The sequence below is a fragment of the Pinisolibacter sp. genome (genome assembly GCF_036782435.1).
Classification (GTDB): Bacteria; Pseudomonadota; Alphaproteobacteria; order Rhizobiales; family Ancalomicrobiaceae; genus CALBKH01.
In genome coordinates this window covers 1-57278 of sequence record NZ_DAIPZB010000026.1, presented here as the reverse complement: position 1 = coordinate 57278, position 57278 = coordinate 1, and the positions used below count along the sequence as shown (strand labels likewise).

Annotated in this window: 50 protein-coding genes and 1 tRNA gene (1 of these 51 running past the window's edge); 33 read left to right on the top strand and 18 right to left on the bottom strand. The window is 67.4% G+C overall.

What is annotated here, in order from left to right:
* The 3 genes from rnr to topA all read right to left on the bottom strand — a co-directional run.
* A protein-coding gene (rnr, locus tag V7Q42_RS12650) for a ribonuclease R (protein ID WP_333824442.1) crosses the window boundary here: on the bottom strand, window positions 1–1004 show its 5' portion. 1342 nt of this gene lie to the left of the window's left edge; only the first 1004 of its 2346 coding nucleotides appear in the window; it begins with the start codon at window positions 1002–1004; its stop codon lies beyond the left edge, outside the window.
* A 77-nt stretch (window positions 1005–1081) separates the two neighbouring features.
* Window positions 1082–1969 (bottom strand): GGDEF domain-containing protein, encoded by an 888-nt coding sequence (locus V7Q42_RS12645; protein WP_333824441.1) that lies wholly within the window; start codon window positions 1967–1969, stop codon window positions 1082–1084.
* 277 nt (window positions 1970–2246) lie between these two features.
* A complete protein-coding gene (gene topA, locus V7Q42_RS12640; RefSeq protein ID WP_333824440.1) occupies window positions 2247–4907 on the bottom strand; it encodes a type I DNA topoisomerase in 2661 nt (886 codons plus the stop codon).
* A gap of 544 nt (window positions 4908–5451) precedes the next feature.
* Between topA and V7Q42_RS12635 the strand changes: the two genes are divergently transcribed.
* Window positions 5452–5637, top strand: coding sequence for a hypothetical protein (locus V7Q42_RS12635; protein ID WP_333824439.1), 186 nt, complete (start codon window positions 5452–5454; stop codon window positions 5635–5637).
* A gap of 97 nt (window positions 5638–5734) precedes the next feature.
* Here V7Q42_RS12635 and V7Q42_RS12630 read toward each other — a convergent pair whose 3' ends face one another.
* From V7Q42_RS12630 to V7Q42_RS12620, 3 genes are read right to left on the bottom strand one after another with little or no spacing between them, the layout of a single operon-like run.
* Window positions 5735–7378, bottom strand: coding sequence for an acyl-CoA dehydrogenase family protein (locus tag V7Q42_RS12630; protein WP_333824438.1), 1644 nt, complete (start codon window positions 7376–7378; stop codon window positions 5735–5737).
* Between the two features lie 52 nt (window positions 7379–7430).
* A complete protein-coding gene (locus tag V7Q42_RS12625) occupies window positions 7431–7829 on the bottom strand; it encodes a type II toxin-antitoxin system HicB family antitoxin (protein ID WP_333824437.1) in 399 nt (132 codons plus the stop codon).
* A 10-nt stretch (window positions 7830–7839) separates the two neighbouring features.
* The gene (locus V7Q42_RS12620; protein ID WP_333824458.1) at window positions 7840–8028 is read right to left on the bottom strand and encodes a type II toxin-antitoxin system HicA family toxin; all 189 of its coding nucleotides are present in this window, start codon (window positions 8026–8028) and stop codon (window positions 7840–7842) included.
* 166 nt (window positions 8029–8194) lie between these two features.
* Here V7Q42_RS12620 and V7Q42_RS12615 point away from each other — a divergent pair, with 166 nt between their 5' ends.
* From V7Q42_RS12615 to plsY, 3 genes are all read left to right on the top strand, one after another.
* Entirely contained in the window at window positions 8195–9151 is a 957-nt protein-coding gene (locus V7Q42_RS12615; protein WP_333824436.1) for an aspartate carbamoyltransferase catalytic subunit, read from the top strand.
* 8 nt (window positions 9152–9159) lie between these two features.
* Window positions 9160–10500, top strand: coding sequence for a dihydroorotase (locus V7Q42_RS12610; RefSeq protein WP_333824435.1), 1341 nt, complete (start codon window positions 9160–9162; stop codon window positions 10498–10500).
* A 275-nt stretch (window positions 10501–10775) separates the two neighbouring features.
* Window positions 10776–11393, top strand: a complete 618-nt coding sequence (gene plsY, locus V7Q42_RS12605) for a glycerol-3-phosphate 1-O-acyltransferase PlsY (protein ID WP_333824434.1) — start codon at window positions 10776–10778, stop codon at window positions 11391–11393.
* Between the two features lie 479 nt (window positions 11394–11872).
* Here plsY and V7Q42_RS12600 read toward each other — a convergent pair whose 3' ends face one another.
* From V7Q42_RS12600 to V7Q42_RS12590, 3 genes are all read right to left on the bottom strand, one after another.
* Complete coding sequence (locus V7Q42_RS12600) at window positions 11873–12037, bottom strand: hypothetical protein (protein ID WP_333824433.1); 165 nt, start codon at window positions 12035–12037, stop codon at window positions 11873–11875.
* Between the two features lie 342 nt (window positions 12038–12379).
* Window positions 12380–12553, bottom strand: coding sequence for a hypothetical protein (locus V7Q42_RS12595; protein WP_333824432.1), 174 nt, complete (start codon window positions 12551–12553; stop codon window positions 12380–12382).
* A gap of 257 nt (window positions 12554–12810) precedes the next feature.
* On the bottom strand, window positions 12811–16515 hold the full coding sequence (locus V7Q42_RS12590) for a vitamin B12-dependent ribonucleotide reductase (protein WP_333824431.1): 3705 nt from the start codon (window positions 16513–16515) through the stop codon (window positions 12811–12813).
* Window positions 16516–17224: 709 nt separating this feature from the next.
* Between V7Q42_RS12590 and V7Q42_RS12585 the strand changes: the two genes are divergently transcribed.
* The 3 genes from V7Q42_RS12585 to V7Q42_RS12575 all read left to right on the top strand — a co-directional run bounded on the left by V7Q42_RS12585 (window position 17225) and on the right by V7Q42_RS12575 (window position 19294).
* Window positions 17225–17986 (top strand): response regulator, encoded by a 762-nt coding sequence (locus tag V7Q42_RS12585; RefSeq protein ID WP_333824430.1) that lies wholly within the window; start codon window positions 17225–17227, stop codon window positions 17984–17986.
* 30 nt (window positions 17987–18016) lie between these two features.
* On the top strand, window positions 18017–18424 hold the full coding sequence (locus tag V7Q42_RS12580; RefSeq protein ID WP_333824429.1) for an NADH:ubiquinone oxidoreductase subunit NDUFA12: 408 nt from the start codon (window positions 18017–18019) through the stop codon (window positions 18422–18424).
* A 153-nt stretch (window positions 18425–18577) separates the two neighbouring features.
* Window positions 18578–19294, top strand: coding sequence for a DUF2155 domain-containing protein (locus V7Q42_RS12575; RefSeq protein WP_442958194.1), 717 nt, complete (start codon window positions 18578–18580; stop codon window positions 19292–19294).
* A 75-nt stretch (window positions 19295–19369) separates the two neighbouring features.
* On the opposite strand, the gene aat is transcribed toward V7Q42_RS12575, so the two are convergent.
* The 8 genes from aat to V7Q42_RS12535 form a co-directional block, all read right to left on the bottom strand.
* The gene (gene aat, locus V7Q42_RS12570; RefSeq protein ID WP_333824428.1) at window positions 19370–20047 is read right to left on the bottom strand and encodes a leucyl/phenylalanyl-tRNA--protein transferase; all 678 of its coding nucleotides are present in this window, start codon (window positions 20045–20047) and stop codon (window positions 19370–19372) included.
* A 79-nt stretch (window positions 20048–20126) separates the two neighbouring features.
* Window positions 20127–21476, bottom strand: a complete 1350-nt coding sequence (accC, locus tag V7Q42_RS12565; RefSeq protein ID WP_333824427.1) for an acetyl-CoA carboxylase biotin carboxylase subunit — start codon at window positions 21474–21476, stop codon at window positions 20127–20129.
* Window positions 21477–21487: 11 nt separating this feature from the next.
* Window positions 21488–21979, bottom strand: coding sequence for an acetyl-CoA carboxylase biotin carboxyl carrier protein (gene accB / locus V7Q42_RS12560; protein WP_333824426.1), 492 nt, complete (start codon window positions 21977–21979; stop codon window positions 21488–21490).
* A 223-nt stretch (window positions 21980–22202) separates the two neighbouring features.
* Window positions 22203–22958, bottom strand: coding sequence for a DsbA family protein (locus V7Q42_RS12555; RefSeq protein ID WP_442958193.1), 756 nt, complete (start codon window positions 22956–22958; stop codon window positions 22203–22205).
* A 59-nt stretch (window positions 22959–23017) separates the two neighbouring features.
* Window positions 23018–24445: a M48 family metalloprotease gene (locus V7Q42_RS12550; protein WP_333824424.1), complete on the bottom strand. Its 1428-nt coding sequence runs from the start codon at window positions 24443–24445 to the stop codon at window positions 23018–23020.
* Between the two features lie 128 nt (window positions 24446–24573).
* Entirely contained in the window at window positions 24574–24804 is a 231-nt protein-coding gene (locus V7Q42_RS12545; protein ID WP_333824423.1) for a DUF6967 family protein, read from the bottom strand.
* Window positions 24804–25019, bottom strand: a complete 216-nt coding sequence (locus tag V7Q42_RS12540; RefSeq protein ID WP_333824422.1) for a sulfur relay protein DsrC — start codon at window positions 25017–25019, stop codon at window positions 24804–24806. Before V7Q42_RS12540 ends, V7Q42_RS12545 begins: the two co-directional genes overlap by 1 nt.
* Window positions 25020–25179: 160 nt before the next feature.
* Complete coding sequence (locus V7Q42_RS12535; RefSeq protein ID WP_333824421.1) at window positions 25180–26160, bottom strand: TauD/TfdA family dioxygenase; 981 nt, start codon at window positions 26158–26160, stop codon at window positions 25180–25182.
* A gap of 414 nt (window positions 26161–26574) precedes the next feature.
* Here V7Q42_RS12535 and dsrA point away from each other — a divergent pair, with 414 nt between their 5' ends.
* The 23 genes from dsrA to V7Q42_RS12420 all read left to right on the top strand — a co-directional run bounded on the left by dsrA (window position 26575) and on the right by V7Q42_RS12420 (window position 52428).
* On the top strand, window positions 26575–27831 hold the full coding sequence (gene dsrA, locus V7Q42_RS12530) for a dissimilatory-type sulfite reductase subunit alpha (RefSeq protein WP_333824420.1): 1257 nt from the start codon (window positions 26575–26577) through the stop codon (window positions 27829–27831).
* Window positions 27832–27943: 112 nt separating this feature from the next.
* Window positions 27944–29032, top strand: a complete 1089-nt coding sequence (gene dsrB, locus V7Q42_RS12525; protein ID WP_333824419.1) for a dissimilatory-type sulfite reductase subunit beta — start codon at window positions 27944–27946, stop codon at window positions 29030–29032.
* 83 nt (window positions 29033–29115) lie between these two features.
* Window positions 29116–29514, top strand: coding sequence for a sulfurtransferase complex subunit TusD (gene tusD / locus V7Q42_RS12520; protein ID WP_333824418.1), 399 nt, complete (start codon window positions 29116–29118; stop codon window positions 29512–29514).
* Window positions 29515–29526: 12 nt separating this feature from the next.
* Window positions 29527–29928 carry a sulfurtransferase complex subunit TusC gene (tusC, locus tag V7Q42_RS12515; protein WP_333824417.1) on the top strand — a complete coding sequence of 134 codons (402 nt, stop codon included), beginning with the start codon at window positions 29527–29529 and terminating at the stop codon, window positions 29926–29928.
* Window positions 29929–29942: 14 nt separating this feature from the next.
* A complete protein-coding gene (gene tusB / locus V7Q42_RS12510) occupies window positions 29943–30254 on the top strand; it encodes a sulfurtransferase complex subunit TusB (protein ID WP_333824416.1) in 312 nt (103 codons plus the stop codon).
* A 42-nt stretch (window positions 30255–30296) separates the two neighbouring features.
* Complete coding sequence (locus V7Q42_RS12505) at window positions 30297–30629, top strand: TusE/DsrC/DsvC family sulfur relay protein (RefSeq protein WP_333824415.1); 333 nt, start codon at window positions 30297–30299, stop codon at window positions 30627–30629.
* Between the two features lie 95 nt (window positions 30630–30724).
* Window positions 30725–31459: a respiratory nitrate reductase subunit gamma gene (locus V7Q42_RS12500; protein ID WP_333824414.1), complete on the top strand. Its 735-nt coding sequence runs from the start codon at window positions 30725–30727 to the stop codon at window positions 31457–31459.
* 5 nt (window positions 31460–31464) lie between these two features.
* Window positions 31465–32973 (top strand): sulfate reduction electron transfer complex DsrMKJOP subunit DsrK, encoded by a 1509-nt coding sequence (gene dsrK / locus V7Q42_RS12495; RefSeq protein ID WP_333824413.1) that lies wholly within the window; start codon window positions 31465–31467, stop codon window positions 32971–32973.
* Window positions 32974–33016: 43 nt separating this feature from the next.
* A complete protein-coding gene (locus V7Q42_RS12490) occupies window positions 33017–34966 on the top strand; it encodes an NAD(P)-binding protein (protein ID WP_333824412.1) in 1950 nt (649 codons plus the stop codon).
* Window positions 34967–34970: 4 nt separating this feature from the next.
* Window positions 34971–35444, top strand: a complete 474-nt coding sequence (locus V7Q42_RS12485) for a hypothetical protein (RefSeq protein WP_333824411.1) — start codon at window positions 34971–34973, stop codon at window positions 35442–35444.
* The gene (dsrO, locus tag V7Q42_RS12480; protein WP_333824410.1) at window positions 35441–36223 is read left to right on the top strand and encodes a sulfate reduction electron transfer complex DsrMKJOP subunit DsrO; all 783 of its coding nucleotides are present in this window, start codon (window positions 35441–35443) and stop codon (window positions 36221–36223) included. Before V7Q42_RS12485 ends, dsrO begins: the two co-directional genes overlap by 4 nt.
* Window positions 36224–36233: 10 nt before the next feature.
* Window positions 36234–37427, top strand: coding sequence for an NrfD/PsrC family molybdoenzyme membrane anchor subunit (gene nrfD, locus V7Q42_RS12475; protein WP_333824409.1), 1194 nt, complete (start codon window positions 36234–36236; stop codon window positions 37425–37427).
* Entirely contained in the window at window positions 37411–38985 is a 1575-nt protein-coding gene (locus V7Q42_RS12470) for a cobyrinate a,c-diamide synthase (RefSeq protein WP_333824408.1), read from the top strand. The genes nrfD and V7Q42_RS12470 overlap by 17 nt, the downstream gene beginning before the upstream one ends.
* Window positions 38982–39314, top strand: coding sequence for a TusE/DsrC/DsvC family sulfur relay protein (locus tag V7Q42_RS12465; protein ID WP_333824407.1), 333 nt, complete (start codon window positions 38982–38984; stop codon window positions 39312–39314). The genes V7Q42_RS12470 and V7Q42_RS12465 overlap by 4 nt, the downstream gene beginning before the upstream one ends.
* Before the next feature lie 217 nt (window positions 39315–39531).
* The gene (locus tag V7Q42_RS12460) at window positions 39532–40809 is read left to right on the top strand and encodes an NAD(P)/FAD-dependent oxidoreductase (protein ID WP_333824406.1); all 1278 of its coding nucleotides are present in this window, start codon (window positions 39532–39534) and stop codon (window positions 40807–40809) included.
* A gap of 149 nt (window positions 40810–40958) precedes the next feature.
* Window positions 40959–42761 carry a SulP family inorganic anion transporter gene (locus V7Q42_RS12455; protein ID WP_333824405.1) on the top strand — a complete coding sequence of 601 codons (1803 nt, stop codon included), beginning with the start codon at window positions 40959–40961 and terminating at the stop codon, window positions 42759–42761.
* A 78-nt stretch (window positions 42762–42839) separates the two neighbouring features.
* On the top strand, window positions 42840–45716 hold the full coding sequence (locus V7Q42_RS12450) for a molybdopterin oxidoreductase family protein (protein ID WP_333824404.1): 2877 nt from the start codon (window positions 42840–42842) through the stop codon (window positions 45714–45716).
* Window positions 45713–46453: a 4Fe-4S dicluster domain-containing protein gene (locus tag V7Q42_RS12445; RefSeq protein ID WP_333824403.1), complete on the top strand. Its 741-nt coding sequence runs from the start codon at window positions 45713–45715 to the stop codon at window positions 46451–46453. The genes V7Q42_RS12450 and V7Q42_RS12445 overlap by 4 nt, the downstream gene beginning before the upstream one ends.
* Window positions 46454–46466: 13 nt before the next feature.
* Complete coding sequence (locus V7Q42_RS12440) at window positions 46467–47405, top strand: dimethyl sulfoxide reductase anchor subunit family protein (protein WP_333824402.1); 939 nt, start codon at window positions 46467–46469, stop codon at window positions 47403–47405.
* Window positions 47406–47515: 110 nt separating this feature from the next.
* Entirely contained in the window at window positions 47516–47743 is a 228-nt protein-coding gene (locus V7Q42_RS12435; RefSeq protein ID WP_333824401.1) for a sulfurtransferase TusA family protein, read from the top strand.
* Between the two features lie 355 nt (window positions 47744–48098).
* Window positions 48099–48188, top strand: a tRNA-Ser gene (locus V7Q42_RS12430).
* Between the two features lie 683 nt (window positions 48189–48871).
* Window positions 48872–50377, top strand: coding sequence for an outer membrane protein (locus tag V7Q42_RS12425; RefSeq protein WP_333824400.1), 1506 nt, complete (start codon window positions 48872–48874; stop codon window positions 50375–50377).
* Between the two features lie 275 nt (window positions 50378–50652).
* A complete protein-coding gene (locus tag V7Q42_RS12420) occupies window positions 50653–52428 on the top strand; it encodes an SLC13 family permease (protein WP_333824399.1) in 1776 nt (591 codons plus the stop codon).
* A gap of 9 nt (window positions 52429–52437) precedes the next feature.
* On the opposite strand, the gene V7Q42_RS12415 is transcribed toward V7Q42_RS12420, so the two are convergent.
* On the bottom strand, window positions 52438–53115 hold the full coding sequence (locus V7Q42_RS12415) for an HAD-IA family hydrolase (RefSeq protein WP_333824398.1): 678 nt from the start codon (window positions 53113–53115) through the stop codon (window positions 52438–52440).
* 563 nt (window positions 53116–53678) lie between these two features.
* On the opposite strand from V7Q42_RS12415, the gene V7Q42_RS12410 reads away from it, so the two are divergent.
* The 3 genes from V7Q42_RS12410 to V7Q42_RS12400 all read left to right on the top strand — a co-directional run bounded on the left by V7Q42_RS12410 (window position 53679) and on the right by V7Q42_RS12400 (window position 56945).
* Complete coding sequence (locus V7Q42_RS12410; protein WP_333824397.1) at window positions 53679–54491, top strand: formate/nitrite transporter family protein; 813 nt, start codon at window positions 53679–53681, stop codon at window positions 54489–54491.
* A 67-nt stretch (window positions 54492–54558) separates the two neighbouring features.
* Complete coding sequence (locus tag V7Q42_RS12405; protein WP_333824396.1) at window positions 54559–56301, top strand: protein kinase domain-containing protein; 1743 nt, start codon at window positions 54559–54561, stop codon at window positions 56299–56301.
* Window positions 56302–56645: 344 nt separating this feature from the next.
* Window positions 56646–56945 carry a hypothetical protein gene (locus tag V7Q42_RS12400; protein ID WP_333824395.1) on the top strand — a complete coding sequence of 100 codons (300 nt, stop codon included), beginning with the start codon at window positions 56646–56648 and terminating at the stop codon, window positions 56943–56945.
* Window positions 56946–57278: the final 333 nt, after the last annotated feature.

Genomic DNA, 57278 nt, shown 5'->3' with positions numbered 1-57278 from the left:
GGCCGGACGTAGTGGGCGACGTCGGCGATCGCCACCGTGACGACGAAGCCGCCGGGGTTCTCCGGGTCGGTGTCGGGGGTCGCATGAACCGCGTCGTCGTGGTCCTTGGCGTCGGGCGGGTCGATGGTGACGAGAGGCAGGTCGCGCCAGTCCTCGCGCCGCCCCTGCGGCGCCGGCGTGCAGCTCTCGGCCTCGACCAGTACCGCGGTCGGGAAGACGTGCGGGATGTTGTGGACGTGCAGCGCGATCTCGGAGACGGCGCGCTCCGACGCCATCGAGCCGACGACGGACCGCACCTTGGCGCGAGCGAGGCCGAGACGGCCGCCGGAGCGGATCAGATCGAGGGCGACGAGGTCGTCCTCCTGCGCATCGTTCAGGTCGGCTGTCGAAACCTCGATCTCGCGGCCCTTCTTGTCGATCGGCACGATGCGGGCGCCGCCGGGCACCAGACGGACGACGCCGAGCATCGCCGGCGGCTTCTTGTCGAGGACGCGCAGGATCCGCGCCGCGTAGGTGATGCCCTCCGGCAGATCGTCGTAGTCGTCGACCAGCTTCAGCAGCAGCCGGTCGCCGATGCCGGCGGCGGGACGAGCGGGACCGGCGCGGCGGCCCTTCGGCTCGGGCAGCACCAGCACGAGGGGCGCCGGGCCGTGATCGTCCTCGTCCCATTCGTCGGGCGTGGCGAGGAGTTCGCCGTCGGCGTCGCGACGGGTGACGTCGGCGACGAAGACGTGGGTGAGCTGCCCGGCCGGCGTGAAGTGCTTGCGCCGCTTCTCCACCACGCCCTCGGCCTGCAACTCGCGCAGCACCCGCTTCAGCGCGATCTTGGCGCCGCCGGTGATGCCGAAGGCACGGGCGATGTCGCGTTTGCCGGCGGCGCCGGGGTTCTCGGCGAGAAAGGCGAGCAGTTCTTCGCGGGATGGAAGTGCGTCGCCGAGTTTCGGACGGGTCGCGGGACGGGTGGGGGCGGGGGTCTTCGGGCGGCGGGCCAAGTGCGGTCTCATCAGGCGGATCGGGGCGCCGAGGATAGACCTTCAAGTGGGCGATGTCGCGGCGGATCGGTCCCGCGGCCGATCGTTTCTCAGGCCCAGCGGACGGAGCGATGGTCGACGTCCGCCTCCGCCGCGCGATCGGCGACGGGGCGCCAACCCAGGTCCTGGCGTCGAGACAGCGCCCGCTCGGGATCGAGGAACTCGATCTCGTATTCGCCGACGACGCGGTCGCGACCGGCGGATTTGGCGACGTAGAGCGCCTTGTCGGCCCGAGCGTAGAGCTCGGAGAAGGTCGAGGCGGGCGTGCTCCAGGCGATGCCGATCGAGATCGACGGGTTCACCTCGCCGCGCTCGGTCGACACCACGATGCCGGCGATGCGGCGGCGCATCTCCTCGGCCAGGGCGGAGGCGTGGGCATGGGCGATCTCGGGATCGACGAAGGGGCATTCGATCATCACCGCATATTCCTCGCCGCCCATGCGGCCGAGGACGGCGATCTCGTCGAACATGTCGCGCAGAGTCTCGCCGACCGCGGCGATGACCTCGTCCCCGGCGAGATGGCCGTGGAGGTCGTTGATCGTCTTGAAACGGTCGAGGTCGCCGACGAGCAACGCGACGTAGCGGTGGGCGGTGAGCCGTTCCTCGACGGCGCCGACGAAGGAGCGGTTGTTGAGAAGGCCGGTCTGCTGATCCTTGGCGGCGAGATCGCGCAGGACCTGCGTCGACTTCCACAAGTCCAGGTACATGCTGCCGAATTCCCAGAGGATCGGCAGGGTCAGAAGCCCGGCGATCGCGGCGACGCCGAAAACGGTGACCGCGATCGTTTCGACGCCGGTGTGCCAGCTCTGAATGGCGGCGGCGATCGCTGCGAGAGCGACGATGTAGCTGTTCGTGCGAGCGACGAAGAACCAGAGGTCACGCCGGCAGCGAATGCTGCGGCGCGAAGCCAGTCTGAAGAGCGATCCGATCGCGTTCACGGTTGCCGTTCCTCGTCCCCTCGAGCGCCCGTTCGCCCCTCCAGGCAAAGCTGCTCGAACCGAAGAACGCTAACCGACGGAGTCCTAACATCGGTTTTCCGGATATCGTAAAATACCGAATAACGTTACGTAATCGATATCAAAACGTGCAGCGCCCGTTTCGAGCGCGCTCCGCGAGTGTCGACGGATCGCCGTTCGGCAGCCTCATCGAGGATGCGACGGCAGGATCCGCCGATCGTTCGCCGTCCGGCCGACCGGTTTCGTGCCGGCCGGCGGATCAGTCCTCGGCCTTCGCCTTGCGCGCCGCGGGCTTCTTGGCCGCCGCCGCACTCTTCTTGGCCGGGCTCTTCTTCGCCGCCGGTTTCGCCTCGGCTTTCGCCGGGGCCTTCGCCGCGGCGCTTCTGACCGGCTTTCCGGGCGACTTGGCGGCCTTCTCCGCCAGCAGCGCCACGGCGACGTCGAGGGTCACGCTGTCCGGCGCCATGCCCTTGGGCAGGGTCGCGTTGATCTTGCCGTGATTGACGTAGGGGCCGAAACGGCCGTCGCGCACGGTGATCGAGCCGGAGCCGAGGGAGGGATGCTCGCCGAGGTCCTTCAGCGCCGCCGGTGTGCCGCGGCCGCGGCGTCCACCCGCCTGCTTCTCGGCGATCAGCGTCACGGCGCGGTTGAGGCCGATCTCGAACACCTCGTCGGGGGAAGGCAGGTTGGCGTAGGTGCCGTCGTGCAGCACGAAGGGTCCGAAGCGGCCGAGGCCGGCGGTGATCGGCTTGCCGGTCTCGGGATGGAGGCCGACCTCGCGCGGCAGCGACAGGAGCGCCAGCGCCTTGGCGAGATCCATCGCCGCGGGCGACCAGGTCTTCGGCAGCGACGAGCGCTTGGGCTTGTCGCCCTCGCCGAGCTGGACATAGGGGCCGAAGCGGCCGGCGCGCAGCGTCACTTCGAGGCCGCTCACCGGATCGGTGCCGAGCACCTTCGGCCCGTCGGCCTCGCCGCCTTCACCGCCGTCGCCGTCGACGCCGGTCGCCTGCATCTGGCGGGTGTAGCGGCATTCGGGATAATTCGAGCAGCCGATGAAGGCGCCGAACTTGCCGAGCTTCAGCGACAGCCGGCCGCCACCGCAGGACGGACAGACGCGCGGATCGGAGCCGTCGGCCTTCTCGGGGAAGATGTGGGCGCCGAGGAGTTCGTCGATGGCGTCGAGCACGTCGGCGACGCGCAGCTCCTTGGTCTGCTCGATGGCGGCGGAGAACTCCGCCCAGAAGGCGCGCAGCACCTCCTTCCACGAGGCTTCGTCGGCCGAGATCTTGTCGAGGCTCTCCTCGAGGTCGGCGGTGAAGTCGTATTCGACGTAGCGCCGGAAGAAGCTCTCGAGGAAGGCGATGACGAGGCGGCCCTTGTCCTCGGGGATCAGGCGGCGCTTGTCGAGGGTGACGTATTCACGGTCGCGCAGCACCTGCAGCGTCGCGGCATAGGTGGAGGGCCGGCCGATGCCGAGCTCTTCCATCTTCTTCACCAGCGTCGCTTCGGTGAAACGCGGCGGCGGCTCGGTGAAGTGCTGGTCGACGGTCACCTTGCGGCGGGCGAGCGCATCGCGCTCCGCCATGGCGGGAAGACGCTTGTTCTCCTCGTCCTCCTCGTCGTCACGGCCTTCCGAATAGAGCTTGAGGAATCCGTCGAACTTGACGACCGACCCGGTGGCGCGCAGCGCGACCGTCTCGCCGCCGCCGAGCGCCTCGATGTCGATCGTGGTGCGGTCGAGGATCGCGGACTCCATCTGCGAAGCGACGGTGCGCTTCCAGATCAGCTCGTAGAGCTTGGCCTGTTCGGGCTCGAGGAACTTGGCCACGTCCTTCGGCCGGCGGGCGAGGTCGGTCGGGCGGATCGCCTCGTGCGCCTCCTGGGCGTTCTTCGCCTTGGCGGTGTACTTGCGCGGCACCTCCGGCAGGTAACGGTCGCCGAACTCCTGGCCGATCGCCTTGCGGATCGAGGCGATGCCCTCGGGCGCGATGTCGACGCCGTCGGTACGCATATAGGTGATCAGGCCGACCGTCTCGCCGCCGATCTCGATGCCCTCGTAGAGGCGCTGAGCCACCTGCATGGTGCGCGCCGCGCTCATGCCGAGGGCGTAGCTCGCCGATTGCTGCAGGGTCGAGGTGGTGAAGGGCGGGAAGGGGTGGCGCCTGACCGGCTTCGATTCGATCGAGGCGACCGAGATCGCCGCCTTCTCCAGCACCTCGCGGATGCGGGTCGCCTCGCCGCCGGTCGCGACGTCGAGGCGGCCGAGCTTCTTGCCCTGGAAGCCGACGACCCGGGCGTCGAACTCGTCGCCGGCCGGCGTCGCCAGACGGGCGAGGATCGACCAGTATTCCTGCGGTACGAAGGTCTCGATCTCGTGTTCGCGGTCGCAGATGAGCCGGAGTGCCACCGACTGGACGCGGCCGGCGGAGCGCGCACCGGGGAGCTTGCGCCACAGCACCGGTGACAGCGTGAAGCCGACGAGATAGTCGAGCGCGCGCCGGGCGAGATAGGCGTCGACCAGCGCGACGTCGAGGTCGCGCGGCTTCTTCATCGCGTCGAGCACCGACTGCTTGGTGATGGCGTTGAAGACGACGCGCTCGACCGGCTGGCTCTTCAGGGCGCGCTTGTCGCGCAGCACCTGGAGCACGTGCCAGGAGATCGCCTCGCCCTCGCGATCCGGGTCGGTGGCGAGGATCAGCTTGTCGGCCTTCTTCACGGCTTGCGCGATCTCGGAGAGGCGCTTGGCCGATTTGCCGTCGACCTCCCAGTCCATGGCGAAGTCGTCGTCGGGACGCACCGACCCGTCCTTGGCCGGCAGGTCGCGAACGTGGCCATAGGAGGCCAGCACCGTGAACCCGGAGCCGAGGTACTTGTTGATGGTCTTCGCCTTGGCCGGCGATTCGACGATGACGACGTTCATGAACCGTGTCGCTCCAGAGTCCCGACCGGTCGGACGACGACCGACCCCGAGTGTTCCGTCGGACCGCCCGCACCATGGTGCGAACGATCGCGTCTCGACCGAGCCGCCTCGATGGCGAGCCCTCGGTCCACTCCCTGTTCGCGCGATCCCGATGGGGACCACCGCTCGCGCCGTTGTATCGAAAGGCGAGGGGTGCGATACTCGGAAAAGGGTCGAATACAACCGACTACAACCGAAGCGAGCTTCTCGAAAAGAATATCTCGCTTCGAAGGCTCTCTTGAATGCGACCTCGCGGGAGGTCGGTCAAGGGGCAGACGTCTCCGCGGCACCCGCGACGTCGTTTTCACCCGAGAACCGGAAAAATACAACCGGTGGTAGATAGACGGAAAAACAGCAATCAATACGATCGGATACGGGAAGACGGAAGGTCGGGACGCCGGGTCTCGATCGCCTCCGCTCCCGCTTCCTCCGCCGATCGGACGGGCCGTCGCGCGTCCGAGAGGGGGGCGGAATCCGAGGTGTCCCGGCGGCGAAAGGCGATCGAATGATCGGTGCGGTTCGATCACCGACGAAACCGGACGAAGCGGCTGCCTACATCGAGCAGGTCGCGACGCAGCTGCGCGATCTGGCGCAGAATTCCGGTTACGGCTTCCTCGCCTATCTGATCGACATGGCGCGGCTCGAAGCGGCCTCGAAAGCCGTCGCGCCGTCGCGATCGCAGCCCGAGTGAAGTCCACCTCGGAGCCGCGGCGGCGGCGTTGCGCGCCGCGACGCGAGCGCCCCTTCCGGGCTCGTCCCGTTCTCGATTCTTCTCCGAGTGTGGATGTTCACGGTGGCGGGAAGACGTAGTCGACGATGCCGTGTGCATCGAAACGGCCGTCGAGCATACCGTGGCTCGCCCGCCAGGGACCGGCGAGCCGGCTGTCGGTGAAGGCGTCGGTGATCACCCGCGGAGCGAAGCGGTGCAGCGCCGCCGCCGCCGCCACCAGCGCCACCTGTTCGGTGAGGATGCGGGCCGAGCCCTGATCGGCGATGCAGGCTTCCGCCGCGGCGCGGATGGTTTCCGCCGATTCCGCGCTCGACCGGTGATCGAGGTCGACGGCGATCGCCGCGATCGCCGCCGCGAAGGTCTCCGGTGCCTCGTCGGCGAGACGGAGCACCTCGAGCGCCAGCACGTTGCCGGCGCCCGCCGTCAAGCCGGTCAGCGGCGCATCGCGATAGAAGCGGGCGAGGTCGTGATCCTCGGCGAACCCGTTTCCACCCAGGCACTCGAGCGCCTCCGCGGTGACCGCGACGGCGCTCTTGGCGATCCAGTATTTCGCCGAAGGCACCACCAGACGGGCGTAGGCCGCCTCGCGTTCGTCGGCCTCGGCACGGTCGAGGGCGATGGCGATCCGGATGGCGAGGGCGGTTGCGGCGGCGCCGTCGAGGGCGGCGTCGGCGAGCACCCGCGCCATCAGCGGCTGGTCGAACAGCGGCTCGCCGGCGATGGTGCGATGGCGGACGTGATGGACCGCCCGGGCGAGCGCCCCGCGCATCAGCCCGGTGGCGGTGGTCAGGGCGTCGTGGCGCATCAGCAGCAGCGCGCGTCCGGCGAGATCGAGCGCCTGATCGGGACGGCCGACCGCGACCGCCTCGGCGTCGACGAAGCGCAACTCGGCGATCGCCTCGCCACGCGTCCCGAGCGTCGGCTTCAGCCGTTCGATCTCGACGCCGTTGACCGATCCGTCGTGACGGAAGCGCGGCACCAGGAAGAGCCCGGTTCCCTCCTCGCCGGCCGCCGCGACCAGCACCGCGTCGTTCATCGGCGCGGCGACGAACCAGGCGCGCCCGTCGAGACGCCATTCGCCGGTCTCGGTCGCCGCGACCCGATTGCCGGTCGGCGCCGCCGGGAAGGTGCCGTCGCGTTCGACCAGCCCGAAGCCGAGCGCCACGCCGGCCTTGGCCGAGACCGGGGTGTAGCGATGGTCGTGACGGCGGGAAGAGGCGCGGATCAGCCATTCGGCGCCGACCTCGCCGTCCGCCACGAGCGCGCCGAGGACCGCCGAGGTGGTCGACATCGCCGCGAGATGGGCCGTGTCGGTCTGCGCCGCGAGGAACAGACGCGCGGTCCGCATCACGTGGCGCCGGCCCTTGTCGGGGCTGTCGTCCTCGTGGAGGGAGACGCCGATGCCGGTCTCCGCCGAACGGCGGACCAGTGCGTGGCGGGCCGGATGGTATTCGACGACGCCGAGCCGTTCGCCCCAGGCGTCGCGATCGACGAGGCGCGGCGGGTTCGCCTCGGCGAGGCGGGCGAGTTCCCGGATCTCGGCCGACCCCCAATAGGCGCCGTGCTCCGAGAGTGCCGTCTCGACCTCGGCGGTGAGCACGCTCTCCAGCGCGCCGATCAGGATCGGGTCGTCGTCGAAGAGATTGCGCGGCGCGAAGGACGGTATCCCCGCCGCGCCCGTCTTCCCCGTCGCCCCCGACATGTCCGCCCCCCGATTCGATCGGAGGAAGTGTAGCGGAGGCGGGCCGACAGGGTCAGCCGGCGAGGCGGCTTCGCGCGGCGGACGCGAGGAAGCCCGATCGCGTCTCTCCACGGGCCTTGGCGGCGCGATCGATCTGATCGAGGAGAGTTTCGTCGAGCGAGACGTTCACCCGGACCGACCGTCCGGGGAGGTCGAGGGCGACGAGAGCGACGACCGCTCCTTCGGCGTCCGTTTCGAATTGCGGATCCCGGCGCAACTCGTCGAGACCGCGCAGTCGCGGCAGAGGTTCGCCGTCGGTGATCATCCCCGCGACATGGAAGGCGAGGGCGTCGCGGCCGCGCGCCAAGGCTTCGTCGGCGGTGGCGCCGCCGGCGACACAACCGGGGAAATCCGGGAAGGAAATGCCGAAGTATCCTTCCGCCTCGTGGATCAGAGCGTAGACCTGCGCCATCCCGTTCTCCTCACCAGGTCCATCCCGCTTGCCGGAAGACCGAGCGCAACGTGCCGATCGGGATCTCTCGCACCCCCGTGTCGACCGTGACGCGACCGGGGCGTGTCGGGTGTTTCAGCTGAAGGTGGTCGCCGGGGCCTCGACGCGCGACATACCACCCTTCCGCTTCCAAGCGTTTCACGACGTCCTTGGGACTCATTGTGAGACGCTTGGGGTTCACGCCGGAGTTCTCCGCAGCAATTGTGTATTCATACACACTGCGACCGAGAAGTTCAATCGGACCCGGCCGTTGCGGCGAATCCTCTGGACGGCGGCCCGCCCCGCCCTTGTCTCCAGCCCCCGGACACCGTATGACCTCCTCTTCGATGACCAGCGCTCCATCGAACCCCACCCCCGCCTTTCCCCATCGCCATCTCCTCGGCATCGAGGGGCTTTCGCAGCTCGAGATCCTCGCGCTGCTCGACAAGGCGGAGGAGGAGGTCCACGTCTCCCGTCAGGTGGAGAAGAAGAAGAACGTTCTGCGTGGCCGCACGCAGATCAACCTGTTCTTCGAGGCCTCGACCCGGACCCAGTCGTCGTTCGAGATCGCCGGCAAACGCCTCGGCGCCGATGTGATGAACATGTCGGTCGCCTCGTCCTCGGTGAAGAAGGGCGAGACACTGATCGACACGGCGGCGACGCTCAACGCCATGCGCCCCGACATCCTGGTGGTGCGCCATCACGCCGCCGGCGCGGTGCATCTTCTCGCCCGCAAGGTCTCCTGCTCGGTGATCAACGCCGGTGACGGTGCCCACGAGCACCCGACCCAGGCGCTGCTCGACGCGCTCACCATTCGCCGCCACAAGGGGCGGATCGAGGGCCTGACCGTCGCCATCTGCGGCGACATCGTCCATTCCCGCGTCGCCCGCTCCAACATCCTGCTGCTCAACGCCCTCGGTGCGCGGGTGAAGCTGATCGGGCCGTCGACGCTTCTTCCCTCCGGCGTCGATCGCCTCGGGGTCGAGACCTTCACCGACATGCGCAAGGGGCTGGCGGGCGCCGACATCGTCATGATGCTCAGGCTGCAGCGGGAGCGGATGAACGGCTCCTTCGTGCCCTCGGTGCGCGAGTACTTCCATTATTGGGGCCTCGACCAGGAGAAGCTCGACCACGCCGCGCCGGATGCGCTGGTCATGCATCCCGGTCCGATGAACCGCGGTGTCGAGATCGATCCGGAAGTCGCCGACGGGCCGCAGTCGCTGATCGCCGAACAGGTCGAGATGGGCGTCGCCGTGCGCATGGCGGTGCTCGAAGCGCTCGCCGAACACCTTCCCAACAGCTGAGGCCGCCGATGACGCCGAAAGCTCCCGACGCGCGCCTGGGCGACCGCCGCAGCGCCGATCACCGCCCCACCGTCTTCGCCGGCGCCCGCATCGTCGATCCCTCGCGCGATCTCGACGCGGTCGGCTCGGTGATCGTCGCCGAGGGGCGCATCCTCGCCGCCGGCCCCGAGGTGTTGAACCAGGGTTCGCCGGAAGGCTGGGAAGTGGTCGACGCGCGGGCCAAGGTCATCGTGCCGGGCCTCGTCGACATGCGCGTCTTCCTCGGCGAGCCGGGCCACGAGCATCGCGAGACCTTCGCCTCGGCCAGCCGCGCCGCGGCCGCGGGCGGTGTCACCACCATCGTCACCATGCCCGACACCGATCCGGTGATCGACGATCCGGCGCTGGTCGACTTCGTGCTGCGCCGGGCGCGGGAGGAGGCGGATGTCCGCATCCATCCGATGGCGGCGCTGACCAAGGGCCAGGAGGGCAAGGAGACCACCGAGTTCGGTCTGCTCTCGGAAGCCGGCGCGGTCGCCTTCACCGACGCGCGCCACTCGGTCGCCTCGTCGCTGGTGATGCGCCGGGCGCTGACCTACGCCCGCGATTTCGGCGCGCTGATCGTCCATCACGTCGAGGATCCCTCGCTCGCCGGCGCCGGTGTGGCCACCGAAGGCGAGTTCGCCACCCGCATGGGCCTGCCGGGCATCCCGCGCGAGGCCGAGACGATCATGCTCGAGCGCGACATGCGGCTCGTGGCGCTGACCCGCGGCCGCTATCACGCCAGTCAGGTGTCGACGGCGGATTCGGTCGAGATCCTGCGCATCGCCAAGGCGCGGGGCCTCGACGTCACCGCGGCGGTGTCGATCAATCACCTCTCCCTCAACGAACTCGACATCGGCACCTACCGGTCGTTCCTCAAATTCTCGCCGCCGCTGCGCTCCGAGGACGACCGGCAGGCGATGATCGAGGGGCTCGCCTCCGGCGTCATCGACATCGTCGTCTCCGGTCACGATCCGCAGGACGTCGAGACCAAGCGCCACCCCTTCGCCGAAGCGGCCGACGGCGCGGTCGGGCTCGAGACGCTGGCGGCGGCGGCGCTGCGGCTCGTCCACGACGGTCGGGTCTCGTGGAAGCGGATGGTCGAGGCGTTGTCGCTGCGTCCGGCCGAGCGGCTGGGGCTCGAGGCGGGGCGGCTGTCGCCGGGCGCGCGCGCCGATCTGGCGGTGATCGACCCGGGCATGCCGTGGCTCCTCGACAAGGCGGCGCTCGCCTCGCGCTCGAAGAACACGCCGTTCGAGGACGCGAAATTCGCCGGCCGGGTGGTGCGCACGCTGGTCGGCGGGCGTACGATCCACGTCATCGACTGATCACGCTCGGAGCGGGGTCCCCACGTTGCGGCGCCCGCGAGTCGAAGGCGCTATCCTCCGGTCCTCTCCCCCCTGGAGGGGGAGAGACAGAGAGGGGGGGTGACGGTTCCGCGCCTTAGGCGCTCGATACTCGGGGCGATTCCCCGCCCCCCCCCTCCCTGTCCCTCCCCCTCCAGGGGGGGAGGGGACGATCAGGCGATGGAATGCCCGTTTCGAATCTCGATCGAAATGGGCATACGTCGGATCGGTCGTATCCTTTTCGGAGCCCGCGCCCCATGCTCGCGATCCTCGTCGCTCTGGTCTTCGGTTACGGCCTCGGCTCGATCCCCTTCGGCCTCGTGCTGACGCGTGCCGCCGGGCTCGGCGACATCCGCTCGATCGGTTCGGGCAACATCGGCGCCACCAACGTGCTGCGCACCGGCCGCAAGGGCCTCGCCGCGGCGACGCTCCTCGCCGACGTCTTCAAGGGCACGGTGGCGATCCTGATCGCCCGCCAGTTCGCCGGTGAAGGCGCGGCGATGGCGGCGGGCGTCGGCGCCTTCCTCGGCCATCTCTTCCCGGTCTGGCTCGGCTTCAAGGGCGGCAAGGGAGTGGCGACCTACATCGGCTGCCTCCTCGGCCTCCATTGGCCGGCGGCGCTCGCCTTCTGCGGCGTGTGGCTGGCGATGGCGGGGATCTTCCGCATCTCGTCGCTGGCGGCGCTGACCGCCTCCGCGGTGGTGCCGGTGGCGATGTGGATCGGCGGTTGGGTCTCGACGACGCTCGCCGCGGTGCTGATCGCCCTCGCCGTGCTTGTGTGGATCCGCCACAAGGAGAACATCGCCCGGCTGCTGGCCGGCACCGAGCCGAAGATCGGCAAGAAGAAGGACGCACCGGCGGCGTCGGACGTCTGACCCGGCGGCGGCGAACGGCCGGCGAAGATCTCGAATTCGATGTCCGTCATGGCCGAACTCGGCCCGCGGCCGCTCGGCGCGGCCCGCGCGGCTCCGGCGGCGCGAACGCGCCTCCTTCCTTCTCCCGCGAGGGAGCCGGTGCGTAATTCGTCCGAGCGGCGAATGGCCGATTTCGTCGCCCAGAAGTCGACCGTCATCCCCGGCGAGCCGAAGGCGAGGGAAGGGGATCCATGGTCTCCACTCGTTGAAACGCCCATGGATCCCCTTCCCCTGCGCTTCGCTTCGGCCGGGGATGACGGTCCATGGTCCGGGTGATGCCGGTGGCAACTTCGAAGCGGAAGATCCGCCGGGTCGAAAATTGCGCGAAGGTCCCGCGACGGGAGAAGGCGGCTTCGTATCCTGGTCCGACGGTGTGAGACCGAGCCGACGGCACGAGGCCGGGCCGACGAGCCGAGAATCGGATCGGAGGGGAACGCCCGTCAGTGGATCGGCGGCACGGCGTCCTGGACCGCGGCCTGCCGCAGCGCCGCCTCGGGCGAGGCGGGGACGAGCTTCTCGTGGTGTGCCGTGAGGAGAGCGACGAGGGTGGCGGCGACGCCGATGGTGACGATCAGGCGCCGCGAATGGTCTTTGTGCGTATGCATTTCGAGTCGGCCTTTCGGAGGCGAGTTCTTACTCTCCATCCCGACATTTTTCCATGCGCCCGACTGCGTAGGCAATACGGACGATGAATTTTCCGAGGTCTTCGTCTCGGTCTCCGGATGTGAACATACGCGTTCGATTTACTTGACACGGGCCGGGCGAAGTCTGACCGGTATGGTGGTTTGGACATGGCGGGCGGCGTGGTGGCGCCGGCCTCTCGACGCGCACTTCCGGGCTCCGGCCCGGAGCAGCCTCCCGCCGACCGTGCGAAAACGCGACACGCCCCGGAAGGGGCGCGTCCTTCTTCATGGGATATGTGCATTGTGGGAGACCGCCCGGTCTCGTCACTTTTCCTTGCGCACACCCTTGAACGGAGTGCCGTCCTTCTTCCCATCCATGAACCTGCCGGTGTCGGCGTCGCGTTTGGTCCATGTCTCGGTCTTCGGATTGAAGACCTGGGAGCGATCTCTGACAGCCCCGTTGCGGTGGCCGTCGCCAGACGGAGGATTGGTCGCCATGATATTTTCACCTGTAGAAAATCGCCGGCGTTCCGCTCGACTCTCATCACCGAATCCGCAACAGTCCTGGGTGCTAACGAGGATGCTGTTTCGGCAGTGTTCGTCGCCCGTCAGTAGTCCGGCTAGGGCTTCACGGGTAGAGCCGGGGAGGCGACTCCTCGGCTTTTTCTTTCTCAGGTTGATTCCTGATTTGTTCGATTTATGATTTCCGCGCACCCAGGAGGTGCGCGGAATTCGCCATTCCCTGCGGTGTTGCTTCACGAGCAGCCGCTCGTGCTCCCGCAGGTGTCGCACTTCAGGCAGGTGCCGTTGCGCACCATGGTGAAGTTGCCGCACTCGGTGCAGGCCTCGCCCTCGTAGCCCTTCATGCGGGCTTCGGCGCGACGCTCGGCGACGGTGTCGGTCTTCGCCTCGGTCTTGCCGGCGGTGGCCGGACGGGTCTCGTAGGCCGCGTCCTGCTTCAGCGCCGTTGCGCCGAAGACGGCGGCGATCGCCGAGGCAGCGGTCTGGGTGTGGGAGACGGAGCCCGCCGGCTGGCCGCCGGAGGTCGACTTCGCCCCTTCCACCACCTTCAGACGCTCGGCCACCTTGCCGCGAACGAGGCCGCGGGAGACCACCGCTTCCGGGCCCGGAGTGGGCTTGGAGCCCTCCTCGACGCCGGAGCCCATGGCGGTGGCGCCGATGTCCTCGGGCTTGACGTGGGCGAGGTCGTGGCGGCCGAGATAGGAGACCGCCAGCTCGCGGAACACGTAGTCGAGGATCGACGTGGCGTTCTTGATCGCCTCGTTGCCGAGCACCATGCCGGCCGGCTCGAAGCGGGTGAAGGTGAAGGCGTCGACGTATTCCTCGAGCGGCACGCCGTACTGCAGGCCCAGCGACACCGCGATGGCGAAGTTGTTCATCAACGAGCGGAAGGCGGCGCCTTCCTTGTGCATGTCGATGAAGATCTCGCCGATGCGACCGTCGTCGTATTCGCCGGTGCGCAGGTAGACCTTGTGCCCGCCGACGATCGCCTTCTGGGTGTAGCCCTTGCGGCGGTTCGGCAGCTTCTCACGGTTGCGGACGTTGCGCTCGATGATCCGTTCGACGATCCGTTCGGCCATGACCGCGGCGCGCGACTGCGCCGGCTCGCTCGACCGCATCGCCTCGATCGCCTCTTCCGCCTCGTCCTCGTCGTCGGCGACGAGCTGGGCGTTCAGCGGCTGCGACAGCTTGGAGCCGTCGCGATAGAGCGCGTTGGCCTTGAGCGCCAGACGCCAGGACAGGAGATAGGCGTTCTTGCAGTCCTCGACGGTGGCGTCGTTGGGCATGTTGATGGTCTTGGAGATCGCCCCCGAGATGAACGGCTGGGCCGCCGCCATCATGCGGATGTGGCTCTCCACCGAGAGGAAGCGCTTGCCCGTCCGACCGCAGGGGTTGGCGCAGTCGAAGACCGGCAGATGCTCGGCCTTGAGGAACGGCGCGCCCTCGACCGTCATGGCGCCGCAGACGTGGATGTTGGCGGCTTCGATCTCGGCCTTGGTGAAGCCGAGCGCCGGCAGCATCTCGAAGGACGGATCGTTCAGCTGCTCGGCCGAGAAGCCGAGGGTATCGACGCAGAAGGCCTCGCTCAGCGTCCACTTGTTGAACACGAACTTGATGTCGAAGGCCGACTTGAGACCTGCGGCGACCTTGGTCAGCGCCTCGTCGGTGAAGCCGCGCGCCTTCAGCGTGGTCGGGTTGACGCCCGGCGCCTGATCGATCGAGCCGTGACCGACGGCGTAGGCCTCGATCTCGGCGATCTCGCTCTCACGGTAGCCGAGGACGCGCAGCGCCGAGGTCACCGACTGGTTGATGATCTTGAAGTAGCCGCCGCCGGCCAGCTTCTTGAACTTCACCAGGGCGAAGTCGGGCTCGATGCCGGTGGTGTCGCAGTCCATCACCAGGCCGATGGTGCCGGTGGGCGCCACGACCGAGACCTGGGCGTTGCGGTAGCCGAACTTCTCGCCGAGCGCCGCCGCCTCGTCCCAGGCGCGGGTGGCGGCGGTGATCAGCCCCTTGTTCGGGCAGGAGGCGTGGTCGAGCGGCACCGGGGCGATCGACAGCTTCTCGTAGCCCTCCGCTTCGCCGCGGGCGGCGCGGGCGTGGTTGCGGATGACCCGCAGCATCTCCTCGGCGTTCTCGGCGTAGCCGGGGAAGGCGCCGAGTTCCTTGGCCATCTCGGCCGAGGTGGCGTAGGCGACGCCGGTCATGATCGACGACAGCGCCCCGCAGATCGCCCGGCCTTCCGGGCTGTCGTAGGGGATGCCCGAGGTCATCAACAGGCCGCCGATGTTGGCGTAGCCGAGGCCGAGGGTGCGGTAGCGATAGGAGAGTTCGGCGATCTCCTTCGACGGGAACTGCGCCATCAGCACCGAGATCTCGAGCACGATCGTCCACAGACGGCAGGTGTGCTCGTAGCGGTCGATGTCGAAGCCGTTGTCGGCGGTGCGATAGGGCAGGAGGTTGATCGAGGCGAGATTGCAGGCCGTGTCGTCGAGGAACATGTACTCGGAGCACGGATTGGAAGCGCGGATCTCACCGGACGCCGGGCAGGTGTGCCAGTCGTTGATGGTGGTGTGGAACTGGATGCCGGGATCGGCCGAGGCCCAGGCGGCGTGACCGATGTCCTCCCACAGGGCGCGGGCGTCGATGGTCTTCTTGATCTTGCCGTCGGTGCGGCGGATCAGGTCCCACTTGCCGTCGCTCTCGACCGCCTTGAGGAAGCCGTCGGTGACGCGCACCGAGTTGTTCGAGTTCTGGCCGGAGACGGTCAGATAGGCTTCCGAATCCCAATCGGTGTCGAACACGGGGAAGTGGATGTCGGTGTAGCCCTGGCGGGCGAACTGGATCACCCGCTTGATGTAGTTCTCCGGCACCGCGGCCTTCTTGGCGGCGCGGATTTCGCGCTTCAGCGCCGGGTTCTTCGCCGGATCGAAGCAGTCGTCGTTCGAGCCCTCGCAGTTGACGCAGGCCTTCATCACCGCCGAGAGATGCTTGGCGACGGTCTTGGAACCGGTGACGAGGGCGGCGACCTTCTGCTCCTCCTTCACCTTCCAGTTGACGTATTCCTCGATGTCGGGGTGATCGACGTCGACGACGACCATCTTGGCGGCGCGGCGGGTGGTGCCGCCCGACTTGATGGCGCCGGCGGCGCGGTCGCCGATCTTGAGGAAGCTCATCAGGCCGGAGGAACGGCCGCCGCCGCCCAGCCGCTCGCCTTCGCCGCGCAGCCGGGAGAAGTTGGAGCCGGTGCCGGAGCCGTACTTGAACAGGCGCGCCTCGCGCACCCAAAGGTCCATGATGCCGCCGTCGTTGACGAGGTCGTCGGCGACCGACTGGATGAAGCAGGCGTGCGGCTGCGGATGCTCGTAGGCCGAGGCCGAGCGGACGAGCTCGCCGGTGGCGAAATCGACGTAGAAGTGGCCCTGCGACGGACCGTCGATGCCGTAGGCCCAATGCAGACCGGTGTTGAACCACTGCGGGCTGTTGGGGGCGACGAGCTGGAGGGCGAGCTGGGCGCGCAGCTCGTCGAAGAAGGCGAGGGCATCGGCCTCGGCGTCGAAATAGCCGCCCTTCCAGCCCCAGTAGGTCCAGGTGCCGGCGAGACGGTCGAAGACCTGACGGGCGTCGTTCTCCGAACCCCAGCGCTCCTTCTCGGGCAGCTCGGCGAGGGCCGCCTCGTCGGGCACCGAACGCCACAGCCAGGACGGAACGGTCGATTCCTCGACGCGCTTCAGCCGCGCCGGCACGCCCGCTTTACGGAAATACTTCTGGGCGAGGATGTCGGCGGCCACCTGGGAGAAGGCGGCCGGCACTTCGATGCCGTCGAGCTTGAACACCACCGAGCCGTCCGGATTGCGGATCTCGCTCGTGGTGGTGCGGAATTCGATCGCCTGATAGGGCGAACGGCCGGCCGTCGTGAAGCGACGTTCGATGCGCATGTCCTTCGATCCTCGAGCCCTTCGGGAAGCGCCTCTCCGGCCTTCCTCCCGATTCCGTCTTTCCCATGAGGCGGTGGCCGCCTCGCTTCGATGATTCCGTCCTGAGGAACGGGATATCTTGTGGTCAGCGTGCTCGCAAACACTAAATGTAGGGTTAACGAGGTCCTTCCACAAGGCGTGAGGCCGGCGCTGGCGGCGATGCGGACACGGAACCGCGTCGCCCCGGAACACGTCGAACGACGCAGCCCGGAAGCCTCGATCACACTCTTTTTTCACTCAGGAGATCCGGTGGGCTCGGACGACCGGCGCCGCGCGGTACTGAACGAGGAAAAAGCTAGTCCGAGTCCGGAAGGAGCGTCAAGCGCTTGGGTGTTTCGACGTAGCGCCGGCTAAATATGGTGGGCCACCGTGTGGAAAACGGGGACGACGGAAGCGCCGCCGAGGGACCTCTCGGCGATCTCTAAAATTCGAATCGAATTCCTTGAAAATGCAGCGTTTCGATTGAACCCGGTCTTCAGACGGATGTGAGAAGGTGGCTTCGCGTCGATCTCCAGCGAACCGGGCGAAGGCCGTCGGAACGTTGTCGGAATCGGCGCGGCGCGCCGCTTTTCCCGGTTTCACCGGGGAGGGGCGGGGTGTCCCGGGGGAAGGCTCCGAGGGGTCCTGCGGCCGGCGGCCGAAGGAGCGGAGCCACGGTGGGGAACGGTCCATGTCGGACATCCGAATCAATCGCGCGCACGACGTCGCCCTCGAAGATCTCGACGTCGTCGTGGTCGACGATTCCAAGCCCATGCAGACGATCGTCCGGTCGATGCTGAACGCCGCCCGCGTCCATCGGGTGCGCACCTTCGACAACGCCGGCGAGGCCTACCGTTCGATGCTGGTGGAGCCGCCGCATCTCCTGATCACCGATTGGAACCTGCCGGATGCCGATGGCCTGTCGCTCGTCCGTTCGATGCGCGATCCGCGCTCCGGACCGCTGGTCTCGGTGCCGGTGATTCTCATCACCGGTCACGCCACCCGCAATCTGGTGGAGAAGGCGATCGCTTCGGGGATCCATTTCGTCCTCGCCAAGCCCTTGTCGCCGTCGAACGTGCTGAAGCGCATCGACGCGGCGATCCACGACGATCGCGCTTTCGTGCTCGATCGGACGCGCGGCTACTTCGTGTTGCAGGGCGCCGACGAACTGCTCGCCGGCCAGCGCCAGCGCTGGCGCGAACTGCAGGAGGGAACGCTGCGCGCCCCGACGAACGCCGTCGAACGGCCGGCGCCGAGCGACCAGCCCGCCCGAGTGACGTCGGCGCCGCCGGTCGCCGCGGCGAAACCCGCCCAGCCGGCCCCGGCGCCGAAGGTCTCCAAGGCGTCCCGCGTTCCGCTCGATCGCCGCCATGCGGCCGGCTTCGGCGCGCCGACGACGCGTCGGGACCCCGCCGAAACGTCGACTGGACAGGCGTCGCATCAGGCGTCATAACGGCCTCGACATCCGAGCGAGGCCTTGTCGATGAAGCAGTTCTGGATCTTCTTGTTCACTTGGTGGAAGGGGCAGACCTTCGGCACCTGGTGGCACACCCGTCTCAACGGCGAATTGGTCGGCGAGGACGAGTTCGGCAACCGCTACTACCGGACCAAGGGCGGCAAGATCGATCCCTATTTCGGCCACGAGCGCCGTTGGGTGATCTACGCCGGCGAAGCCGACGCCTCGGCCATTCCGCCGGGCTGGCACGGTTGGATGCACCATCGGACCGACGTGCCGCCGAGCCGGGAGACGGGCTACACCCCCTGGCCCTGGCAGAAGCCGCATCGCCCCAATCCCACCGGCACCCCCGCGGCCCATCGCCCGCAGGGCTCGATCCTGGGTTCCGGCAAGCCCGCCGGCGCCGCCGGCTACCGGGCTTGGCAGCCGGAGTGAGGCCGGGGCGGCGAGGAACGCGGCGACCTGCGCGCTTCGCCATCTCCTCGCCACGAGTGGCGGTCATCGATCGGCGGTGACGGTGGTTCGATCCGCCGCACCGCCGTTTCCATGCCGTCCGACCGTTTCGGAGCGACGATGACGACCACCTCGATGATCCCGCCGAAGACGTCCCGGCGCCGGAGCCTCGGACGTTTCGCGTTCGTGCCGGTCGCGCTCCTCATCGCCGGCGCCGCGGTGGCCGCGCCGCCGAAGCGCGCGCAGGTTTCCGAGGACGGCACCAAGATCGCCACGCCGATCGCCTCGTTCTCGGGCCTCGACAAGATCACCGGGCGGATCATCTCCTTCGACGTCGCCATCGACGAGACGGTGCAGTTCGGCGCGCTGCAGGTGACGCCGCGGGTCTGCTACACCCGGCCGCAGACCATGGCGCCGCTGACGACCACCTTCGTCGAGGTCGACGAGATCACCCTCGACAACAAGATCCGCCGCATCTTCACCGGCTGGATGTTCGCCGACAGCCCCGGCCTCCACGCGGTCGAGCACGCCGTCTACGATGTGTGGCTGACCGACTGCAAGATGTCGACCGACGACCCGGCGGCGCGCGCCAAGGCCGGCATTCCGGCGACGCCGCCGACCGAAGGCGAGACCGCCGAGACCGAGCCAGCGGCTCCGGCGGCGCCCGCGGCCCCGGCGAAGCCGGCGGCCAAGCCGCAGCCCGCCGCAGCCGAAAAGCCCGCCGCGCCGCGTCCGCCGGCGCCGAAGGCCGACGCCGGCGCGCCGCCCGAGGTGGCACCACCTTCCGTCGCCGCGCCGAAGCCGAACGGCACGCCGCTGCCGACCCGCAGCGAATTGCCGCCGCTGCGCTGACGCGAAGGCCGCCGCCGTCCATAGATCACCCGGGACATGCCGTCGGCCGCGCCTCTGCGACCGACCCGCCGTCGATCACTCCGCCGCCGGCTCGGCGAGAAGCTCCGTGACGCGCGCACCCGCCACCGTTTCGCCGGGACCGCCCAGCCGATGGAAGTCGGCGGTGAAGGCGAGGGCCTGCTCCAGGCGGGCGCGATAGGCGCGGCGGGGGATCTCGACGGCGCCGAATCGCCCGAGATGGGCGGTGAGGAACTGGGTGTCGAGCAGGACGAAGTCTCCGACCTTCAGCCGCGCCACGAGATGCGCCAGCGCCACCTTCGAGGCGTCGGTGACGCGAGAGAACATGCTCTCGCCGAAGAAGGCGCCGCCGAGCGACACGCCGTAGAGGCCGCCGACCAGCTCGCCGTCCTTGCGGCACTCGACCGTGTGGACCATCCCGCGCCGGTAGAGTTCGCCGTAGAGTCGGCGGATCTCGGCGTTGATCCAGGTGCCCTGGCGGCCGGGAGCGGGGGCGGCGCAGCCGGCGACGACGCCCTCGAAGTCGGTGTCGCAGGTGACCGCGAAACCATCGCCGCGGACGGTGCGGGCGAGGCGGCGGGAGAGGTGGAAGCCGTCGAGCGGCAGGATGCCACGCTTCTCCGGCTCGACCCAGAAGAGATCGGGGTCGTCGGCGGTTTCGGCCATCGGAAAGATGCCGATCGAATAGGCCCGGATCAGGGTCTCGGCGGTGATCCGATGGAAAGGACGGGCCACGGAGATCTCCGAAGAGAAGACCCCCGGACGGGACGCCCGGCCGAGGGTCTTGGTCTCACGATCGACGAGCCGCGCCGGCTCAGTCGAAGGGCTTGGTCTCCAGGAACTTCTCCAGCCAATGGATGTCGTACATGCCGTTGGCGATGTCCTGGTTGTCGATCAGCTTGCGGAACAGCGGGATCGTCGTCTCGATGCCGTCGACGACGAATTCGTCGAGGCAGCGGCGCAGACGCATCAGGCATTCGACGCGGTTGCGGCCGTGGACGATCAGCTTGCCGATCAGGCTGTCGTAGTAGGGCGGGATCTTGTAGCCCTGGTAGACGCCGCTGTCGACGCGCACCCCGAGACCACCGGGCGGATGATAGTAGGAGATCCGGCCGGGGGAGGGGGTGAAGGTCGCCGGGTTCTCGGCGTTGATGCGGCACTCGATGGCGTGGCCCTTGAACTCGATGTCGTCCTGGGTCACCGACAGCCCGGCGCCGGCGGCGACGCGGATCTGCTCGTAGACGAGATCGATGCCGGTGATCGCCTCGGTGATCGGATGCTCCACCTGCAGGCGGGTGTTCATCTCGATGAAATAGAACTCGCCGTTCTCGTAGAGGAACTCGATGGTGCCGGCGCCGGCGTAGCCGAGATCGGCCACCGCCTTGGCGCAGATGCCGCCGATCTTGGCGCGCGCCTCGGCGTTGAGAGCGGGGGAGTTCGCTTCTTCCCAGACCTTCTGGTGCCGACGCTGCAGCGAGCAGTCGCGTTCGCCCAGATGCACCGCGCCACCCTTGCCGTCGCCGAGAACCTGGATCTCGATGTGGCGCGGCGTGATCAGCAGCTTCTCCATGTAGACCGCGTCGTCGCCGAACGCGGCCTTGGACTCGGCGCGCGCCGTCGCATAGGCCTCGTGGAGATCGGCGGCGGTCTTGGCGACCTTCATGCCGCGGCCACCGCCGCCGGCCGACGCCTTGATCAGCACCGGATAGCCGATCTCTTCGGCGTAGCGCTCGGCGTCCTCGACCGTCTCGACCGCGCCGGCCGAGCCGGGGACGACCGGGATGCCGAGGCGCTGCGCGGTGCGCTTGGCCTCGATCTTGTCGCCCATGATGCGGATGTGCTCGGCCGAGGGGCCGATGAACTTGACGCCGTGGGCCTCGACGATCTCGGCGAAGCGGGCATTCTCGGAGAGGAAGCCGTAGCCCGGATGGACGGCCTCCGCCCCGGTGATCTCGCAGGCGGCGACGATCTGGGGAATGTTCAGGTAGCTCTCGGACGCTTTCGGCGGGCCGATGCAGACGCTCTCGTCGGCGAGACGGACGTGCATGGCGTCGGCGTCGGCGGTCGAATGGACCGCCACGGTGCGGATGCCGAGCTCCTTGCAGGCGCGCAGCACCCGCAGAGCGATCTCGCCGCGATTCGCGATCAGGATCTTGTTGAACATGACGGCCCCCGTCACTCGATGACGACGAGCGGTTCGCCGTACTCCACCGGGGCCGCGTCCTCGACGAGGATGGCGGTGACCACGCCGGCCTTGGGGGCCGGAATCTGGTTCATCGTCTTCATCGCCTCGACGATGAGCAGCGTCTGGCCCTCACGGACGCGGGTGCCGACGTCGACGAAGGCGGCCGATCCCGGCGAGGGCGAGCGATAGCAGGTGCCGACCATCGGCGACTTCACCACGCCGGGGTGATCGGCCCAGCCGGTTTCCGTCACCGGGGCGGCCGGCGCCACCGCGGCGGCGGGCGCGACCGGCGCGGCGATCGGGGCGTGATGGGCGGCGGTCGGGGCGGCCACGGTGACCGGCGCCACGATCTGGACGTTGCGGGCGACGCGGATGCGCAGGTCGCCCTGTTCCACCTCGATCTCGCTCAGGTCGGTCTCGGCGACGAGCATCGCCAGATCGCGGATGAAGTCGGTGTCGAAAGGCTTCTTGGGGGTGGCCATCGGGTCGGATCTCGGTTCGTGTCGGACGGGGACCCGCTTCGGGCGATCCGGCAGCTGCATTCCGACGTGCAGGAAATTTCCTTCGGGACACGTCGTGCAGCCGAGCCGGCGGGTCCGGCGCGTCGCGCTTTATAGGCGGGGCATCGGCCCCGAACAAGGCCCCGCGGGCGCGGCGACCGCCGCGCTCCCCGGATATGTCGCGGGAAACACCCCCCGGGCCGCCTCAGCAGCTCTTGGTGAGGGTGCACCGCGCCTCGGCGATGCGAGCCGCCAGCTTGTCCGCGCCGATGGCGCCGGCGAAGACCTGATTGCCGACGACGTAGGACGGCGTGCCGGACAGCCCGAAGGCGGAGGCGAGCCCGTAGACCTCTTCGATCGTGGCGGAGACCTCCTTGTCGGCGAGCGCCGCCTCGAGCGCCTTGGCGTCGATGCCGGCCGCCTTGGCCGCATCCATCGCCTTGGCCTGATCGGCGGAGCCGCGGCCGGTGAGCATGCGCTTGTGGAAGTCGAGATACTTCTGTGGCGCGACGCGGCCGACCGCGATGGAGACCCGCGCCGCCTCGACCGAGCCCTGGCCAAGCACCGGGAACTCCTTGATCACGATCCGCAGCTTGGGATCCTTGTCGATGAGGGTCAGCATGTCGGCGAGGGCGCGCTTGCAGTAGCCGCAGTTGTAGTCGAAGAACTCGACCAGGGTGACGTCGCCCTTGGGATTGCCGAGCACCACCTGGCGGGTGCTGTCGAAGACGATCGACTTCTTCTCCTCGAGGGTCTTGGCGTGACCGGCGGCCGCCGCCGCTGCCTGCTTCTTCTCGAGCGCCGCCATCGCCTCCTCGAGCACCTCCGGATTGGCGACGATGTAGTCGTGGACGATTTTTTCGATCGCCGCCTTGTCGAGCGGCGCCTGGGCCTGCGCCGGGGCGAAGCCGACGAGCGTGAGGGCGGCGACGCCGGCGAGAAGGGGGGTGAGGCGGCGCATCATGGGCGGCTCCGGGTGTCGGCGGCGCGGGAGTGCGCCTGTCTTCGGGGACGGTTCGATCATTCGTCGGGCTTATAGGACACGATGTCGTCGGCGCGAAGCCAGTCGGCCGAGCCGGTCTTCAAATTGTCTCGAGCCCGCGCCGCGTATTTCCGCGCCTCCTTCACGTCGCCGGAGACGAACATCCCCGTGGCGACCATCAGGTCGGCCTTGGGCAGGTTGCCCTTCATCGCCCAGGCGCGCGCGAGGTGCCGGTAGGGCGAGGGGTCGAGGCGGTCGCGGTCGGCGGCGATGGTGAGCTGGCGGATCGCTTCGTCGGTGAGGCCCTTGTCCTCGGTCGCCACCAGCGCGTGGCCGAGCATCACCCGGATCGGCGCGCCGGGACCGGCGGGGGCGAGCTCGACCGCCCGCCTCAGTTCCGGGATCGCCTCGCGCGGCTTGCCCCATTCGAGCAGGGTCTGGCCCTTCAGCTCGTGGAAATAGGGGTTCGAGGGGTGCTCGCGGATCAGTTCGTCGGTGAGACGGACGGCATCGGCGGGGGTGTTGCGGCGATAGGCGACGACGGCGCGGGCGTAGCGGGCGGCGAGCGAATTGTCGGAGGCCGGATACTTGCCGCCGACGGCGCGCGGATCGTCCATGAAGGCGGTGAGCTTGGCCCGCATCAGGTCGTGACGCGCCTGCAGCGCCGGCGGGTCCTTGCGGTCGTGAAACTTCGACTTGGTCGCCAGATCCTCGATCTGCGAGATGCGCTCGCGCGGCATCGGGTGGGAGAAGGCGTAAGGGTCCATGCCCTGGCGCGCCACCAACATCTGGTCGGCGAAGCGGCGGAAGGTGACGAGCATGCCCTCGGCCGACTGGCCGGTCTTCTCGAGATAGTTGAGGGCGGCGCGGTCGGCGGCGAGTTCCTCGGTGCGGGCGTAGGCCATCAGCGAGGCGCCGGCGAGGCTCGCCGAACCGGTCATCACCGCGGCGCCGGCCTGACCGGCCTGGGCGCCGCCGCCCGAACGGATCGAGCCGACCATCGCCGCGCCGCCGAGGGCGGCGCCGAGCAACGCCAGATTCCGGGCCCGGGCCATCGCCTCGCGGAAGCGCACCTGGTGGGCGCCGGCGATGTGGCCGGTCTCGTGGGCGAGGACGCCGATCACCTCGTTGGGGGTCGCGGCGTCCATCAGCACGCCGATGTTCATGAAGATGCGGCCGCCGTCGATGATGAAGGCGTTGAACTCGCGGCTGGCGACGAGGACGAGGCGGACGTCCTTGGCCCGAACGCCGGCGACCTTGAAGATCGGCCGGGCATAGTCGCCGAGCAGCGCCTCGGTCTCGGCGTCACGGACGAACGAGGGCCGGCGCGACTGGGCCGCTGCGGGGGAGGCGGGCAGGAGGAGGACGGCGGCGAGGAGGATGGCGGCTGTTCCGCGCAGGCCGCGCGCACCGCGGCGACGCACGGCGCGGTGCGCGCCCGTTTCCGTCGCAAGCGGTTTCCTCATGCGGCCGCCTCTCATCTTCTTCGCCGATACCGCGACGGTGACGGACGATCGCGGCGACGGCAAGGCGAGGATCGATCGGCTCGCTCTCGCCGCCGTCGACCGGTCTCGGCGCAGGCGGCGGGCCCGCCTCAGGGCAGCGGCGCTTCTCCGCGCTCCATCCGCCCGGCCCAGTCGGTCATGGCGGCCCCCCAGGCCTTCGCCGTCTCGGGGTCGAGGTCGAGCTGGGTGATGCGATGGCCCTCGCGGACGATGACCCGCAGCATCTTCATGCCGCTCTCGAAGACCACGTGCTCGAGCCGGACCTCGCGACGATAGGGCGCGGCGAGGGTGAGGAGATCGGTGCGTTCGAGGTCGCTCATCAGCGGTTCCCCAGCCCGGGCTTGTGGCCGCCGGCGCGATAGAACGCGAGTTCGAGCCGCTTCTGCCAGTCGCGCGGCGTGTCCTGGTAGTCGGGCTTCAGATCCATGTGCAGCACCACCATGCCGTCCTGCGCCGCGGCTTCGACGAGTTTCTCGAGATCCCAATAGGAGGTGATCTCGCGGTGGGAGATGATCAGGTCGGAAAGATTGGCCATCGGGTCGTCCGAATTCGTGGGTTTCCGGGAATCATACGGAACTCACGACGTTTCGATCTGATCGAAACTTCATGAGTGGAGGCAAGCGCCGACGCGCATCGGCCGGTCGGGCCGCAACGTCCACGAAAATCGGGCGGGTCCGAATTTCGTGAGGTCGGTTTCACTCTGCTGCCGGTGCGGCGAGGCCCGGCGAGGCGAAGAGCCGATCGTAGGAACGTAGGCGCAAGAGGAGCCGTGTCGAGTGGGTCTCGTCGCCGAAACCGGTGCGGTCGTGGAGAACGTTGTTGCACACCACCCCCTGGCCGGCGTCGAGACGCAGGCGGAAGACCAGGGGATCGGTGGCGCAGATCTCCTCGAGCGCCGCTACGGCGGCGCGCGTGACGGAATCCTCGGCCCAGGAGATGTGACGTTTGCGCGCGGTGTAGCGCATCAACAGGCCGCCGGTCGCCGGATCGACCTCGAACACCGGGCCGACCGCCCAGTCGCGGACGCTGCCGTCCTCTTCCACCGACGGCGGAATCGACATCGCGTTCGGCCGCATCAACGCCTCGACGAAGGCGGGATCGCGGTCGCGCAGGCGGATATAGGCGATCTCGTGATCGAGCAGCGCATTGACGCCGCCCTCCGCCGCCGGCCGCACGCAGTGCAGGACCATGGCGCGTATGGCGCGCGACGGACCCTCGTAGGCATAGTAGCCGTCGGTGTGCCAGCCGATCGGTCGGGTCGAATAGGGGATGAAGCCGGAGCGATGGGCGTCCTTCGCCACTTCGATGGCGACGAGTCCGTCCGGTCCGGCGGAGCGATGCTTCTCGAATCGCGTCAGGCCGCAGGCCGCGGCCAGCGCGGATACGGCACGGCGCGCGTGGGTCTCGTCGGCGGGAGCGTCGACGAATCGATAGACGCACATGTCGGCGCGGGTGCAGGCTTCGGCGATCGCCGCCAGTTCCGCCGGGCTCGGAGCGAGCGGATCGGCGATGTCGACCGAGAGCTCCGAAGCGTCCCGCGGATGGGCGGCGAGCTTCGCCTCGCGCCAACTCCGATAGGCCGCTTCGTCGGCGATCGAGAACGGCCCGGAAAGTGGGGCAACTGATATGTCAGACGCCCGGATCGAGCCGGAAATCGGGGTATCGACAGCCTGCATTCCCGTGGTCCTCCCACCCGTGCCACCTCTCTCCGTGTTTCCGAAAAGGGGCACAACATTCTGTTTTTTCGTCGATTCACGAACACCGGATTCACTCGGTTGTCCGGTATGTAAAAAAATTTTAGCGCGAGAATGCAGATCGATTGAAATGCGCTCTTTGCAAACCTTGAAAATCAGCATAGCATTATATTCGAGAGATCGCATATAACGGTTTTCAAGAGCGGCTCCGGCGGTGCGAGGCAAAAATCGCATCGAGGGGGCCGCCGGCTTGCCGAAAGCGTAGGGCGACCTTGGCGAGCCGAGCAGAGACGACGGAACGTCGCTCCGCCGCAGGCCCGTTCAAGGGCCGCGGGACGGGAACGACACGGATCGGACGCGAGCGGCCGATCGAGGAAACGACCGAAGGAGACAGTCATGACGGGCGACAAGCATCAGACGCCGCTCTTGGATGAGCTCGAAAGCGGCCCCTGGCCGAGCTTCGTCACCGGCCTCAAGAGGCTGCGTGACTCCGGTGGCAAGCAGTATGCCGCCATGATGAACGACCTGCTCGGTCAGCTCGAGCACTCCTACACCAACCGCCTCGGTTACTGGAAGGGCGGCACGGTGTCGGTGTTCGGTTACGGCGGCGGCGTCATCCCGCGCTTCTCCGAAGTCGCCGACAAGTTCCCGGAATCGAAGGAGTTCCACACCCTTCGCGTGCAGCCGCCGGCGGGCTATCACTACACCACCGACATGCTGCGCCAGATGTGCGACATCTGGGAGGAGCACGGCTCCGGCCTGATCGCCCTGCACGGCCAGTCCGGCGACATCATGTTCCAGGGCTGCAAGACCGAGAACGTCCAGAAGGCCTTCGACGCCTTCAACGAGATGGGTCTCGACCTCGGCGGCGCCGGCCCGGCGCTGCGCACCTCGATGAGCTGCGTCGGTCACGCCCGCTGCGAGATGTCCCTCTACGACGAGGTCAAGGCGCATCGCTCGGTGATCAACGAGTTCCTCGACGAGATGCACCGTCCGTCGTTCCCCTACAAGTTCAAGTACAAGTTCTCGGGCTGCCCGAACGACTGCGTGAACGCCATCCATCGCGCCGACTTCGCCGTGATCGGCACCTGGCGCGACGACATGAAGGTGAACCAGGACGAGGTGAAGGCGTACGTGGAGAGCCACGGCCGCAAGTACACCATCGACCACGTCATCGCCATGTGCCCGACCCGGGCCCTGTCGCTCAACGACGACGACACGCTCGAAGTCGACAACCGCTCCTGCGTGCGCTGCATGCACTGCCTGAACGTCATGAACAAGGCGCTCGCGCCGGGTGACGATCGCGGCGCCACCATCCTGATCGGCGGCAAGCGCTCGCTCAAGGTCGGCGACCTCATGGGCACCATGGTGGTTCCGTTCTTCAAGCTGCAGACCGACGAGGATTACGAGGAGCTCGTCGAGTTCGCTCGTACGATCATGGAGTTCTTCGCCGAGAACGCGCTCGAGCACGAGCGTATCGGCGAGACCATCGACCGCATCGGTCTGCCGACCTTCCTGAAGGGCGTCGGCATCGAGCCGGATCCGAACATGGTCAAGCATCCGCGCACCTCGAGCTACGTGCGCACCGACGACTTCACCGACGAAGCCGACAAGTACTTCGAGCGCAAGGCGCGCGAAGAAGCGGCCGAGTGACGTCTCGCTGATGTTCGACCCGGCCGAAGATCGGCCGGGTCCCTTTCCCGCGCGTCCGTGGTGACGGTCGCGCTTCCGTCACGCACGTTTTTTTCCCTTGGGAGGGAGCGATATGACCGACGCCCAGACGGCCAAGAAGCCGCGGCTGCCCGACGAACACGGGGTGCCGGATCCGTTTCCGTTGATGCATCCGATTCTGAAGAAGAACTACGGCAACTGGGACTGGCACGACCGTCCCCGTCCGGGCGTCCTGCATCACGTCGCCAAGAACGGCGACGAAATCTGGACCGTTCGCGCCGGCACCCAGCGTCAGATGGACGTCGGCACGATCCGCAAACTCTGCGACATCGCCGACACCCAGGGCGAAGGCTACGTCCGCTTCACCACCCGCTCGAACATCGAGTACATGGTGAGCGACTTCGCCAAGGTCCCGGCGCTGATCTCGGCTCTGAACGCCGAGGGCTTTCCCGTGGGCGGCACCGGCAACTCGGTGTCGATGATCTCCCACACCCAGGGCTGGCTGCACTGCGACATCCCCGGCACCGACGCCTCGGGCGTCGTGAAGTCGCTGATGGACATGATGCATCACGAGTTCACTCACGAGGAGATGCCGAACCGCGTTCGCATCACCACCTCGTGCTGCCAGATCAACTGCGGCGGCCAGGGCGACATCGCCATCAACGTCCAGTACACCAAGCCGCCGAAGATCAACCACGACCTCGTCGCCAACGTCTGCGAGCGTCCGGCGGTCGTGGCGCGCTGCCCGGTGGCGGCGATCCGTCCGGCCCTCGTCGACGGCAAGCCGTCGCTCGAGGTCGACGAGAAGAAGTGCGTGTGCTGCGGCGCCTGCTATCCGCCGTGCCCGCCGATGCAGATCAACGGCGCGGACTCGACCCGCATCGCGATCTGGGTGGGTGGCAAGCATTCCAACGCCCGCTCCAAGCCGACCTTCCACAAGCTGGTCGTCGCCAACCTGCCGAACAACGCCCCGCGTTGGCCCGAGGTCGAAGAGGTCGTTCGCAAGATCCTCTACGCCTACAAGGACAACGCCAAGGACTTCGAGCGCATGGGCGAGTGGATCGACCGCATCGGTTGGCCGCGCTTCTTCGAGCTGACCGGCCTCGCCTTCACCAAGCATCACATCGATACCTGGGTCGGCGCGCGCCACAACATGAACATGTCGGCTCACGTCCGCTTCTGATGTCGACCGACCGGAGGCGTTGAGGGACGTCTCCGGTCGCCTCGAACCAAAAGAAGAATTCAGTATTCGGGGGAGGAAGTCCCGTGAAGATCGGAGTGGTGGTCAACGAAGGCCCCTATACGCACCAGGCGTCGGATACGGCCTACCAGTTCACCAAGGCTGCACTGGAGAAGGGACACGAGATCTATCGCGTCTTCTTCTATCATGACGGCGTCAACAACGCGACGCGTCTGACGGTTCCGCCGCAGGACGAGCGCAACGTGCAGCGCAACTGGTCGGAACTCAGCGAGAAGTACAATCTCGATCTGGTCGTCTGCATCGCCGCCGCGCAGCGTCGCGGCATTCTCGACGACAGCGAGGCGAAGCGCCACGGCAAGGGCGACGGCGCGGCCAATCTGGCCCCCGGCTTCCGCATCTCGGGTCTGGGTCAGCTGATCGAGTCGGGCATCCAGGCCGACCGTCTCGTGGTCTTCGGCGACTGAGGGGGAACGAAGATGTCCGACACCAAGCGTTTCCTCTACGTCAACCGCAAGGCGCCGCACGGCACCATCTATGCGCTCGAGTCCCTCGAAGTGGTGCTGATCGGCGCCGCCTTCGAACAGGACGTCAGCCTCGCCTTCCTCGACGACGGTGTGTTCCAGCTCATCAAGAAGCAGACCACCACCGGCATCGGCGTGAAGAACTTCGCTCCCGTCTACCGGGCGCTCGGCGACTACGACGTCAAGAAGATCTTCGTCGAGCGCGAGAGCCTCGAGGAGCGTGGTCTTTCCGAAGACGACCTGATGGAGATCACCCACGAGGACGACGACGAAGAGGACGTGTCCTCCGTCGAGATCGTCGACCGTGCCCGCATGGCCGAGATCATGGCCGCGCAGGACGTGATCCTGAGCTTCTGAGAAGGGTGAGACACATGTCGACGCTCCACACCGTGAACAAGTCGCCCTTCGAACGCGGCAGTCTGGCTTCGGCCCTGGCCCATGCGCTGCCGGGTGACGCCGTTCTTCTCATCGAAGACGCCGTGGTCGGCGCGCGGGCTTCCGCGGTCAAGACCGCGGACCTGATCAAGGCGGCGATGCCCGCCTGCAAGCTCTACGTCCTCGGACCGGATCTCACGGCCCGTGGAATTCCCTCGACCGACGTGGTCGATGGGATCAACATCGTCGATTACCCCGGGTTCGTCGACCTGGTGGCCGATCACGACAAGACCCAGGCGTGGCTCTGAACTCGAGTCGCCCCTCAATCGAATCACCCTGTGGAGGAAATCATGGGTTATCAGTGGAACGGACAGGACATCGCCGCTGACGAGGAAGGCTACCTCGTCGATCTTTCCCAGTGGAATCCGGAACTCGCTCTCCTCATCGCCGAGGACGAGAAGGTCAACATGACCGACGAGCACTGGGAAGTGGTGAACTTCCTGCGCGAATATTACGACGAGTACCAGATCGCTCCGGCCATCCGCGTGCTCACCAAGGCGCTGAAGAAGAAGCTCGGCGAAGAGAAGTCGACCAACAAGTATCTGTACGACCTCTTCCCCTACGGCCCGGCGAAGCAGGCGTGCAAGATCGCCGGTCTGCCGAAGCCGACCGGCTGCGTCTGACGCACATCCTCCGGACGGCGCCGTGAGACGGGGCCGTCCGGACACCGACAACGAGACCTCGAAGGTCCTATTTGCGGATGGCAGGGGAGACGCCCGTGCTGACGACGATCTACGCTTGTCTTTTCTACGTTGCGACCGTGGTGCTGGTGGTGGGCTTCGCCAACCGCATCCGGCAGTTCGCGACGACGCCGGCCCCGCTCAAGATCCCGACGATGCCGGCCCCGACGACGAAGACCGGCGTGGCCTTCCGTCTGTTCCGTGAAGTGGCGTTCTTCGAGAGCCTTTTCAAGGCCAACAAGTGGATCTGGGTGTTCGGCTGGGTCTTCCACATGGCGCTCGCCGTCGTGTTGATCCGCCACCTGCGCTACTTCGTGCAGCCCGTTCCCGAGGTCCTGGCTCTCGTCCAGCCGTTCGGCGTGCTCGCCTCCTTCGCCATGGTGGCCGGTCTCGCCGGCCTGTGGGGGCGCCGCTTCGTGGTCGAACGCATCCGCTACATCTCGCGGCCCTCGGACCATCTCATGCTCGCCCTGCTGATGGGCATCGGCCTCTCCGGCATGATGATGAAGTTCGTCGCCCACACCGACATCGTCGCCGTCAAGGCCTTCTTCCTCGGCCTGATGCGCTTCCAGATCCAGCCGATCCCGGCGGATCCGATCCTGCTCGTCCACCTCACCCTGGTGGCGGTGCTGATGATCGTCTTCCCCTTCTCCAAGCTGGTCCACTCCGCCGGCGTGTTCTTCTCGCCCAGCCGCAATCAGGTCGACAACTCCCGTGAGGTCCGTCACCTGGCGCCGTGGGCGGCGAAGCTCGAAGCCGACAGGGCGAGGTGAACGCGATGTACATCAAGAACGACCCGTCCGAAGCGACGCAGATCGATCCGTTGGAGATGCCGGCGCTGTGCCCCGGCGCCATGGAGGGATCGAACCCCTGGGTGGCGTCGCCCGACCATCAGGCGTCCTGCGGCTTCCCCGGGGAGCTGGTCGACAACTGGCAGGAGAAGGCCATCGAGAAGATGGGCGAGCTCCTGACCAAGTACCGCTCGCTCAAGGTCTATCTCGACAGCTGCGTGAAGTGTGGCGCCTGCACCGACAAGTGCCACTACTTCCTCGGCACCGGCGATCCGAAGAACATGCCGGTCGCCCGTCAGGACCTGCTGCGCAAGGTCTATCGTCGTCACTTCACCCTGGCGGGCAAGTGGTTCCCCAAGCTGGTCGGCGCGGAGGACCTCACCAAGGAGGTGTTGGACGACTGGTACTCCTACTTCCACCAGTGCTCGCAGTGCCGTCGCTGCTCGGTGTTCTGCCCCTACGGCATCGACACTGCCGAGATCTCGATGGCCGGTCGTGAGATCCTCGACCACATCGGTAAGGGTCAGAAGTACTGCAACGAGATCATCGGCAAGGTCCACACCATCGGCAACAACCTCGGCCTCAACAAGAACGCGCTGCGTTCGACGCTCGAGGGGCTCGAGGAGGACATCGAAGACGACATCGGGGTGCCGGTGAAGCTGCCGCTCGACAAGAAGGGCGCCGACATTCTGCTCGTCACCCCGTCGGCCGACTTCTTCGCCGAACCGCACGTCGACGGCCTGATCGGTTACGCCAAGGTGTTCCACGCCGCCGGCGCCAACTGGACGATCTCGTCCTACGCTTCGGAAGCCGCGAATTTCGGCATGTTCATCGGCTCCTACGAGAACATGCGCGAAATCTCGCTGCGCATCCGTCAGGCGGCGCTCGACCTCGGCGTCAAGCGTATCGTCTTCGGCGAGTGCGGCCACGCCTGGCGTGTCGCCTACTCGTTCCTCAACACGCTGGCCGGTCCGTTCGACTTCCTCGATCCGCGCTATCCGGTGCCGCAGCACATCTGCGAGTACACCTGGGACCTGATCCAGGAAGGCAAGCTGAACTTCGACAAGTCGAAGAACGACCACATCAAGCTGACGTTCCACGACAGCTGCAACGTCGCTCGCGCCACGCGCATGGGTGACAAGCCGGGTGGTCAGTTCGAGATCCCGCGGGCGATCCTGCGGACGGTCTGCAACTACTACTACGACATGCCGGAAGACACGATCAAAGAAGCGACGTTCTGCTGCGGTGGCGGCGGCGGCCTCTTGACCGACGAACTGATGGACCTGCGCAAGAAGGGCTCCAGCCCGCGCATGAAGGCGCTGCAGACGGTCAACCAGGAGCACGGTGTCACCCACATGGCGGCGATCTGCGCCATCTGCAAGACGCAGTTCGCCAAGGTCATGCCCAATTTCGGGTTCGAGCGCGACTCGATCCTGAGCGTCCACCAACTGGTTTCCAACGCCATCATTCTCGAAGCGCCGCAAGACGACGAATGAGACCGGTGAATATGAACACCGGCGCGGCCGGGGGAGGAAAGACATGAACGAGAACGCCAACCCGAAGAAGCTGACCTTCCGCCGCTACAAGAACGGCGACAGCATGTGGAAGTGGGACGATCTTCAGGAGAAGATCTTCCAGGCCGACAAGTCGCACAAGTGCCCGACCTATATCCATCGCGCGCCGCCGTGCCAGGCGGGCTGCCCGTCGGGTCACGACATCCGCGGCTGGCTCGCCATCGCCCGCGGCATGGACAAGCCGCCGGTCGCCGGTCAGGCTTGGCAGGAGTACGCCTTCAATCGCATGGTCGAGGCCAACCCGTTCCCGTCGGTGATGGGGCGCGTCTGCCCGGCGCCGTGTGAAGACGGCTGCAACCGCAACGAAGTCGACGAGTTCGTCGGCATCAACGCTGTCGAGCAGTATGTCGGCGACTGGGCGATCGACAACGGCCTCAAGCTGACGGGTCCGGCGCAAGAGAGCGGCAAGTCGGTCGCCGTCGTCGGCGGCGGCCCGGCCGGCCTCGCCGCGGCGATGTTCCTGCGCCGCTCCGGCCATGCGGTCACGATCTTCGAGGCGCACGACCGTCTCGGCGGCATGATGCGCTTCGGCATCCCCGGCTACCGCACGCCGCGTGATCGTCTCGATGCCGAGATCAACCGCATCCTCGACACCGGCGTCGAAGCCAAGCTCAACTGCCGCGTCGGCACCGACGTGACCATCGACGAGCTCGAGGCCAAGTACGATGCCATCTTCTGGGCGCTCGGCGCGCAGAAGGGCCGTCCGCTGCCGGTTCCCGGCTGGGACGTCGAGGGCTGCATCACCGGCGTCGAGTTCCTCGACGCCTTCAACCAGGGCTGGGTGTTCTCGACCGCGCCGCGCGTCATCGTCGTCGGCGGTGGCGACACCTCGATCGACGTCGCCTCGGTCGCCCGTCGTCTCGGCCACATCTCGGCCGAGGCCCACAAGGATCGCTCCGGCTCGGAGAACCTCGGCTTCGCCGCCCACGACGTCGCCGGCACCATGGCTCGCGGCGGCGTCCAGGCGACGCTGACCTCGCTCTTCCCGATGTCGCAGATGACCGCCGCCGAGCGTGAGCGCGAAGATGCGCTGCGCGAAGGTGTCGACATCCGTGACGGCGTCATGCCGCTCGAGGTTCTCTCCGAGAACGGCAAGGTCACCGGCCTGCGCATGTGCCAGTGCACCATGAAGGGCATGGTTCCGATGCCGACCGAGGGCACCGAGTTCGTGCTCGAGTGCGACATGATCGTCTCGGCGATCGGCCAGATGGGCGACCTCGCCGAAGGCCTCGAGAGCCTCGACAACGGCCGCGGCTTCATCGGCGTCGACGGCGTCTACAAGGTCAAGGGCAAGGACAAGCACTTCGCCGGTGGCGACGTCCTGCGTCCGCACCTGCTCACCACCGCGATCGGCCACGGCCGCATCGCCTCGCAGGTGATCGACGAGTTCCTCGCCGGCGAGTCCCTGGAGAAGCGTCCGAAGGTCGACGTCAACCAGTTCCGTCTGCTCGAGGAACTCGCGCAGCGCGGCCTGGAGCCGGATCCCTACGATCACCTGCAGGCGCGTGGCACCTCGAGCGCCAAATACGCGGTCCACAACTACGACGACCGCGCCGGCAGCCACGTCATCCCGCACGACGATCTCTTCAAGGGTCACTTCCAGTACGACGCGCGTGAGCATCGCCAGGAGATCCACATCGACGCGGCCAACGTCATCGGCAACTTCGACGAGCGCATCACCGGCCTCACCGAAGAGCAGGCGCGTCACGAGGGCAAGCGTTGCATGAGCTGCGGCATGTGCTTCGAGTGCGACAACTGCGTGGTGTTCTGCCCGCAGACCGCCGTCGAGCGCGTGCCGAAGAAGGAGCGCGCCCTCGGCCGCTACGTGACCACCGACTACGCCAAGTGCATCGGTTGCCACATCTGCAAGGACGTCTGCCCGACCGGTTACATCCAGATGGGCCTCGGGGAGTGAGGTGATGAGCGAGAGATCGTCCCTCGAGCGGCTGATCCTCGTCGTGAGCGTGCTGGTGATGACGGTTCTGGCCGGCATCATCGGCGCCCACGCCGGCGAAGTGCCGCTGCCGTCGGTGCCGAAGGCGACCGGCGGATCCTGCGTGGCGCCTCCGGACGTCATGCGCCGCAACCACATGTCGATGCTCAAGCACGGGCGTGATCTGTCGGTTCGCCAGGGTGAACGCGTGGAGGGTGGCCGTCTCACCGGTTGCATCAACTGCCACGCGGTCTCCGATGGCAAGGGCGGTCAGGTGACGGTCTCCTCGCCGCAGCACTTCTGCCGCGCCTGCCACGACTACGCGGCGGTGAAGATCGACTGCTTCGAATGCCACGCGTCGCGGCCGGAACAGGCTCCGAAGGCTTCGGATGCCTCGCCCGACACGCCGAGTTCGGCGCTCGCGGCGCTCGCCGACTACGCCAAGGAGGTCGCCCGATGACCGATCGTTCGCAATCGTGCGGCGGATCCTGCGGCTGCAAGCCGGAGGCCGAAACCGTCGACGAGAGCCGTCGCGGCTTCCTCGCCGGAGCGGCGATGGCCGGCGCCAGCGTCATCGCGCCGGGCGTCACTCTGTTCGCCTACGGGACCGGTGAGGCCCAGGCGGCCGGCGCCGACCCGAAGAAGCGTTGGGGCATGCTGATCGACGTCTCCAAGTGCGTCGACGGCTGCACCGGCTGCGTCACCGCCTGTTCGGAAGAGAACGGCTGGAAGACGACCGGCCATCCGGCCACCGATCCGCAGTGGATCCGCAAGGTGACGCTTCGTGATCCGAAGACCGGCACCACCAAGTCGGCTCCGATCATGTGCCAGCACTGCGCCGAGCCGCCGTGCGCCGACGTGTGCCCGACCGGCGCGTCGTTCAAGCGCGCCGACGGCATCGTGCTGGTCGACCGCCATCGCTGCATCGGCTGCCGCTACTGCATGATGGCCTGCCCCTACAAGGCGCGCTCCTTCGTGCACGAAGCGCTCGAGGACCAGAAGCCCCACGCGCCGCGTGGCATGGGCACGGTCGAGGGCTGCACCCTGTGCGTCCATCGCGTCGATAAGGGGCAAGCTCCGGCATGCGTCGAAGCCTGCGCCAAGTCGGGCGGGGCCATCATGTTCGGGGACATCGCCGATCCCAATTCGGAGATCTCGAAGGTGATCGCCACCTACGCGACGATGCAGATCCGCGGCGACCTCGGCGTCGACCCGGGCGTGCGCTACCGGAACCTGTGAGGACCGACCCATGGCGAACATCGTCTATACCGAATGCCGGGGCGGTCAGCGGTTCTGGATGCTCTTCACGGGCCTCCTCGTCCTGGTCGCGATCGGCGCTCTGTCGGCGCTCTACATGGAGCACAACGGTCACATCGTGACCGGCATGTCGAACGAGATCGTCTGGGGCATGCCGCACGTCTTCGCGGTGTTCCTGATCGTCATCGCCTCGGGCGTGCTCAACATCGCCTCGCTCGGCTCCGTCTTCGGCGAGATGCACTACAAGCCCAAGGCGCGTCTGTCGGGCGTGTTGGCGATCACCTTCCTGGTCGGCGGCCTCGCCATCCTGGTGCTCGACCTCGGGCGGCCGGACCGCCTGACCGTGGCGATGACCAACTACAATTTCCGCTCGATCTTCGCCTGGAACGTCATTCTCTACTCCGGCTTCATCGGCGTCGTGCTGGCCTATCTGGTGGTGCAGATGACGCGGCGCTGGGCGAGGTTCACCCCGCACGTCGGCCTCGCCGCCTTCCTGTGGCGTCTGACGCTGACCACCGGCACGGGCTCGATCTTCGGCTTCCTGATGGCGCGCTCGCCCTACGGGTCGGCGGTGCTGGCGCCGCTGTTCATCGCCATGTCGCTCGCCTACGGCCTCGCCGTCTTCATCCTGATCCGTCTGGCGCTGGAGAGCTCGGCCAGCCGTGGTCTGGGTGAGGAACTGCTGCAGCGGCTGATGCGGCTGCTGGTGATCTTCGTCGGCTCGGTGCTGTACTTCTCGGGCGTGTTCCACTTCACCTCGATCTATACCGCCTGGCGGGTCGACTGGGAGGCCTACCTGCTGCTCGACGGCGGCCTCTACACGCTGCTGTTCTGGGGGCTCTACGTCGTCCTCGGAACGCTGGTGCCGATGGTGATGCTCTACGGACGCTCCGGGATCTCCCGCACCCGTGAGATCGTCTCCTCGGTGTTGGTGCTGGTCGGCGGTTTCGCCCACATCTACGTCATCATCGTCGGAGGTCAGGCCTACCCGCTGAAGCTCTTCCCCGGCTACGAGGTGACGAGCTCGTTCAACGACGGCATCGTCGCCCGCTACGTCCCGACCCTGCCGGAGATCGGTCTCGGCGTCGGCGGTGCGGCCCTGGCGCTGGTGCTGGCGATGATGGCGATGCGGCTGTTCCGCCTGCTGCCCAAGGGCGAAGGGGAGAGCTATGCCGACGCGGCCTGAGATCCGGACCTCGGGGAACGTCACGACGCGCGGGTTCGACCCGCGCGTCGATGCCGCTCGCCCGCGGGTGCTGATCTCGGCGGCCCACAAGTCGTCCGGCAAGACCACCTTCACCACCGGCCTCGCGGCGGCGCTGACGGCACGCGGCCTCGTCGTCCAGACCTACAAGAAGGGTCCGGACTACATCGATCCGCTGTGGCACGCCCGGGCGACCCGGCGGCCCTGCTACAATCTCGACTTCAACACCCAGGATCCGGCCGAGATCGAGGCGACCATCGCGGCGCATGCCGCCGGTGTCGACTTCGAACTGATCGAGGGCAACAAGGGTCTGCACGACGGCGTCGACCTGGAGGGCCGCGACAGTACCGCGGCGTTGGCCAAGCTGGTCGGCGCGCCGGTGGTCCTGGTTCTCGACGCCTTCGGCATGACCCGCGGCATCGCGCCTCTGGTCATGGGCTATCAGGTCTTCGACCGCGACGTCGACATCCGCGGCGTCGTCCTCAACCGGGTGGCCACCGCGCGCCAGGAGGAGAAGCTCCGGCAGGCGCTCGAGCGCTACACCGACCTGAAGGTGCTCGGCTGTATCGGCCGCTCGGCCGACCTGACGGTGGCGGAGCGCCATCTCGGCCTGACCACGCCGCAGGAGACCGACAACGTCGAACGGGTCGTCGCCCATCTCGCCGAGACGGTCGCCGCGGACGTCGACGTCGACGCGGTGATCGAACTGGCGAGCCGGCCGGCGCACGGCCATCGCGCCCCGACGGCGCCTGTCGTCGTCACCACCACGCCGTCGCGCGACGTCGAGCCGGTGACCATCGGCGTCGTCCGCGACGAAGCCTTCTGCTTCTATTACCAGGACGACCTGGAAGCGCTGGAAGCGGCCGGCGCCCGGCTCGAGTTCTTCTCGGCCCTGACGACGCCGCGGCTGCCGCGCATCGACGGCCTCTTCATCGGCGGCGGCTTCCCGGAGAGCCACATCGATCGGCTGGCGGCCAATGCCTCGCTGCGCCACGACATCGCTGCGGCGGCGGGTGAGGGCCTGCCGATCTACGCCGAGTGCGGCGGGCTGATGTATCTGTCGCGATCGATCGCCTGGAAGGGCGAGAAGGGCGACATGGTCGGTGTCGTGCCGGCGGACGCCGTGGTGCAGGAGCGGCCGCAGGGCCGCGGCCTCGTCGTCATGGAGGAGACCGTGGCGATGCCGTGGCCGACCCCGCGCGGCGCGACGAAGCCCGTCCGGGTCAAGGCGCACGAGTTCCACTATGCCCGGCTGGAGAATCTCGCGTCCGGTTGCCGCTTCGCCTACCGGGTGGTGCGCGGCGACGGCATCACCGGCACCGACGACGGCATCGTCGTCGGCAACGTCATGGCGAGTTTCACCCACCTGCGCGACACGTCGCGGGCGCGCTGGGCCGAGCGTTTCGTCGAATTCGTCAGGGCGCGGGCCGGCGACAGCCGGTCGCCGACGGCGTCGGCGGTCGAGCCGGCGGCCGCGGCGCGTTCGGGACGTGGGCGGTCGGTCGGTGCCGCGGCGGTGATGCGCGGGGCGGATCGATGACCGCCGCGGGGGCGCGTGACTGGGCTCGGCTCAGGGACGGGGAGGGCTATCTGCTCGATCCGGACGATTGGAGCGAGGACTTCGCGCGCATCGTGGCCGAAGAGGAAGAGATCGAGCTGGGGGAGGAACACTGGTCGGTCATCGCTTTCATGCGGGAGTGGCAGGCGCACCATCAGGTGTCGCCCGACGCGCGCTTCGTCATGAAGCATCTGAAGGCCGAGTTCGGCGCCTCGCGCAACCGGTTGTTCGAGCTCTTTCCCTACGGGTACGTACGACAGGCCTGCAAGATCGCCGGGATGAAGCGACCTCGGGCCTGGAGCACGGGATGAGGGGCACCCGCGCGGACGAAAAGGGAGCGAATGTCCGGCGCGGTTCGTGGTTTCGCGGTTTCGGGAACTTCGAATATCTGCATATGCTGAAGAGATAACGGTGTCTCTTCACTGCCCTGCGCAACCACTCGAGGGAGGTGGAGGCGGGAGCGGGAGGAGGACCTATAACCGGTCGAACGCTCGGGGGAGCGTAATCGGCCAATTCATGGAGGGTTCGATGGCTCACGTTGTAGTTCTCGGCGCCGGTCTCGGCGGCGTCGTCATGGCCTACGAGATGAAGGATCAGCTCCGTCCCGGCGACAAACTGACCGTCATCACCAAGGATCCGAAGTATCACTTCGTTCCGTCGAACCCGTGGATCCCGGTGCGCTGGCGTCAGCGGGAGGACATCCAGATCGATCTGGCGCCGACCTTCGCCAAGCGCGGCATCGACTTCAAGCCGGTGGCGGCCAAGAAGGTTCATCCGGAAGCCAACAAGGTCGAACTGGTCGACGGCAGCGAGGTCGCCTACGACTTCCTGATCATCGCCACCGGTCCCGAACTCGCCTTCGACGAGATCGAAGGTCTCGGCCCGAACGGCAACACCCAGTCGATCTGCCACATCGACCACGCCGAACAGGCGGCGGCGGCTTTCGACGAGTTCTGCAAGGATCCGAAGCCGATCATCATCGGCGCGGTGCAGGGCGCGTCGTGCTTCGGTCCGGCCTACGAGTTCACCTTCATCATCGACACCGAACTGCGCCGTCGCAAGATCCGCGACAAGGTACCGATGACCTTCGTCACCGCCGAGCCCTACATCGGCCACCTCGGCCTCGACGGCGTCGGCGACACCAAGGGCCTGCTCGAGAGCGAGATGCGTGAGCATCACATCAAGTGGCTGACCTCGAGCCGGGTGAAGAAGGTCGAGCCGGGCAAGATGTTCGTCGAGGAAGTCGCCGAGGACGGCTCGGTCCGGGCGACCCACGAGCTTCCGTTCGGCTTCTCGATGATGCTGCCGCCGTTCCGCGGCATCGAGGCGGTTCGCGGCGTCGAGGGCCTCGTCAACCCCCGCGGCTTCATCCTGGTCGACAAGCACCAGTGCAACCCGAAGTACCGCAACGTCTTCTCGGTCGGCGTCTGCGTCGCCATCCCGCCGATGGGACCGACGCCGGTTCCCTGCGGCGTGCCGAAGACGGGCTTCATGATCGAGTCGATGGTGACCGCCACGGCGCTCAACATCGGTCAGATCCTGCGGGGTGGGGAATCCAGCCACGAGGCGACCTGGAACGCCGTGTGTCTGGCGGACTTCGGCGACAGTGGCGTCGCCTTCGTCGCCCAGCCGCAGATCCCGCCGCGCAACGTCAACTGGTCCTCGTCGGGCAAGTGGGTGCATGCGGCGAAGATCGGCTTCGAGAAGTACTTCATCCGCAAGATGCGTCGCGGTGAGAGCGAGCCCTTCTACGAGAAGGCGATGCTCGACTTCCTCGGCATCGGCAAGCTGAAGAAGACCACCTGATGTGATCCCTCGGCGCCGTGGGGCCACCGGCGCCGAGCCGCCATTCCCAGCCGTTTCGCCCGGCCTGCGATGCTTCGATGCGTCGCGGGAAGGAACCCGTCGTCGAAGGAGACTTCGTTTTGGCCGTCGCATCGCGCCTGAGTTCGTTCATGCCGGATCTGATGCCGTTCCGCAGCTGGCTGCCGCTGCTGAACGGGAAGACCATCTCGTCCGACCTCATGGCCGGTCTGACCGGCGCGGTCGTCGTGCTGCCGCAGGGTGTGGCCTTCGCCACCATCGCCGGCATGCCGCCGGAATACGGCCTCTACGCGGGTATCGTCCCGGCGATCGTCGCGGCGCTGTTCGGCTCGTCCTGGCATCTGGTCTCGGGCCCGACGACGGCCGCTTCGCTGGTGCTGTTCTCCTCGCTCTCGGCGCTCGCCGAACCGGGCAGCGCCCATTACGTCAAGCTGGCGCTGACGGTCGCCATCATGGTCGGTCTGCTGGAGATCACCATGGCGCTGTTCAAGCTCGGCACCATCGTCAACTTCATCTCGCATTCGGTGGTGATCGGCTTCACCGCCGGCGCCGGCGTGCTCATCGCCATCAATCAGGTGAAGAACTTCACCGGATTGGCGATCCCGCGCGGCAGTCACCCGCACGAAGTGGTGATGTACCTCTTCGAGCATTTCGGCTCGATCTCGTGGCCGACCTTCGCCATCGGACTGGCGACGTTGGCCACCGGTATCGTGGTGCGCAATCACCTGCCGCGCGTGCCCTACATGATCGTGGCGATCCTGGTGGGTTCGCTCGTCGGCGTCGTGCTGAAGGCGACTGCCGGGGCGCAGTTCGCCACCGTCGGCGCCCTCCCGGCGAGCCTGCCGCCGCTGTCGGCGCCGAGCTTCGAGCCGGAAGTGTGGCGCCAGTTGGCGCCGACGGCCGTCGCCATGACCATGTTCGCCCTGACCGAGGCGCTGTCGATCGCCCGCGCGCTCGCGGTCCGATCCGGACAGCACATCGACGCCAACCAGGAGTTCTTCGGCCAGGGCCTGTCCAACATCGCCGGGTCGTTCTTCTCCGGCTACGTGGCGACCGGCTCGTTCAACCGCTCCGGCCTCAACTACGACGCCGGCGCCAAGACGCCGCTCGCCGCGATCGTCGCCGGCGCGCTGTTGATGGTACTGGTCTTCGTGCTGGCTCCCTATGCGGTCTACATGCCGCTCGCCGCGATGGCCGGCGTGCTGTTCCTGGTCGCCTGGGGTCTGGTCGATTGGCACCACATCGCCCAGATCGTGAAGACCTCGAAGTCGGAGACGGCGGTGATGACCGTGGTCTTCGTCTCGGCGCTGGTGCTCGAGCTCGAGTTCGCGATCTTCCTCGGCGTCATGCTTTCGCTGCTGCTCTATCTGAACCGCACCTCCAACCCGCGCATCCTGCCGCGCGTGCCCGATCCGATGAGCGCCGGCCGCAAGTTCACCACCGCCGGCGGCAATCTGGTGGAGTGCCGCCAGCTCCGCATCATCCGCATCGACGGGTCGCTGTTCTTCGGCGCGGTCAATTCCTTCCAGGAGACGCTGCGCAACTACGAGAAGGAGATCCCCGACGTTCGCTTCCTGGCGATCGTCATGTCGGGCGTGAACTTCGTCGATCTCGCCGGCGCCGAGGCGCTGGTGCAGATGGCCAAGCGATGGCGGGCCCACGGTGGCGGTCTCTATCTCATCCGGCCGAAGGATCGGGTGCTCGAGATCCTGGAGAAGGGCGGCTACATCGACGAGATCGGGCGGGAGAACATCTTCCACTCGAAGACCGAGGCGCTGAGGACGCTCTACCGCTACTTCGACTACAACGAATGCAAGACCTGCGGCCGTCGCGTCTTCGTCGAATGCGCGCGGATGGGCAAGCAGGAGCCGACGGAAGCCGACTTCGACGACGAACCGGCGCCGAAGGCGGTCGCCGGTCCGGCGGCGGTATGAGACGACGCGCGACCCGGACCGGGTCGTGAAGGGAAATACGGCCCGCTCGGCGGGCAGCGATGAGGAAACGACGACAAAATGGCCAGGGATCCGGCGATCGACACCTCACCGGTCGTGAACGACGAGGTGAAGTACACGACCTGCTACATGTGCGCCTGCCGATGCGGCATCAAGGTGCACCTGAAGGACGGGCTCGTCCGCTACATCGAGGGCAACCGCAACCATCCCGTCAACAAGGGTGTGATCTGCGGTAAGGGCTCCTCGGGCATCATGCAGCACTACTCGCCGGCGCGGCTCAGGAAGCCGCTGAAGCGCGTGGGGCCGCGTGGTGAGAACGCCTTCGTCGAGATCGAGTGGGACGAGGCGCTCTCCATCGCCACCGGGTGGCTGAAGAACATCCGCGACACCGATCCGAAGAAGCTCGCCTTCTTCACCGGCCGCGATCAGTCGCAGTCGTTGACCGGCTGGTGGGCGACGCAGTTCGGCACGCCGAACTTCGCGGCGCACGGCGGCTTCTGTTCGGTCAACATGGCGGCGGCCGGCCTCTACACCATCGGCGGCTCGTTCTGGGAGTTCGGCGAACCCGATTGGGATCGCTCGAAGTACCTGATGCTCTTCGGCGTCGCCGAGGACCACGACTCGAACCCGATCAAGACCGGCCTCGGCAAGATGAAGGGTCGCGGCGCCAAGGTCGTGTCGGTCAACCCGATCCGCACCGGTTATTCGGCGGTCGCCGACGAGTGGCTGGGCATCCGCCCGGGCACCGACGGCCTGTTCGTCATGGCGCTCATCCACGAGCTGCTGCATGCCGACAAGGTCGATCTCGACTATCTCGTGCGCTACACCAACGCCCCCTGGCTGGTCGTCCAGAACCCGGGCGGCGCCGATCACGGCCTCTTCGCCCGCGACGCCTCCGGCGCTCCGCTCGCCTGGGACGTGAAGAAGGGTGAAGCGGTCGACGCCCGTCTGCCGGAGATCGCGCCCGCCGTCGTCGGCGAGTTCACGCTCCCCGACGGACGCAAGGCGGTGCCGTCGTTCCAGATCCTCGCCGATCGCTACATGGCCGGCGACTACGCCCCCGATGCCGTCGCCGAGCGCTGCGGCATCCCGGCCGACACCATCCGCCGCATCGCCCGCGAGCTCGCCGAGGTGGCCTTCGAGCAGGAGATCACCCTCGACGTCGAATGGACCGACTGGGCCGGGCGCAAGCACGACAAGATCACCGGTCGTCCGGTGGCGATGCACGCCATGCGCGGCATCTCGGCCCACTCCAACGGCTTCCACACCTGCCGGGCGATCCACGTCCTGCAGGTGCTGCTCGGCTCGGTCGAAGTGCCCGGCGGCTTCCGCTTCAAGCCGCCGTTCCCCAAGCCGATCCCGCCGGGCATCAAGCCGGCCGGTAAGACCTACGCTCCGAACACCCCGCTCACCGGTGCCCCGCTCGGCTTTCCGACCGGGCCGGAGGATCTGGTGCTCGAAGCGGACGGCACGCCGGTTCGCATCGACAAGGCCTATTCGTGGGAGGCGCCGCTCTCCTCGCACGGCCTGATGCACATGGTCATCACCAATGCGCACAACGCCGACCCCTATCCGGTCGACGTGCTGTTCATGTACATGGCCAACATGAGCTGGAACTCGACCATGAACACCAAGGGTGTCATGGAGATGCTCACGGCCAAGGACGAGAAGACCGGCGAGTACAAGATCCCCAAGATCATCTACTCGGACGCCTACCAGTCGGAGATGGTGGCCTATGCCGACCTGATCCTGCCGGACACCACCTACCTCGAGCGTTGGGACTGCATCTCGCTGCTCGACCGGCCGATCTGCGAAGCCGACGGCCCGGCCGACGCCATCCGCCAGCCGGTGGTCGAGCCCGATCGCGACGTCCGCTCGTTCCAGTCGGTGATGCTCGACCTCGGCGCTCGCCTCGGTCTGCCGGGCATGACCAACGCCGACGGCACGCCGAAGTATCCCGGCGGCTACGCCGACTACATCGTCAACCACGAGCGCACTCCGGGCATCGGCCCGCTCGCCGGCTGGCGCGGTGAGAACGGCGACCAGCACGGCCGCGGTGGCGTCAACAAGAACCAGCTCCAGGCCTACATCGACCATCAGGCCTTCTGGCATCACGAGCTGGCGCCGAACCAGAAGTTCTACAAGTTCGCCAACAAGGACTACCTCGACTTCGCCGTGCAGATGGGCTTCGTCGGCCATGCCGATCAGATCGTCATCCAGCTCTATTCGGAGACGATGCAGAAGTTCAAACTGGCGGCGCAGGGCCACGGCGCGGTGCAGCCGCCGGATCACCTGAGGGCGCGCGTCGAAGCGAGCTTCGATCCGCTTCCCGTGTGGTACGTGCCGTTCGAAGAGTCGATGGTCGACACGAAGACCTACCCGGTCCACGCGCTGACCCAGCGCCCGATGATCATGTACCACTCCTGGGGCTCGCAGAACGCCTGGCTCAGGCAGATCCTCGGCCGCAACAAGCTCTACGTCTCCACCTCCAAGGCGCGTGAGCTCGGCGTGGTCGACGACGACTGGGTCAAGGTCACCAGCCACAACGGCGAGATCAAGGTCCAGGTGAAGACCATGGAAGGCCTCAACCACGACACGGTGTGGACGTGGAACGCCATCGGCAAGCGCTCGGGAGCGTGGAACCTCGACGCCGATGTGCCCGAGGCGAAGAAGGGCTTCCTGCTCAACCACCTGATCTCGGAGCTGCTGCCGCGCGACGCCCAGGGCAAGCGCATCACCAACTCCGACCCGATCACCGGTCAGGCGGCGTGGTTCGACCTGCGCGTCCGCATCGAGAAGTGCGCGCCCGGGGCGGAAGTCACCGAGCCGCAGTTCCCGACCATTCCGCGTCTCGTCGGCCTCGAGCCGGCGCCCACCGTCAACGACTACGGCGCATCCTTCCACGCGAAGGCGCGCGACGAGAGGAGCCCGGCATGACCTCCCTGCCGTCGCACCCCCCGGCGAAGCGCCTCGGCCTCGCCATCGACCTCGACACCTGTGTCGGCTGCCACGCCTGTGCCACCAACTGCAAGGAGTGGAACACCGGCGCGATCTCGGCCCCGCTGACCGACGTCAACGCCTATCAGGCGGAACAGCGCGGTGTCTGGTTCAACCGCGTCTACACCTATGAAGTGGGCGGGGAGGGGCCGGACGCCCGCACCGTCCACTTCCCCAAGAACTGCCTGCACTGCGAGACGCCGGCCTGCGTCACGGTGTGCCCGACCGGCGCCTCCTACAAGCGCTCGGAAGACGGCATCGTGCTGGTCGACCACGACAAGTGCATCGGCTGCAAGCTGTGCTCCTGGGCCTGCTCCTACGGCAATCGCGAGTACGACGAGCACGTCGGCGTGATGAAGAAGTGCACGCTCTGCGTCGACAAGATCTACAACAAGAATCTCCCCGAAGAGGACCGCGTCCCGGCCTGCGTCGCGGCGTGTCCGTCCAAGGCGCGCCACTTCGGTGATTTCAACGACCCGAACTCCACCGTTTCGAAGCTGACGCGCGAGCGCGGCGGCTACGATCTGGCGCCGGAGACGGGTTATCAGCCGACCAGCAAGTACCTGCCGCCGCGTGTGGGCAAGCGCGGCCCCGCCGCGCCGGCCGCGGCGCCCGCCCCGGCGCTCGCCGGAGCCGGCAGGTTCCTGAAGTGGGTCGACCGTGTGCTGACGCGTTGAGGGAAGACGAGACATGCATCCCGCTTATTCGGTCATCTTCTTCACCACCGCGTCGGGCGCCGGCTACGGCCTGCTGATCCTCGCGGCGATCTTCGCGGTCTCCGGCCTGATGCCGGCGGCCACCTGGCTCGGTTTCGTCACCACGGGCCTGGCCCTCGGCCTCATCGCCGGCGGCCTCCTGTCGTCGACCTTCCACCTCGGCCATCCCGAACGCGCCTGGCGGGCGCTCAGCCAGTGGCGTTCGTCCTGGCTGTCGCGGGAGGGCGTGCTGGCGATCCTGACCTTCGTGCCGGCCGGCCTCTTCGCCATCGGCTGGGTGTTCCTCGGCACCACCACCGGCTTCTTCGGCTGGATGGGGGCGCTCGCCGCGGTCCTGGCCGTGGCGACGGTGATCTCGACCTCGATGATCTATGCGAGCCTGATCACCATCCGCCAGTGGAACAACGGCATCGTCCCGGTCGCCTACATGGTGCTCGGCCTGATGTCGGGCGCTCTGCTGCTCGAGGCGGTGACCCGGCTCTTCGGCGTCCACGGCCCCCACGTCGACGTGTTGGCGATCGTGCTCCTCGCCGCCGGCTGGGTGGTGAAGCTCGCCTACTGGCATTCGGTCGACACCGGTCGGTCGAAGACGACTCTCGCCTCGGCGACCGGTCTCGGCCGCTTCGGCTCGGTGCGACTGCTCGAGCAGCCGCACACGGAAGAGAACTTCCTCATGCAGGAGATGGGCTACGTCGTCGCCCGCAAACATGCGCAGCGCCTGCGCGCCATCGCTCAGCTGACCCTGTTCGTCGTGCCGCTGGCGGCGACGATCGCGGCGCTGTTCGTGGCCTCGGGGCTGGCCATGGTGCTGGCGCTCGTCGCCGTCGCCTCGCTGGCGGTGGGGCTTCTCACCGAGCGTTGGCTGTTTTTCGCTGAAGCGAAGCACGACTGCATGGTCTACTACGGCCGCTGACGGGCCCGCCGGGGCAGGAGCCCTTAAGGCGGCGATCGGGGACCGCTCGCCGCCGCCCGTCACCCAGAGAACCGAACTACCCTGTCACAGACATCCGTGGAGGAATGAACATGGCCGACAAGACTCTCGACGCGAAGGGCCTCAACTGCCCGCTGCCGATCCTCAAGGCGAAGAAGATGCTCAAGGAAGTGCCGGCCGGCGGCACCCTCGAGATCCTGGCGACCGACCCGGGTTCCGTCGCCGACTTCGAAGCCTTCTGCCGCACCACCGGCAACACCATGATGGAAACCGGCTCCGACGCCGGCGTCTTCCGCTTCGTCATCAAGCACACCGCCTGATCACCCGGAGCCCGTTCCGATCCGGTCGAACGACCGGATCGAAGAGAACAGGTGCCACCAGGGATCGAGAGCGGGTTTCGAACCGACGCGATCGGTTCGCGAACCGCTCTCGGCGACCGGGACCGAGGGGCCGGCGGGACGACCGCCGGCCTTTCGTCGTTTCGCGGCGAGGGAGCACGCGGGAGGTCGGGCGTCGCGGTGGCGCGACCCCGCCGGCGTCGTGGGCCGGGCGGGCCGGGCACGCGAGGGCTGGGGCGTCACCGATCGGGCGAAGGCGCGTCGCCTCACCCCCTCGAGCTTCGGCGCGCGCGAGGGGCTTGAACCCGGCGCTGTTTCTCGTCATTGAAGGGCCTCCGGACGGGTGGCCGAGTGGTTTAAGGCAGCGGTCTTGAAAACCGCCGTGGGTGCGAGCCCACCGTGGGTTCGAATCCCACCCCGTCCGCCATTCTCTCCCTGCGATCCGGTGAACCATGGGTCCGCGCGGCGGACGGCCTCACGGTGATGTGGCGAGCCACGCTCGCCGACCTCCCCGCGCCGGCCATGGTCCGGCCGATCTCGTCTCCCCCGTACCCACCCCGACGCGCGCGGTCACATCGACACGGCACCGGCCGCCGCGTGATCCGTTGCTCTTCGCGCGAACGAGGGCTCCCGCGCGGTCCCCCGGCGGGGATACGCCGCATCGACGACTTCGTCGTGCAGCGGATCGATTGGAAGCTTCCTCGTAAAAATTACCGATCTACTCGAGTCGACCCGCCGCATCGGCGCGCATGCCGGCGAGGTGGAGACGTTTTCGACGATACAACTCCGCATCCCGCCCGAATGATTTTCGGACGTGCGCGATGGTGGACGGTTCGGTGAGTGTAGCGATGGACGATACATGGTGCATCCGCCATAAAACAACAAGCAACAAAATTGAATAGTACTAGAATAACTTGTTTCGACTTCATGTATGTGGTAATCGGTATTCGCTTTGTTGCACAAAGGTCACGCGAAGGGTGAAGCATTCATGGTCGATGCGTTCGGATTGATATTTCGTTTGGAGATACGTGAACTCGAATTATGGTCGTGTCGATGGGATTCATTCGTCGCCATTGTTTCTTCTGTCGATCGAGATGGGGGGTTCCTGATATGCGAGTTTCATCCGTTTCGCTGTCGACCGTGTTGGCGGTCGTGCTCGCCGGGCCGGTCTTCGCCGCGGACGTGGCGAAGCGGCCTCCGCCGGTCGCCGAACCGATCGCGGTGCCGGTATCGCTGTGGTCCGGCTTCTATGTCGGCGCCAATGCCGGTGTCGGGGGCGGGAAGGTCGACTATCCGGTGGGTATCGCCGCGGGGCCGTTGGCCGTCGCCGGCTCGGCCGGGATGAATGCCGCCGGCATGATCGCCGGCGTTCAGGCCGGCTACAACTGGGTTTTCCCGAACCGCATCCTGGCCGGCATCGAGGCGGATTTCGGCTGGTCGAATCTCGAGGACAAGCTGAGTGCCGGCGGCACCCTCACCAGCGGCGGCGTGCCGATCGGCAGCGCCGGTGCGGCGGTCGGCTCGCGGCTCGACTATCTCGGCACGGTGCGCGGCCGTCTCGGCTATATCGTCACCGATCCGTGGCTCGTCTATCTCACCGGCGGTTGGGCCTGGGGTAGCGTCAATTCGTTCTATTCGGCGGGCATCGTCGGCGGGCCGAGTGTGGCCGGTGACGTGTCGAAGAACATGTCGGGCTGGGCGGCCGGCATCGGCACCGAATATGCGATCACTCCGGACATCTCGTTCCGCGCCGAATATCTCCACGTCGATCTCGGCTCGGCCAATCTCGCGGCGCTCGCCGTCGGTCCCGTCGCCGCATCGGTTCGGGTCGCTCCGGCCTACGACTTCGTGCGGGCCGGTGTGAACTATCGCTTCGGCGGCACCGGATCGTCGACGGCGATGCAGCCCTCGGCCTTCACCGCACCGCGCAACTTCGATTGGACCGGCCTCCACATCGGCGTGAACGGCGGCTACGGCATGGGCACCCACGACTATCCGATCACCGCTACGCTCGGTGCCGTCGGAATTTCGGGCAAGGCGGCTGGCGATGCCTCCGGCTTCCTCGGCGGCGCGCAGATCGGCTACGACCTGCAACTGTCGAACCACATCGTCGTCGGCCTCGAAGCCGATTTCGACTGGGCCGACATCAAGGGACCGCTGAGCGCCGGCGGCTCCGCGTCGATCGGTGGCGTGCCGCTCGGCAGCGCCACGGCCTCGGTCGGGACGGCGCTCGACTACATCGGCACGGTGCGCGGTCGCATCGGCTACGCCGTCGGCGATCCGTGGCTCGTCTACGCCACCGGCGGTTGGGCCTACGGCGGGACGACGTCGTCGGCCGGAATCGACATCCCCGGCGTCTTCACCGGCGGTCTGTCGCGCAAGCGCGACCATTCCGGTTGGGTGGCGGGTCTCGGCACCGAGTTCGCCGTCACGCCGAACCTGACGCTGCGGGCCGAATACATGCACGTCGACTTCTCGTCCGAGACCTTGCTGGCGTTGACGCTCGGCGGGGCCGCGGCGCGGATCAAGGTCGACCCGTCCTACGACATCGTCCGGGTCGGCATGAACTACAAGTTCGACTTCGGCGGCTCGTCACCGGTCTTCGCCAAGTACTGAACGACGGTGCGCGAAAGGCCGTGACCGTGAAGAAGCCCCTGGCGACACCGCCGGGGGGCTTCTTCGCGTCGAACCGCCGGTGCGATCTCGCCGGCGCGGCGCCCGAAGCGGCGGTTCGGCACCGCGGATTTCGGATCGAACTCGGGGACGGCGGCGACGATCACCGTGACCGAGACGGATGGTCGCGGGGAGGGGCGGGGGCCGCCGAAGCCGCATCATGGACCGGGTGCCCTCGTTCGGCGCATCATCGGGCGTCGCAATCCGGTCGCGCCGCCATGACCTTCGAACAGATCCTGCTCTCCGGCCTTCTCCTCGTCACCGTGGCGCTGTTCGTCCACGGGCGCTGGGCCTATGAGCTGGTGGCGCTCGGCGCGCTCTTCGCGGCGGTCGCGGCGGGGCTGGTGCCGGCGGCGGACGCGTTCTCGGGCTTCGCCGATCCGGCGGTGGCGACGGTCGCGCTGGTGCTGATCCTGTCGCGCGGGCTCGTCGCCTGCGGCGCGGTGCAGATCGCCACCTCGCTCATCGGCGGCATTCCGCGGTCACCGACTCTGCTGATCCTGGCGCTGGCGGTGCCGATCGCGCTCCTGTCGGCCTTCATCAACAACGTCGGCGCCCTGGCGCTGTTCCTGCCGGTGGCGCTGCGGCTGCTGCGCGAACGCGATACGCCGCCGTCGCAGGTGCTGATGCCGCTCTCCTTCGCCTCGATGCTGGGCGGCATGTGCACGCTCGTCGGAACCCCACCCAACATCATCGTCTCGGCCTTCCGCGAGCAGGCGACGGGATCGGGCTATTCGCTCTTCGCCTTCGCCCCGGTGGGCGTCGCGGTGGCGATCGCCGGCATCGCCTACCTGATGACGATCGGCTGGCGCGCCGTTCCGGTCGATCGCAAAGGGACGGGCGCGGCCGGCGAGGCGCTCGACATCGGTCCCTATCTCACCGAGATCCGCGTCGAAGAGGGCGCCTCGGTGATCGGCACGACGCTGTCGACGCTCGAGGAGGAGATCGGCGGCGACGTCCGCCTCCTGGCGGTGACGCGGGGCAAGAACCGCATCCTGATGCCCAACCCGTTCCAGATCGTGCGGGCCGACGACATCCTGGTGATCGAGGCGACGCCGGAGGCGCTCGAAGGCAAGTTCACCGGCGCCGGCATCGTCGTCGAGCACGCCCGCGAACTCGATCGCGCCTCGCTCCAGGACGATCGCATCGCCATCGTCGAGGCCGTCGTCCTGCCGAACTCGCCACAGATCGGCCGCTCGGCGCGGTCGCTGCGCCTTCGCGAGACCCACAATCTCAACCTGCTGGCCATGTCGCGCATGGGCCACCGGGTGGTGCAACGCCTGCGCGACCAGCCGTGGAGCGGCGGCGACGTGCTGCTGCTCCAGGGTGGACGCAAGCAGCTCGACGAGACCATGCCGTCGCTCGGGCTGGCGCCGCTGGCCGAACGGCCGTTGCAATTGTTGCGGCGGCGCAAGCCCGTGGTGGCGGTCGCGATCTTCGTCGCGGCGATCGCCGCGACCGCCGCCGGCCTCCTGCCGCCGGCGGTGGCGTTCCTCGGCGCCGTGCTCGGCTACACGGCGACGCGGATCGTGTCGGCCGAAGAGGCCTATCGCGCCATCGAGCCGTCGGTGCTGATCGTGCTCGCCGCGATGCTGCCGCTGGCGCGGGCGTTCAGCGACACCGGATTGGCGGGGCTCATCGCCGAGCACGCCATCGGCGGCCTGTCGTCGGGCCACGCCTTCGCCGCCCTCGCCATCGTGCTGGTGGTGACGATGGGGCTCTCCGACTTCGTCAACAATGCCGCCACCGCTGCGGTCATGTCGCCGATCGCCCTGGCGACGGCGAAGACGATGAACGCCTCGCCGGACGCCTTCCTGATGGCGGTGGCGATCGGCGCGTCCTGCGCCTTCCTCACCCCCATCGGCCACCAGAACAACCTGTTGGTGATGGGCCCCGGCGGCTACCGTTTCGGCGACTACTGGCGCGTCGGTCTGCCGTTGGAGTTCGTCGTCACCATCGTCGGTCTGGCGGCGATCCGGGTCGTGTGGTGGTGACGGCGCGGCTCACCAGGCCTCGAGATCGAAGGCGGTCAGGTCCGGGATCACCTGGGCCGCGCCCTCGAAGGTCTCGTGGGCGGTGTAGAGGCTCGGGGTGACGACGGTCGCGAGGCCGGCGGCGCGGGCGGCGGTGAGGCCGTTGCGCGAATCCTCGAGTGCGAGGCACGCCTCCGCCGGCAGGCCCAGCTTCTCGATCGCCAGGATGTAGGCGTCGGGCGCCGGCTTCTTGGCGACGACGTCTTCACCGGCGACGATCGGATCGAAGAGGTCTGGCTCGGCGCCCGGGAAGGTGGCGGCGAGCAGGGCCTCGACGTTGGGTCGCGAGGTGGTGGTCGAAATGGCGGTGCGCAGGCCGCCGGCGCGCGCGGCGCGGACGAGCTCGGCGACGCCGGGGCGCAGCGCGCAGCGGCCGGAGCGCACCGTCTCGCCGTAGATCTCGTTCTTGCGGGCGTGGAGGCGGGCGATGCGGGCATCGTCGAGGGCGGGCGCCACGCCGTCCATCTCCAGATAGCGTCGGATGCGCTCCTTGCCGCCGGTGACGCGCAGCAGATCGCGATAGAGATCGACGTCCCAGTGCCAGGAGAGCCCGTCCTCGGCGAAGGCGCGATTGAAGGCGTCGCGATGGATCTCCTCGGTCTCCGCCAAGGTTCCGTCGACGTCGAAGATCAGCGCGCGCAACACCATCGGTCCGATTTCCTCTGCTCGGTGGGGGCGATCGTCTCGATCCTTCTCATGATGAGGGCCGGGTACGCAACATTCCGGATGTCGCACCCGTCGACCCGGTCGGGCATGGCCGACCCGGCGGCGGATGGTGACGGCATGCCGGGCGGCGGGTGCGCTCGAGCGTCACAGCTGCGCGCGGGGGGAGGGCGTCGGAGCGTCATAGCTGCCCACCGCCCGGGCTGTTTTCGCCTCATTGCCGCCGTTTTGTGCACTGCATCGAGTCGCCCACGAACCGAGCGACCGCGCCGATCCGGCCGATTCCCGCCGATTTCACGACGAAATGGCCGCTGGCACGTGGCTTGCTGTCGAAAAGGCACGTCAACGACGACGACCGCTCGCCGGTGATCCAGCCAATGGCGGCTGGAGCGCAGGGCCCGTCCCCACGCCTTCCCGAGAGGCGGAGTGACGGTCGTTCGTGGCCTTTCCTCCATGGCGTCCATCCCTGCACCCACCGATCCCGGCGGAAGGCTCGACGCGTTCGCGAGCCGTCCTTCTCCCGATCCCGAGAACCAGGGGACCTGACCATGGCGTATCTCGCTCCTTCGGAATTCGTCACCAAGATGGTGGATGCCGGTGAGGCAAAACTCTACATGTCGACCCGCGACACGCTGATCCGGGCCTACATGGCGGGTGCCATTCTGGCACTCGCCGCCGCCTTCGCCGTCACCATCACCGTGAACACCGGGCAGCCGCTGGTCGGCGCGCTGCTGTTCCCGGTCGGCTTCTCGATGCTCTACCTGCTGGGCTTCGACCTCCTGACCGGCGTCTTCACGCTCGCCCCGCTCGCCGTCATGGACAAGCGTCCGGGCGCCACCTGGGGTGCGGTGTTCCGCAACTGGACCCTGGTCTTCATCGGCAACTTCGCCGGCGCGCTGACCACCGCGGTGTTCATGGCGATCATCTTCACCATGGGCTTCTCCGAGGCGCCCAACGTCATCGGCCAGAAGATCGGCACCATCGGCGAGGGCCGCACCCTCGGCTATGCCTCGCACGGCTTCGCCGGCATGCTGACGCTCTTCGTCCGCGCCGTGATGTGCAACTGGATGGTGTCGACCGGCGTCGTCGCGGCGATGATGTCGACCTCCGTGTCCGGCAAGGTCATCGCCATGTGGATGCCGATCCTGGTGTTCTTCTACATGGGCTTCGAGCACTCGATCGTGAACATGTATCTGTTCCCGTCGGGCATCATGCTCGGCGGCAAGTTCACCTGGATGGACTATTTCCTGTGGAACGAGATCCCGACCGTTGTGGGTAACCTTGTCGGCGGCCTCACCTTCGTCGGCGCGACCCTCTATTCCACGCACTACAAGACGGCGCCGAAGCGCACCATCGCCTGATCCGCAACCACGAAACGGCGAGCCCCGCTCCTCGGCGAGCGGAGCTCGCTCCGCGCGGGGCCGAGCCATGTCACGCGGACCGAAGATCACCATCGGCCAACATTCCGACGCCGGCCGCAAAGACGCCAATCAGGACTTCCACGGCGCGATCATCCCGGGCGAACCCGCTCTGGGCGCCAAGGGCATCGCGGTGGCGATCGCCGACGGAATCAGCTCGAGCCGCTTCGGTCGCGAAGCGGCGGAAGCGGCGGTCAAGAGCTTCCTCACCGACTACTACTGCACCTCCGAAACCTGGACGGTGAAGACCTCCGCCCATCGGGTCGTCGCAGCGACCAATTCCTGGCTCCATTCGCGCACGCGGTCGAGCGGCTTCGCCCACGATCTCGATCGCGGCCACGTCTGCACCTTTTCCGCGCTCGTCCTCAAATCGGCGACGGCGCACCTCTTCCACGTCGGCGATGCCCGCATCCACCGGGTCACCGGTCGCACGCTCGAACAGCTGACCGAGGATCACCGGGTCGTCGTCTCGTCCGAACAGTCCTACCTCGGCCGCGCCCTCGGCATGGGGCGCGAGGTGGAGATCGACTACCGGGCCGAGCCGGTCCGGGTCGGCGACGTCTTCGTGCTCACCACCGACGGGGTGCACGAACACGTCGAGCCCAAGGTCCTCGCCCGGATGATCGCCGATCACGGCGACGATCTCGACGGCGCGGCGCGGGCCATCGTCGCCGCCGCGCTCGACGCCGGCAGCCGTGACAATCTCACCATCCAGATCGTTCGCGTCGACGAAGTGGCCTCCGGCGAGGCGACGGAAGTGATGGAACAGGCGAAGATCCTGCCCCCGGCACCGATGCTCGAGGCGCGGCGGGTGTTCGAGGGCTACCGCATCGAGCGCCAGATCCACGCCTCGAACCGCAGCCACATCCATCTCGCCACCGATCTCGACAGCGGCGAGCAGGTCGCCCTCAAGGTGCCGTCGATCGATCTGCGCGAGGATCCGGACTATCTGAAGCGCTTCATGATGGAGGAATGGGTGGCGCGGCGGATCTCCAGCCCGCACGTGCTCGAGGCGCGACCGTCGTCGCGGCCGCGCAGCCACCTCTACATCGTCACCGAGTGGGTCGAGGGCCAGACGTTGGCACAGTGGATGCTCGATCATCCGCGGCCGGATCTGGAGAAGGTCCGGGACATCGTCGAGCAGATCGCCAAGGGGCTGCGCGCCTTCCACCGCAAGGAGATGCTGCACCAGGATCTGAGACCCGCGAACATCATGATCGACCGCTCCGGCACGGTGAAGATCATCGATTTCGGTTCCACCCGCGTCGCCGGCGTACTCGAGAGCGCGCCGAACCTCGATGGTGATGCGGTGCTGGGGACGGCGCAGTACACCGCGCCCGAGTATTATCTCGGCGAGGGCGGGACGACGCGCTCCGATCTCTACTCGCTCGGCGTCATCGCCTACCACATGCTGACCGGGCGGCTGCCCTACGGCACCAAGGTGCCGGCGGCCCGCACCCGCGCCCGGCAACGCCGGCTCGTCTACGCCTCGGCGCTCGACGACGATCGCGCCGTTCCCGCCTGGGTCGACGCGGTCCTGGCCAAGGCCGTCGCCGTCGATCCGGCGAAGCGCTACGAGGCGCTGTCGGAATTCACCCACGACCTGCGCCACGGCCGCGCCGATCATCGCGACGGCCGGCGGCGGCCGCTCATCGAGCGCCATCCGGTTCGTTTCTGGCAGGTGGTGTCGTTCGCGCTCCTCTGCGTGGTGATCCTGCAACTGGCGATGCGCTTCACCGGAAAGACCGGTTGAGGCGGGGAGGGCGCCTGCCGGTTTCGTCGCCCGACGCGCCGGCGGCGGCTGCGGAAGCCTGGGGATCGGCAGGTGAACGGCGCTCCGCGCGCCTCTCCCGTCGCCCGACCGCCGCGAAAGCTGTGCCGTCTCTGCCAATCTGGCGCGGAAAAAACCGATGACTTTCAACGTTTCCAGGTCGGCCGGCACGGCGTCCTGCCCAATTGGCAGTTCGGAGCCGGTGCAGCAGCGGCTCCGGTGCCGGTCGCCGCGATGATATTCGAATAAAATCATATACTTGCATATTCTGGACGTAACTGGCGTGAGCCTTGCGAACTCGTTGGCGACTTGAAAAGGGGGTCGCCGTGAAAAGGTTCAGCCGAGGGCTTCTGGCCGTTACCGTCCTGATCGCTGCTCTCGCACCGGCGCATGCCGATGACGTGTTCATCTCGGGACTTCGTCCCTACGAGCGGCCGGAGGGCGCGCCTCGCCTGGTCGAAGAGCCGCATCCGCGCGCCTGGTACGTGGCGGCGCTGACCGGCGTCTCGCCGCCCTATCCCCACAGTCTCTATTTCCTCGACGTGCAGGGCGGTTGGTACACGCCCTTCACCGTGCCGGGCATGCCCGGACCCTACGACATTCGTGGGTGGCACCAGTCGAAGTGACCCAATTCGGCGGTCGAACCGACCGCCGTTCGAGTTCATCGCGAGAAAGCGATGAATCGGTGTGAGGTCTCCGAACAGAACAAGCCGTCTCGACCTCTGAGAATACAGAGACGACACATCGATCGATGGAGGTATCTATGCGGAACACTGCGAAGATGGCCATGCGTGCCATCACGCTCGCGAGCGCCCTGATGGCTGGGGTTTCGCTCGCGGCCGCTCAGACCGGCATGTCCGGCATGGGCGGCATGTCCGGCATGCAGGGCATGGGCGGCATGGGTGGCATGTCCGGAATGTCGGGCATGGGTGGCATGTCCGGTATGGGTGGCATGTCCG

Bases quoted from the DNA above. Each gene is read 5' to 3' on its own strand.
- accC (WP_333824427.1), bottom strand. From the start codon at position 21,476: ATGTTCAACAAGATCCTGATCGCGAATCGCGGCGAGATCGCTCTGCGG.
- V7Q42_RS12630 (WP_333824438.1), bottom strand. From the start codon at position 7,378: ATGTCGGGGGCGACGGGGAAGACGGGCGCGGCGGGGATACCGTCCTTC.
- plsY (WP_333824434.1), top strand. From the start codon at position 10,776: ATGCTCGCGATCCTCGTCGCTCTGGTCTTCGGTTACGGCCTCGGCTCG.
- tusC (WP_333824417.1), top strand. From the start codon at position 29,527: ATGTCCGACACCAAGCGTTTCCTCTACGTCAACCGCAAGGCGCCGCAC.
- V7Q42_RS12620 (WP_333824458.1), bottom strand. From the start codon at position 8,028: ATGAGTCCCAAGGACGTCGTGAAACGCTTGGAAGCGGAAGGGTGGTAT.
- dsrO (WP_333824410.1), top strand. From the start codon at position 35,441: ATGACCGATCGTTCGCAATCGTGCGGCGGATCCTGCGGCTGCAAGCCG.
- V7Q42_RS12410 (WP_333824397.1), top strand. From the start codon at position 53,679: ATGGCGTATCTCGCTCCTTCGGAATTCGTCACCAAGATGGTGGATGCC.
- V7Q42_RS12420 (WP_333824399.1), top strand. From the start codon at position 50,653: ATGACCTTCGAACAGATCCTGCTCTCCGGCCTTCTCCTCGTCACCGTG.
- V7Q42_RS12600 (WP_333824433.1), bottom strand. From the start codon at position 12,037: ATGCATACGCACAAAGACCATTCGCGGCGCCTGATCGTCACCATCGGC.
- V7Q42_RS12505 (WP_333824415.1), top strand. From the start codon at position 30,297: ATGGGTTATCAGTGGAACGGACAGGACATCGCCGCTGACGAGGAAGGC.
- V7Q42_RS12465 (WP_333824407.1), top strand. From the start codon at position 38,982: ATGACCGCCGCGGGGGCGCGTGACTGGGCTCGGCTCAGGGACGGGGAG.
- V7Q42_RS12405 (WP_333824396.1), top strand. From the start codon at position 54,559: ATGTCACGCGGACCGAAGATCACCATCGGCCAACATTCCGACGCCGGC.
- V7Q42_RS12540 (WP_333824422.1), bottom strand. From the start codon at position 25,019: ATGGCCAATCTTTCCGACCTGATCATCTCCCACCGCGAGATCACCTCC.
- dsrA (WP_333824420.1), top strand. From the start codon at position 26,575: ATGACGGGCGACAAGCATCAGACGCCGCTCTTGGATGAGCTCGAAAGC.
- V7Q42_RS12470 (WP_333824408.1), top strand. From the start codon at position 37,411: ATGCCGACGCGGCCTGAGATCCGGACCTCGGGGAACGTCACGACGCGC.
- V7Q42_RS12580 (WP_333824429.1), top strand. From the start codon at position 18,017: ATGAAGCAGTTCTGGATCTTCTTGTTCACTTGGTGGAAGGGGCAGACC.
- V7Q42_RS12635 (WP_333824439.1), top strand. From the start codon at position 5,452: ATGATCGGTGCGGTTCGATCACCGACGAAACCGGACGAAGCGGCTGCC.
- V7Q42_RS12450 (WP_333824404.1), top strand. From the start codon at position 42,840: ATGGCCAGGGATCCGGCGATCGACACCTCACCGGTCGTGAACGACGAG.
- V7Q42_RS12615 (WP_333824436.1), top strand. From the start codon at position 8,195: ATGACCAGCGCTCCATCGAACCCCACCCCCGCCTTTCCCCATCGCCAT.
- nrfD (WP_333824409.1), top strand. From the start codon at position 36,234: ATGGCGAACATCGTCTATACCGAATGCCGGGGCGGTCAGCGGTTCTGG.
- V7Q42_RS12460 (WP_333824406.1), top strand. From the start codon at position 39,532: ATGGCTCACGTTGTAGTTCTCGGCGCCGGTCTCGGCGGCGTCGTCATG.
- V7Q42_RS12590 (WP_333824431.1), bottom strand. From the start codon at position 16,515: ATGCGCATCGAACGTCGCTTCACGACGGCCGGCCGTTCGCCCTATCAG.
- topA (WP_333824440.1), bottom strand. From the start codon at position 4,907: ATGAACGTCGTCATCGTCGAATCGCCGGCCAAGGCGAAGACCATCAAC.
- V7Q42_RS12415 (WP_333824398.1), bottom strand. From the start codon at position 53,115: ATGGTGTTGCGCGCGCTGATCTTCGACGTCGACGGAACCTTGGCGGAG.
- V7Q42_RS12435 (WP_333824401.1), top strand. From the start codon at position 47,516: ATGGCCGACAAGACTCTCGACGCGAAGGGCCTCAACTGCCCGCTGCCG.
- dsrB (WP_333824419.1), top strand. From the start codon at position 27,944: ATGACCGACGCCCAGACGGCCAAGAAGCCGCGGCTGCCCGACGAACAC.
- V7Q42_RS12550 (WP_333824424.1), bottom strand. From the start codon at position 24,445: ATGAGGAAACCGCTTGCGACGGAAACGGGCGCGCACCGCGCCGTGCGT.
- V7Q42_RS12455 (WP_333824405.1), top strand. From the start codon at position 40,959: ATGCCGGATCTGATGCCGTTCCGCAGCTGGCTGCCGCTGCTGAACGGG.
- V7Q42_RS12535 (WP_333824421.1), bottom strand. From the start codon at position 26,160: ATGCAGGCTGTCGATACCCCGATTTCCGGCTCGATCCGGGCGTCTGAC.
- V7Q42_RS12625 (WP_333824437.1), bottom strand. From the start codon at position 7,829: ATGGCGCAGGTCTACGCTCTGATCCACGAGGCGGAAGGATACTTCGGC.
- V7Q42_RS12440 (WP_333824402.1), top strand. From the start codon at position 46,467: ATGCATCCCGCTTATTCGGTCATCTTCTTCACCACCGCGTCGGGCGCC.
- V7Q42_RS12490 (WP_333824412.1), top strand. From the start codon at position 33,017: ATGAACGAGAACGCCAACCCGAAGAAGCTGACCTTCCGCCGCTACAAG.
- V7Q42_RS12545 (WP_333824423.1), bottom strand. From the start codon at position 24,804: ATGAGCGACCTCGAACGCACCGATCTCCTCACCCTCGCCGCGCCCTAT.
- V7Q42_RS12555 (WP_442958193.1), bottom strand. From the start codon at position 22,958: ATGCGCCGCCTCACCCCCCTTCTCGCCGGCGTCGCCGCCCTCACGCTC.
- dsrK (WP_333824413.1), top strand. From the start codon at position 31,465: ATGTACATCAAGAACGACCCGTCCGAAGCGACGCAGATCGATCCGTTG.
- V7Q42_RS12595 (WP_333824432.1), bottom strand. From the start codon at position 12,553: ATGGCGACCAATCCTCCGTCTGGCGACGGCCACCGCAACGGGGCTGTC.
- accB (WP_333824426.1), bottom strand. From the start codon at position 21,979: ATGGCCACCCCCAAGAAGCCTTTCGACACCGACTTCATCCGCGATCTG.
- V7Q42_RS12575 (WP_442958194.1), top strand. From the start codon at position 18,578: ATGATCCCGCCGAAGACGTCCCGGCGCCGGAGCCTCGGACGTTTCGCG.
- V7Q42_RS12425 (WP_333824400.1), top strand. From the start codon at position 48,872: ATGCGAGTTTCATCCGTTTCGCTGTCGACCGTGTTGGCGGTCGTGCTC.
- tusB (WP_333824416.1), top strand. From the start codon at position 29,943: ATGTCGACGCTCCACACCGTGAACAAGTCGCCCTTCGAACGCGGCAGT.
- V7Q42_RS12485 (WP_333824411.1), top strand. From the start codon at position 34,971: ATGAGCGAGAGATCGTCCCTCGAGCGGCTGATCCTCGTCGTGAGCGTG.
- V7Q42_RS12445 (WP_333824403.1), top strand. From the start codon at position 45,713: ATGACCTCCCTGCCGTCGCACCCCCCGGCGAAGCGCCTCGGCCTCGCC.
- V7Q42_RS12610 (WP_333824435.1), top strand. From the start codon at position 9,160: ATGACGCCGAAAGCTCCCGACGCGCGCCTGGGCGACCGCCGCAGCGCC.
- V7Q42_RS12585 (WP_333824430.1), top strand. From the start codon at position 17,225: ATGTCGGACATCCGAATCAATCGCGCGCACGACGTCGCCCTCGAAGAT.